The 57,671-nt window shown below is 46.1% G+C and carries 54 protein-coding genes and 1 tRNA gene (2 of these 55 cut by a window edge); 35 read left to right on the plus strand and 20 right to left on the minus strand.

The features are described 5' to 3' along the window. The 3 genes from ACFOEE_RS11450 to ACFOEE_RS11460 all read left to right on the plus strand — a co-directional run. Positions 1–347, plus strand: partial view of a GNAT family N-acetyltransferase gene (locus ACFOEE_RS11450; protein ID WP_377124302.1) — the 3' portion only. It extends 196 nt beyond the left edge of the window; the window shows 347 of its 543 coding nt (coding positions 197–543); its start codon lies beyond the left edge, outside the window; the stop codon is at positions 345–347. A 184-nt stretch (positions 348–531) separates the two neighbouring features. Then, positions 532–2,487 (plus strand): ATP-binding protein, encoded by a 1,956-nt coding sequence (locus tag ACFOEE_RS11455; RefSeq protein ID WP_377124304.1) that lies wholly within the window; start codon positions 532–534, stop codon positions 2,485–2,487. 99 nt (positions 2,488–2,586) lie between these two features. Further along, the gene (locus tag ACFOEE_RS11460) at positions 2,587–3,723 is read left to right on the plus strand and encodes a response regulator (RefSeq protein ID WP_377124306.1); all 1,137 of its coding nucleotides are present in this window, start codon (positions 2,587–2,589) and stop codon (positions 3,721–3,723) included. A gap of 614 nt (positions 3,724–4,337) precedes the next feature. Here ACFOEE_RS11460 and queG read toward each other — a convergent pair. After that, positions 4,338–5,471, minus strand: coding sequence for a tRNA epoxyqueuosine(34) reductase QueG (gene queG, locus ACFOEE_RS11465; RefSeq protein ID WP_377124309.1), 1,134 nt, complete (start codon positions 5,469–5,471; stop codon positions 4,338–4,340). Positions 5,472–5,485: 14 nt separating this feature from the next. Between queG and ACFOEE_RS11470 the strand changes: the two genes are divergently transcribed. From ACFOEE_RS11470 to ACFOEE_RS11520, 11 genes are all read left to right on the plus strand, one after another. Continuing rightward, positions 5,486–6,997, plus strand: a complete 1,512-nt coding sequence (locus tag ACFOEE_RS11470; RefSeq protein ID WP_377124311.1) for an NAD(P)H-hydrate dehydratase — start codon at positions 5,486–5,488, stop codon at positions 6,995–6,997. Positions 6,998–6,999: 2 nt separating this feature from the next. Further along, a complete protein-coding gene (gene tsaE / locus ACFOEE_RS11475; protein WP_377124313.1) occupies positions 7,000–7,476 on the plus strand; it encodes a tRNA (adenosine(37)-N6)-threonylcarbamoyltransferase complex ATPase subunit type 1 TsaE in 477 nt (158 codons plus the stop codon). A 70-nt stretch (positions 7,477–7,546) separates the two neighbouring features. Continuing rightward, positions 7,547–8,824: an N-acetylmuramoyl-L-alanine amidase gene (locus tag ACFOEE_RS11480; RefSeq protein ID WP_377124435.1), complete on the plus strand. Its 1,278-nt coding sequence runs from the start codon at positions 7,547–7,549 to the stop codon at positions 8,822–8,824. 28 nt (positions 8,825–8,852) lie between these two features. Continuing rightward, a complete protein-coding gene (gene mutL, locus ACFOEE_RS11485; RefSeq protein ID WP_377124315.1) occupies positions 8,853–10,814 on the plus strand; it encodes a DNA mismatch repair endonuclease MutL in 1,962 nt (653 codons plus the stop codon). Position 10,815: 1 nt separating this feature from the next. Further along, the gene (gene miaA / locus ACFOEE_RS11490) at positions 10,816–11,733 is read left to right on the plus strand and encodes a tRNA (adenosine(37)-N6)-dimethylallyltransferase MiaA (protein ID WP_377124317.1); all 918 of its coding nucleotides are present in this window, start codon (positions 10,816–10,818) and stop codon (positions 11,731–11,733) included. 73 nt (positions 11,734–11,806) lie between these two features. Next, positions 11,807–12,070, plus strand: coding sequence for an RNA chaperone Hfq (hfq, locus tag ACFOEE_RS11495; RefSeq protein ID WP_377124319.1), 264 nt, complete (start codon positions 11,807–11,809; stop codon positions 12,068–12,070). A gap of 16 nt (positions 12,071–12,086) precedes the next feature. After that, positions 12,087–13,376 carry a ribosome rescue GTPase HflX gene (gene hflX, locus ACFOEE_RS11500; protein ID WP_377124321.1) on the plus strand — a complete coding sequence of 430 codons (1,290 nt, stop codon included), beginning with the start codon at positions 12,087–12,089 and terminating at the stop codon, positions 13,374–13,376. A 210-nt stretch (positions 13,377–13,586) separates the two neighbouring features. Beyond that, entirely contained in the window at positions 13,587–14,762 is a 1,176-nt protein-coding gene (hflK, locus tag ACFOEE_RS11505) for an FtsH protease activity modulator HflK (protein ID WP_377124323.1), read from the plus strand. 5 nt (positions 14,763–14,767) lie between these two features. Then, on the plus strand, positions 14,768–15,646 hold the full coding sequence (gene hflC, locus ACFOEE_RS11510; RefSeq protein WP_377124325.1) for a protease modulator HflC: 879 nt from the start codon (positions 14,768–14,770) through the stop codon (positions 15,644–15,646). A gap of 179 nt (positions 15,647–15,825) precedes the next feature. Next, entirely contained in the window at positions 15,826–17,124 is a 1,299-nt protein-coding gene (locus tag ACFOEE_RS11515; RefSeq protein WP_377124327.1) for an adenylosuccinate synthase, read from the plus strand. Between the two features lie 158 nt (positions 17,125–17,282). Continuing rightward, positions 17,283–17,891: a tetratricopeptide repeat protein gene (locus tag ACFOEE_RS11520; RefSeq protein ID WP_377124437.1), complete on the plus strand. Its 609-nt coding sequence runs from the start codon at positions 17,283–17,285 to the stop codon at positions 17,889–17,891. Positions 17,892–17,958: 67 nt separating this feature from the next. Here ACFOEE_RS11520 and ACFOEE_RS11525 read toward each other — a convergent pair whose 3' ends face one another. Next, complete coding sequence (locus tag ACFOEE_RS11525) at positions 17,959–19,833, minus strand: cation:proton antiporter (protein ID WP_377124329.1); 1,875 nt, start codon at positions 19,831–19,833, stop codon at positions 17,959–17,961. Positions 19,834–20,380: 547 nt separating this feature from the next. Between ACFOEE_RS11525 and proB the strand changes: the two genes are divergently transcribed. Next, a complete protein-coding gene (proB, locus tag ACFOEE_RS11530; RefSeq protein ID WP_377124331.1) occupies positions 20,381–21,469 on the plus strand; it encodes a glutamate 5-kinase in 1,089 nt (362 codons plus the stop codon). A 6-nt stretch (positions 21,470–21,475) separates the two neighbouring features. Next, a complete protein-coding gene (locus ACFOEE_RS11535) occupies positions 21,476–22,723 on the plus strand; it encodes a glutamate-5-semialdehyde dehydrogenase (protein WP_377124333.1) in 1,248 nt (415 codons plus the stop codon). 291 nt (positions 22,724–23,014) lie between these two features. On the opposite strand, the gene ACFOEE_RS11540 is transcribed toward ACFOEE_RS11535, so the two are convergent. Further along, positions 23,015–23,090: transfer RNA gene (locus ACFOEE_RS11540), tRNA-Ala, on the minus strand. A 159-nt stretch (positions 23,091–23,249) separates the two neighbouring features. Here ACFOEE_RS11540 and ACFOEE_RS11545 point away from each other — a divergent pair. Next, positions 23,250–23,651: a hypothetical protein gene (locus tag ACFOEE_RS11545; RefSeq protein ID WP_377124335.1), complete on the plus strand. Its 402-nt coding sequence runs from the start codon at positions 23,250–23,252 to the stop codon at positions 23,649–23,651. Further along, a complete protein-coding gene (locus ACFOEE_RS11550) occupies positions 23,644–24,147 on the plus strand; it encodes a prolyl-tRNA synthetase associated domain-containing protein (RefSeq protein ID WP_377124337.1) in 504 nt (167 codons plus the stop codon). Before ACFOEE_RS11545 ends, ACFOEE_RS11550 begins: the two co-directional genes overlap by 8 nt. Here ACFOEE_RS11550 and ACFOEE_RS11555 read toward each other — a convergent pair. Further along, a complete protein-coding gene (locus ACFOEE_RS11555; protein ID WP_377124339.1) occupies positions 24,131–25,273 on the minus strand; it encodes an MFS transporter in 1,143 nt (380 codons plus the stop codon). The genes ACFOEE_RS11550 and ACFOEE_RS11555 overlap by 17 nt on opposite strands. Before the next feature lie 196 nt (positions 25,274–25,469). Between ACFOEE_RS11555 and ACFOEE_RS11560 the strand changes: the two genes are divergently transcribed. The 4 genes from ACFOEE_RS11560 (at position 25,470) to ACFOEE_RS11575 (ending at position 28,617) form a co-directional block, all read left to right on the plus strand. Beyond that, positions 25,470–26,006: a DUF2058 domain-containing protein gene (locus ACFOEE_RS11560; protein WP_377124341.1), complete on the plus strand. Its 537-nt coding sequence runs from the start codon at positions 25,470–25,472 to the stop codon at positions 26,004–26,006. 122 nt (positions 26,007–26,128) lie between these two features. Continuing rightward, positions 26,129–26,449: a c-type cytochrome gene (locus ACFOEE_RS11565; RefSeq protein WP_377124343.1), complete on the plus strand. Its 321-nt coding sequence runs from the start codon at positions 26,129–26,131 to the stop codon at positions 26,447–26,449. A gap of 216 nt (positions 26,450–26,665) precedes the next feature. Next, entirely contained in the window at positions 26,666–27,433 is a 768-nt protein-coding gene (locus ACFOEE_RS11570; RefSeq protein WP_377124345.1) for a class II aldolase/adducin family protein, read from the plus strand. A gap of 8 nt (positions 27,434–27,441) precedes the next feature. Continuing rightward, a complete protein-coding gene (locus tag ACFOEE_RS11575) occupies positions 27,442–28,617 on the plus strand; it encodes a mandelate racemase/muconate lactonizing enzyme family protein (RefSeq protein ID WP_377124347.1) in 1,176 nt (391 codons plus the stop codon). Positions 28,618–28,655: 38 nt separating this feature from the next. Here ACFOEE_RS11575 and ACFOEE_RS11580 read toward each other — a convergent pair whose 3' ends face one another. Continuing rightward, positions 28,656–29,279 carry a hypothetical protein gene (locus ACFOEE_RS11580; protein WP_377124349.1) on the minus strand — a complete coding sequence of 208 codons (624 nt, stop codon included), beginning with the start codon at positions 29,277–29,279 and terminating at the stop codon, positions 28,656–28,658. 748 nt (positions 29,280–30,027) lie between these two features. Between ACFOEE_RS11580 and ACFOEE_RS11585 the strand changes: the two genes are divergently transcribed. Next, positions 30,028–30,561, plus strand: a complete 534-nt coding sequence (locus ACFOEE_RS11585) for a hypothetical protein (protein ID WP_377124351.1) — start codon at positions 30,028–30,030, stop codon at positions 30,559–30,561. Positions 30,562–30,668: 107 nt separating this feature from the next. Here the strand turns inward: ACFOEE_RS11585 and ACFOEE_RS11590 are convergent, their stop codons facing one another. The 3 genes from ACFOEE_RS11590 to ACFOEE_RS11600 form a co-directional block, all read right to left on the minus strand. Next, positions 30,669–32,300 (minus strand): methyl-accepting chemotaxis protein, encoded by a 1,632-nt coding sequence (locus ACFOEE_RS11590; RefSeq protein WP_377124353.1) that lies wholly within the window; start codon positions 32,298–32,300, stop codon positions 30,669–30,671. 135 nt (positions 32,301–32,435) lie between these two features. After that, entirely contained in the window at positions 32,436–33,137 is a 702-nt protein-coding gene (rsuA, locus tag ACFOEE_RS11595; protein ID WP_377124355.1) for a 16S rRNA pseudouridine(516) synthase RsuA, read from the minus strand. Between the two features lie 49 nt (positions 33,138–33,186). Further along, entirely contained in the window at positions 33,187–33,516 is a 330-nt protein-coding gene (locus ACFOEE_RS11600; protein WP_377124357.1) for a 5-carboxymethyl-2-hydroxymuconate Delta-isomerase, read from the minus strand. 69 nt (positions 33,517–33,585) lie between these two features. On the opposite strand from ACFOEE_RS11600, the gene ACFOEE_RS11605 reads away from it, so the two are divergent. The 6 genes from ACFOEE_RS11605 to ACFOEE_RS11630 all read left to right on the plus strand — a co-directional run bounded on the left by ACFOEE_RS11605 (position 33,586) and on the right by ACFOEE_RS11630 (position 38,690). Then, entirely contained in the window at positions 33,586–34,074 is a 489-nt protein-coding gene (locus ACFOEE_RS11605) for a CreA family protein (RefSeq protein WP_377124359.1), read from the plus strand. Next, positions 34,074–34,874 (plus strand): hypothetical protein, encoded by an 801-nt coding sequence (locus ACFOEE_RS11610; protein ID WP_377124361.1) that lies wholly within the window; start codon positions 34,074–34,076, stop codon positions 34,872–34,874. The genes ACFOEE_RS11605 and ACFOEE_RS11610 overlap by 1 nt, the downstream gene beginning before the upstream one ends. Beyond that, positions 34,858–35,484, plus strand: coding sequence for a LysE family translocator (locus ACFOEE_RS11615; protein ID WP_377124363.1), 627 nt, complete (start codon positions 34,858–34,860; stop codon positions 35,482–35,484). Before ACFOEE_RS11610 ends, ACFOEE_RS11615 begins: the two co-directional genes overlap by 17 nt. Beyond that, entirely contained in the window at positions 35,481–35,975 is a 495-nt protein-coding gene (locus ACFOEE_RS11620; RefSeq protein WP_377124365.1) for a gamma-glutamylcyclotransferase family protein, read from the plus strand. Before ACFOEE_RS11615 ends, ACFOEE_RS11620 begins: the two co-directional genes overlap by 4 nt. 155 nt (positions 35,976–36,130) lie before the next feature. Next, a complete protein-coding gene (locus ACFOEE_RS11625; protein ID WP_377124439.1) occupies positions 36,131–37,633 on the plus strand; it encodes a serine hydrolase in 1,503 nt (500 codons plus the stop codon). A 136-nt stretch (positions 37,634–37,769) separates the two neighbouring features. Continuing rightward, complete coding sequence (locus ACFOEE_RS11630) at positions 37,770–38,690, plus strand: histone deacetylase family protein (protein ID WP_377124367.1); 921 nt, start codon at positions 37,770–37,772, stop codon at positions 38,688–38,690. On the opposite strand, the gene ACFOEE_RS11635 is transcribed toward ACFOEE_RS11630, so the two are convergent. After that, complete coding sequence (locus tag ACFOEE_RS11635) at positions 38,640–38,972, minus strand: DUF4144 family protein (RefSeq protein ID WP_377124369.1); 333 nt, start codon at positions 38,970–38,972, stop codon at positions 38,640–38,642. The genes ACFOEE_RS11630 and ACFOEE_RS11635 overlap by 51 nt on opposite strands. A 131-nt stretch (positions 38,973–39,103) precedes the next feature. On the opposite strand from ACFOEE_RS11635, the gene ACFOEE_RS11640 reads away from it, so the two are divergent. Next, a complete protein-coding gene (locus ACFOEE_RS11640) occupies positions 39,104–41,623 on the plus strand; it encodes an EAL domain-containing protein (protein WP_377124371.1) in 2,520 nt (839 codons plus the stop codon). On the opposite strand, the gene ACFOEE_RS11645 is transcribed toward ACFOEE_RS11640, so the two are convergent. The 9 genes from ACFOEE_RS11645 to sfsA all read right to left on the minus strand — a co-directional run bounded on the left by ACFOEE_RS11645 (position 41,596) and on the right by sfsA (position 49,172). Next, positions 41,596–42,411, minus strand: coding sequence for a DUF2797 domain-containing protein (locus ACFOEE_RS11645; protein ID WP_377124373.1), 816 nt, complete (start codon positions 42,409–42,411; stop codon positions 41,596–41,598). The genes ACFOEE_RS11640 and ACFOEE_RS11645 overlap by 28 nt on opposite strands. A gap of 75 nt (positions 42,412–42,486) precedes the next feature. Continuing rightward, a complete protein-coding gene (locus ACFOEE_RS11650; RefSeq protein WP_377124375.1) occupies positions 42,487–42,762 on the minus strand; it encodes a hypothetical protein in 276 nt (91 codons plus the stop codon). A 93-nt stretch (positions 42,763–42,855) separates the two neighbouring features. Further along, a complete protein-coding gene (panC, locus tag ACFOEE_RS11655; protein WP_377124377.1) occupies positions 42,856–43,704 on the minus strand; it encodes a pantoate--beta-alanine ligase in 849 nt (282 codons plus the stop codon). Then, the gene (gene panB, locus ACFOEE_RS11660) at positions 43,704–44,498 is read right to left on the minus strand and encodes a 3-methyl-2-oxobutanoate hydroxymethyltransferase (protein ID WP_377124379.1); all 795 of its coding nucleotides are present in this window, start codon (positions 44,496–44,498) and stop codon (positions 43,704–43,706) included. The genes panC and panB overlap by 1 nt, the downstream gene beginning before the upstream one ends. Positions 44,499–44,527: 29 nt before the next feature. Further along, positions 44,528–45,034 (minus strand): 2-amino-4-hydroxy-6-hydroxymethyldihydropteridine diphosphokinase, encoded by a 507-nt coding sequence (folK, locus tag ACFOEE_RS11665; RefSeq protein WP_377124441.1) that lies wholly within the window; start codon positions 45,032–45,034, stop codon positions 44,528–44,530. Positions 45,035–45,050: 16 nt separating this feature from the next. Then, on the minus strand, positions 45,051–46,421 hold the full coding sequence (gene pcnB, locus ACFOEE_RS11670; RefSeq protein WP_377124381.1) for a polynucleotide adenylyltransferase PcnB: 1,371 nt from the start codon (positions 46,419–46,421) through the stop codon (positions 45,051–45,053). Between the two features lie 355 nt (positions 46,422–46,776). Beyond that, a complete protein-coding gene (gene gluQRS / locus ACFOEE_RS11675; protein WP_377124383.1) occupies positions 46,777–47,694 on the minus strand; it encodes a tRNA glutamyl-Q(34) synthetase GluQRS in 918 nt (305 codons plus the stop codon). Positions 47,695–47,704: 10 nt separating this feature from the next. Further along, complete coding sequence (gene dksA, locus ACFOEE_RS11680) at positions 47,705–48,148, minus strand: RNA polymerase-binding protein DksA (protein ID WP_377124385.1); 444 nt, start codon at positions 48,146–48,148, stop codon at positions 47,705–47,707. Between the two features lie 295 nt (positions 48,149–48,443). Next, entirely contained in the window at positions 48,444–49,172 is a 729-nt protein-coding gene (gene sfsA, locus ACFOEE_RS11685) for a DNA/RNA nuclease SfsA (protein ID WP_377124387.1), read from the minus strand. Positions 49,173–49,295: 123 nt separating this feature from the next. Between sfsA and pepB the strand changes: the two genes are divergently transcribed. From pepB to ACFOEE_RS11705, 4 genes are all read left to right on the plus strand, one after another. Beyond that, positions 49,296–50,588 (plus strand): aminopeptidase PepB, encoded by a 1,293-nt coding sequence (gene pepB, locus ACFOEE_RS11690; protein ID WP_377124389.1) that lies wholly within the window; start codon positions 49,296–49,298, stop codon positions 50,586–50,588. 150 nt (positions 50,589–50,738) lie between these two features. Beyond that, positions 50,739–51,467: a 1-acylglycerol-3-phosphate O-acyltransferase gene (locus ACFOEE_RS11695; protein ID WP_377124391.1), complete on the plus strand. Its 729-nt coding sequence runs from the start codon at positions 50,739–50,741 to the stop codon at positions 51,465–51,467. Continuing rightward, on the plus strand, positions 51,451–51,786 hold the full coding sequence (gene rraB / locus ACFOEE_RS11700; RefSeq protein ID WP_377124393.1) for a ribonuclease E inhibitor RraB: 336 nt from the start codon (positions 51,451–51,453) through the stop codon (positions 51,784–51,786). Before ACFOEE_RS11695 ends, rraB begins: the two co-directional genes overlap by 17 nt. A 256-nt stretch (positions 51,787–52,042) precedes the next feature. Then, positions 52,043–53,398: an HD-GYP domain-containing protein gene (locus ACFOEE_RS11705; RefSeq protein ID WP_377124395.1), complete on the plus strand. Its 1,356-nt coding sequence runs from the start codon at positions 52,043–52,045 to the stop codon at positions 53,396–53,398. Here the strand turns inward: ACFOEE_RS11705 and ACFOEE_RS11710 are convergent. After that, a complete protein-coding gene (locus ACFOEE_RS11710) occupies positions 53,364–53,681 on the minus strand; it encodes a hypothetical protein (RefSeq protein ID WP_377124397.1) in 318 nt (105 codons plus the stop codon). The genes ACFOEE_RS11705 and ACFOEE_RS11710 overlap by 35 nt on opposite strands. Positions 53,682–53,958: 277 nt before the next feature. On the opposite strand from ACFOEE_RS11710, the gene ACFOEE_RS11715 reads away from it, so the two are divergent. Further along, positions 53,959–55,224 carry an outer membrane protein transport protein gene (locus ACFOEE_RS11715; protein ID WP_377124399.1) on the plus strand — a complete coding sequence of 422 codons (1,266 nt, stop codon included), beginning with the start codon at positions 53,959–53,961 and terminating at the stop codon, positions 55,222–55,224. Between the two features lie 194 nt (positions 55,225–55,418). On the opposite strand, the gene ACFOEE_RS11720 is transcribed toward ACFOEE_RS11715, so the two are convergent. Next, positions 55,419–57,671: the 3' portion of a valine--tRNA ligase gene (locus tag ACFOEE_RS11720; RefSeq protein WP_377124401.1), read on the minus strand. Its footprint extends 594 nt past the window's final position; the window shows 2,253 of its 2,847 coding nt (coding positions 595–2,847); its start codon lies off the right edge, out of view; its stop codon occupies positions 55,419–55,421.

Genomic DNA, 57,671 nt, shown 5'->3' on the forward strand with positions numbered 1-57,671 from the left:
TCTACGAAGAAGCTGGGGTCGTGCTGGCGTGGATAAGCTTCAAATCATTCTACGGTCGTCCTGCCTATAATGGTACTGTGGAAGTGAGTATTTACATTACTAAACAAGCTCAAGGTAAGGGGCTAGGTAAAAAGCTTTTAGAGTTTGCGGAACAATTTGCGCCAAGCATTAAGGTGAATGTGTTACTTGGTTTTATCTTCAGCCACAATTTACCAAGTATTGCGCTATTTGAGCGACAAGGTTTTACGCTGTGGGGCCAACTGCCGGAAATTGCCGTTATGGACGATAAACGCTACAGCTTGAGTATTTTTGGTAAACAACTCGACAAACATACTCTTACTACTTGAAGCCTAGCTGTAACGCTAACTGGTTTAGGTATAGTTCGTTCTTTACTTGGTTTATTGTCCCGAAATTATCTTGATAACAAGTTAACCTATTGATGTAATTATGGATTAAATTCCTTTCTTCAAACATGACGTCGCGATGATTTGCGCTACACTCAATAAAGCGCGAAATTTTAAGAGCGACGTTATGGCAAATCAGGTCTTGATCATTGACAGTAATAGTGTGTTGGCAATGCGCATTAAAGTGCTTTGCGAATTATTGGGTTGCACAGTAGAGCACATGCATTATCTGTCGCTCAAAGATAACACCAACTTTGCATTATATGACGTGATTGTAATTGCTCATGGTATGCCGCAAAACTGCATTCCAGTGCTGAGTACACTTAACAATCATCAAAAACTTATCTTACTGGCACCAAAACCTGATAATACCGAACATTTAAAAGCTTTTAGCACACTTAACAAAGTGTTACCCAATGCGATTGTGATCTATCCCTTTTTCGCCAATAAAGACATCACAGGTTTATTGGAACGGGTCTTGGAGGTCGGTAGTCACAGTCGCTTAGTACTTCCCAATGTGTTGGTGGTCGATCACAACGAAGAGCGCCTTGAGCATATCGCCAGTAATTTGCGCAGCGCACAAATTAAAGTGCTGACAGCCAGTGATTTGGATGGTGCGCTACAAATCGCGCAAACCTGTTTTATTGATTTGCTGATCAGCGACTTTAATTTAGGGCATGTATCGGGGCTCGAAATATTTCGCCAACTTAAGCAGTATCAACCCAATTGCCGCTGCTTACTCCTGACTTCAAGGCCAAATCAAGTCGATATGCTGGTGGCGATCCGGCAGGGGGTTGACGATGTATTAGTTAAGCCAGTTAACGAAAACACCTTATTGCAAGCGTTGCATAAGCTGTGGCAAAACGAATTACTGCGCCGCCATAACCAAGAGCTAGTGGAGCGTTTGCAAGCCACGGTCGATGCGTTGATAGAGCGGGACAGCTTACTGCGGGTTATTTATAAACATACCCCAGACCCCATCATTTTGTTTAATCGCAATGGTAAAGTGATTGAAGCGAATGATGCATTTTCGCAACTCTTTAACGAGCCTGTCGAATCGCTGGCAGGCAGCTCGATTTATCATTTAATTGAGTCTGAATGCGCTGAGCAGTTTCGAGAAACAATCAGAGTAGAGAGCAGTAAGCGGCAGTTTAGCTGCGATGTAAACCTCAGTACCAAAGATGGTGGTGTGCCGTTTGTGGGGTCTTTTAGTGAAATTGATTACCACGGCGAAATGGCGCTGGCGGTTATCTTTAAAAATGTTGCACATTTAAAAGAAAAGGAAGAAGTGCTAGAAGAGGCAAAAGCCACTTTAGAGGAAGAGGTACAGGCTCGAACGGCGCAATTATTACTTGCTAAAGAGCAGGCAGAAGCAGCCAACTTAAGTAAGTCGGAGTTTCTAGCCAATATGTCCCATGAGCTGCGCACGCCTATGCATTCAATTCTCAGCTTTACCCGGTTTGGTCTAGATAAATTGGGGCAAGGTGAGGTGCCAATTGACAAACTGCACAAATATTTATCCCGTATTGAAACCAGCGGTGAGCGGTTGTTATCGCTACTCAATAATCTGCTCGACCTCTCCAAACTGGAAGCGGGTAAATTCCCGTTTCGTCCTGACTTTCATGATTTAGGTGGGATCTTAAAATCAGGCATTGATGATGTTGCTGGCAGCGCTCTAGCTAAGCACATTGAGCTGATTTTCCATCCACCTTCAACGGTTGTGAAATGTTGGTGTGATAACGAACAAATCAATCAAGTGATCCGCAATTTGCTGGGAAATGCCATAAAATTTAGTTCAGAAGACTCACAGGTGATGCTGCGTCTAAAAGTTGATGATGGAAAAGCTAGGATCAAAATCATCGATAATGGTGTGGGTATTCCTGAAGACGAGCTAGAACATATTTTTTCCAAATTTGCGCAAAGTAGTAAAACTGACAGCGGGGCGGGAGGAACAGGGCTTGGCTTAGCACTGTGCCGTGAGTTTGTCTCGTTACACGGCGGCAATATTTACGCAACTAATAATAAGTCTGCGGGTGCGACAATCCACATTGAATTGCCATTAACACCCGCTGCCCCTAATTAAGACTTAAGTATGCATGGAAATGTCAGTAGATAGTGTGGCAATAGTTGACGCTTAACACTATAACTTAGCTAAAGCGTGATTTTTAATGAGAGAATGGTTATGGCATTACAACGCGTACTGGCAGTAGACGATGAGCCCTTTAATCTAGAAATTATTGAAGAGATACTGGAAGATTTGGATTTCGAGCTGGCCACTGCAGCAAGTGGCCCTGAGTGTTTAGAGATTGTAGAAAAGTTCGATCCGCAGGTGATTTTGCTCGACGTCAGTATGCCGCAAATGAGTGGTTATGAGGTATGTAAGGCGTTAAAAGCCAACCCAAAAACCGCTCATATCGTTGTAATGTTTGTATCCGCCAGAGGCTCAGTTGAGGAGCGCATGGAAGGTTATGCGGTGGGGGCGGAAGATTATATCGTCAAACCTTTCGGCCATACGGAATTAAAGTCTAAGCTTTTGTACCTTAAAAAGATGTTGGCTGAGAAAGAGCAGTTAGTGCAACAAGTAGAAGATGCCACCAATACTGCCTTTAGTGCTATGGTAACCAGTAGCGAAATGGGCCAAATAGTTAATTACATTGAGCAAATTGGCGAGATAAATCAATTAGGTGAATTAGCTCAAGCGCTCATTATGTGTTTAAGTTCTTTTGGGCTTAGTTGCAATATCGAATTGCGTACCAATGATACCCGCCAGCATTTTTCAACATCCGGTATTTGCTCACCGATAGTCATTGAGCTGTTTGAAATCTTAAAAGGTAAAGGGCGGTTGCATGAGTTTACCAATCGGATTTTGGTGAACTATGAGCAGATCAGCATCTTAATTTTGAATATGCCTAACGACGACCCAGACAAACGCGGTCGCATTCGTGACCATATTTGCTTCATCACTTCAGTGACTGAACAGCAATTAAGGGCCATTGTGACCCGAGATAGATTGTTGACGCAGCAGCAAAATCTCAACGAAGTGATAGGTATGGTGCACAATAAATTCCATACTTTAGTTTCTATGCTTGATTCGAATCGCAAAGATAACGAAGCGGTATTTAAAGAGTTACAGGAGGAATTTGAACAGCGCATTCCTTCGATGGGCTTGGACGAAGACCAAGAGATCTTTATTTATTCTAAACTCGATAAAGCCATTCAGCGCTCAATTGCCCGTGAAGGTGCGGTAGCGGATGTGAAAAGTGCATTTAAGGAAATCGAAAGCGATTTAGCGCTACTAGCTCAGCATGTAAATCACTAATCTAGCCTGTAGAATACCATGCGGGGTGTAAAACCCCGCCCACAGGTGAAGTATAAATACCTTGTAGGCGTGATTTTATATCGCGCTTTGGGTTGGGTTCATAACATACGGGTGTAAAACCCCGCCGTCCATAGGGAAATATGAATATCTTGTAGGCGCGATTTTATATCGCGCTTTGGATTGGGTTCATAACATACGGGTGTAAAACCCCGCCAACAGAGAAGTATGAATACCTTGTAGGCGCGATTTTATATCGCGCTTTTGGTTGGGTTCATAACATACGGGTGTAAAACCCCGCCCACAGGTGAAGTATAAATACCTTGTAGGCGTGATTTTATATCGCGCTTTGGGTTGGGTTCATAACATACGGGTGTAAAACCCCGCCGTCCATAGGGAAATATGAACACCTTGTAGGCGCGATTTTATATCGCGCTTTTGGTTTGGGTTCATAACATGCGGGGCGTAATACCCCGCCGTCCACATGGAAATATGAATGCCTTGTCGGCGCGATTTTATATGGCGCTTTGGTTTGGGTTCATAACATACGGGTGTAAAACCCCGCCCACAAGGGGATATGAATACCTTGTAGGCGCGATTTTATATCGCGCAGGTGGTTAAGCGTCTCTGGGTAAGCCTTTCTCGACGATGCGAATAAGCCGAGAGATTTTACGGTTTTCAGCATCATTTTTTAGCTGCTGTTGCTCTAGTGCCCAGTCAATATGCAGTTGTACCAGTTCACTTACGTGTGGTCGTTTGGCTTGTAATGCCGCCACTATGTTAGGGTCAAATGGGGCATTGCCGAGGCCAACGGCCAAATTACGTAGCCAGCGCTCATGTCCTATGCGGCGAATGGCACTCCCTTCGGTATGCTTTAAGAATGTCGCTTCATCCCAGCCAAAAAGTTCAAGTAACGGCTTGTCTTTGATTTTTTCGCGCGGTAAAAAATCTGCTTCTTGGGTAATTTGACCGTAACGATTCCACGGACACACCAGCTGACAATCGTCACAGCCATAAATACGATTACCCATTTTACTGCGAAACTCTAGAGGAATGGGGCCGTCTAGCTCGATTGTTAAATAGGAAATACACTTGCGCGCATCTACCACGTAAGGCTCGACAATCGCGCCTGTTGGGCACAACGTTAAACAAGCGGTACACTTACCGCAGCCTTCACTCTGGGTTGGTGTATCTATTGGCAGAGGAATATCGACGAATAATTCCCCTAAGAAAAACCACGACCCCATTTCACGGTGGATCAATAAACTGTTTTTGCCGCGCCAGCCGAGTCCGGCTTTTTCTGCTAGTTGCCGCTCCAACACAGGCGCAGAATCAACAAAAGGGCGGTAGCCGAGTTCGCTGACTTCCGCTTTGATCTGCTCACCGAGCTGTTTAAGCTTGTTGCGCATGACTTTATGGTAGTCACGACCCAGTGCATAGCGACTAACGTAGGCAATATCGGATTGTTTAAGTGCTTTGGCGAAACTGGCGTCCGGTGGTAAATAATGCATTTTGACGCAAATAATGCGTTGGGTGCCTGGCACTAATTCAGCAGGGCGGGCGCGTTTCATACCATGGCTTGCCATATAATGCATGCTGCCGTGATAGCCTAAATCGAGCCAACGTTGCAATTGTGCTTCATGTTCACTGAGATCAACATCAGTAATAGCCACGTCGGCAAATCCAAGTGCTTTACCCCATTGCTTAATTTTCTCAGCTAGGTCACGATAATCAATATTTGGCGTGGTCACAGAAGTCTATCGGAATGAAACAATACAGTGCCAATTTACCACAAAAAGCCTATACCGCCCAACAAGTTCAAGAAAACGAGCAACAAGCGGCGGAATTAAGCGCCACCACACTCAGTCATTTAATGCAGCGTGCCGGCGCTGCGGTGTGTAGTTATATCCTTGATTATTGCAAATTACACCAGCTGGAAGCCGCTAGCTGCTTGATTCTAGTCGGTAAAGGCAATAACGCCGGTGATGGTTATATTGTCGCTGAGCTACTACGTCAACAAGGTTTGAGCGTAACCGTGTGGGCCTTGTTTGCACCACAACTGCTGACTGGAGATGCAAAAAATGCTTGGCTTGCCTATCAGCAAGCAGGCGGAGTCATTACCGAGAATTGCCCTGAAAGTGTGTTTGATGCCGCGATAATTGTCGATGGGGTCTTTGGCAGTGGCTTTAAAGGTGAACTCCCAGCAAATGTGCAGGACGCGTTTGCGCTCGTTAATGGTCTTAGTGTCCACCGAGTCAGTATTGACTTGCCAAGCGGTGTAAATGGCACGTCAGCAGCGGTCGCTGAAGGCACGTTTTGCGCCGACACTACGGTTACTTTTATTGCCCTTAAACAAGGTATGCTCACGGGAGCTGCTCGTGGTTATGTGGGGCAACTGCTCTTTGCTGGGCTGGGTGTGGCCAAGTCGTTTTCTAAGTTACTGAAGGCGCCAAGCCACTACAGTAATGCCGAAAACCTATTACAACATAAACCCGTGCGTGCTTTTGACAGCTATAAACATCAGCTTGGCCATGTGCTGTTAATTGGTGGCAATCTAGGCATGGCGGGAGCAATTCGCTTAGCCGCAGAAGCTTGTTTGCGTAGCGGCGCTGGGCTGGTTAGTGTGGCGACGCACCCCGCCAATCAAGCAGTGGTATTGCAAGGGCGATATGAGCTAATGGTACATGGTGTTGCGGATGCCAAAGCGCTGCAGCCTCTGCTCGAAAAAGCGAGTGTGGTGGTCATAGGGCCTGGGCTTGGTCAAGACAGCTGGGCAGAGCAATTACTTGGTGCGTGTAAAGATTTAACCGTGCCGCTTATCTGTGATGCCGATGCGCTGAATTTATTAGCGCAGCAGCCAAGTTGTTGTAAACCTGCAGTGATCACTCCGCATTTGGGTGAGGCTAAAAAGTTGCTCGCGGGCTTCGCCGCCAATAACACCACACTGCCGGAAGCGTTAGATAGGTTTAGCATGGCAGAAGTTTTAGCTACGCAGTTGGACACGATTTGTGTGTTAAAAGGACCCGGTTCACTGGTACAGTCGCCCGAGCGGCGAAATATTAATCGGTCAGGTTGTGCAGCGATGGCGAGTGCTGGGATGGGGGACGTGTTATCTGGTATTATTGCCGCGCTTGTCGCGCAACAAGTGCCGTTATTTGCAGCAGTCAGCCTAGCTGTGTATATTCATGGTTTGGCTGCTGAAGAAGCTGCGAAAGACGGTGCAATTGGTTTATTGGCAAGCGATTTGTTTAGCCATATTCGACGTATTTTGGGGTAACAATGACCACACAATTAAGCATTCCGTTGGCGGATGAAGCGGCTACCGTGCAGCTTGGTAACCGTATTGCAACTATAGTCAAAGCGGGTGCGGTAATTTATCTGCATGGTGATTTGGGTGCAGGTAAAACCACTTTATCGCGCGGCATTGTGCAAGGTTTTGGTCATCAAGGTAAGGTTAAGAGTCCTACCTATACTTTAGTTGAACCTTATGAGCTTGCCGAGGTCAATATTTATCATTTTGATCTTTATCGTTTAGGCTCACCAGAAGAGCTTGAATATATGGGCATTCGTGATTATTTCGATACCACGGCGGTGTGCATTGTAGAATGGCCGGAAAAAGGTCATGGCTTTATCCCAACCCCAGATCTGGATGTAACGATGCAGTATGAGGGTGAAGCAAGGCGTTTTTATGCCGTCGCTCAATCCGTGCGCGGTGAACAACTATTACAACAATTACAAACCGATGAAAGTGAGTGATCTTTTCAATAAGTTATTGCTAAGCTGGCGCAACCTGCTGGCGCTGCTGCTGTGCTTACCTATCGTGGTAATGGCAGCAAACAAAATTGAAGGGGTGCGGGTGTGGCCGTCGCCCGAAAGTACGCGTGTGGTGTTTGATCTCGAGCAAAAGCCCGATTTTAGCTATTTTATGCTGCAAAACCCAGCCCGTTTAGTGATTGATCTTGAATCTACCGACAAGCTCAATACCTTGCCTGCCATTCCCGAAGAACACAAAATTATCAAGCGCATGCGTTACAGCAAACCCAAAGATAAGAAAAGTATTCGGGTGGTGTTTGATTTATTGCAAAATGCCAAGCCTGTGGTATTCGCCTTAGCGCCAACTGGGCCTTATAAAGACCGCTTAGTGGTGGATTTATACGGCACGCAAATGAGTGTTTACAGTAATGAGAGTAACAGTGCAAAACGCAGTGTTGAGCGCGCCAAAGACCGTAATATTATCATTGCTATCGACGCTGGGCATGGTGGTGAAGACCCAGGTTCAATAGGTCCTGCGGGCACTTATGAGAAAAACATTACTCTCCAAATTGCCAAACGTTTAGCGCGTTTGGTTGATGCCGAACCTGGTATGGAAGCGCGTTTGATTCGTACAGGCGACTACTTTGTTAACCTCAATACTCGTACCGTGCGAGCGCGTGAACGTAAGGCGGATTTCTTTGTTTCCATTCATGCAGACGCATTCTCAAGGCCAGAGCCAAATGGTTCCTCGGTTTGGGTGTTGTCGCTGCGCCGTGCCAACTCTGAAATTGGTAAATGGCTCGAAGATACCGAAAAGCATTCACAGTTGCTAGGTGGTGCGGCGGATGTGATAAAAGACACTGCCAACGAAAAATATCTGGCAAAAGCCTTGTTAGATATGTCGATGGATCATTCGATGAAAACGGGTTTTCAAGTCGCCGAAGAAGTGGTCAGTGAGCTGCGCAAAGTGACTAAGCTTCATAAACGTGAGCCGCAGGCGGCTAACTTTGGGGTATTGAAATCACCCGACATTCCTTCCATTTTGGTGGAAACTGGGTTTATTTCTAACCCCAAAGAAGAGCAACTATTGCTTTCTGGCTCGCATCAAGAAAAGCTTGCGCGCGCGATATTTAATTCTTTGAAGCAATATTATTGGCAAAATCCACCGGTGGATTCCTTGTTCGCCTCGCTTAAGGCTGATAATCCGACCATTCATAAAGTTCAAGCCGGCGAGTCATTAAGTGTGCTTGCCAGCCGCTATGGTGTGTCGGTTGAGGCGTTGAAAAGAGTGAATAGTCTTAAGTCTAACACTTTGTTTATTGGTCAGGTCTTGACCATTCCAAAGGCTTAACGTGGTATTTAACCGACTAAGGTAACGCATGGCAATTGAGATCTTACCTGCTCGCTTAGCAAACCAAATAGCAGCAGGTGAAGTGGTGGAGCGGCCCGCTTCTGTGGTTAAAGAGCTGGTAGAAAACAGCCTAGATTCGGGTGCAAACCGTATCCAAATCGACATTGAACGCGGTGGTCACAAGCTTATTCGGATCCGTGATAATGGCAGTGGCATTGACCAGCATGAGTTGGTGCTTGCGCTATCGCGCCATGCGACCAGTAAACTGAAAACCCTCGACGATTTAGAATGTATAGCAAGCCTTGGTTTTCGTGGCGAGGCGCTGGCCTCTATCAGTTCAGTGTCTCGGCTGACGCTAAGCTCCAAACCGGCAGCGCAAGAAACCGCTTGGCAGGCATTTGCTGAAGGCCGCGACATGGCGGTGCAAGTGCAGCCTACTGCGCATCCTGACGGTACTACGGTTGAAGTAAAAGACTTATTTTTTAACACCCCGGCGCGGCGCAAATTTTTACGAACGGAAAAAACCGAGTTTGCCCATATTGAAGAGCTGGTAAAGCGCATTGCGCTGAGTCGTTTTGACGTCGCGATTACTTTAACGCATAACGGCAAAGTGGTGCGCCAGTTTCGCCCAAGCTTAGATGGCAGCAATGATGTACAGCGCGTCGCGCAAGTAGCAGGTAAAGCGTTTTTGACTGAAGCTTGCCACTTGCAAGCCGGTAATGAAGGCCTGTCGTTACATGGTTGGTTAATGCCAGTTGGTACTTCGGGGACCACGCAATACACCTATGTGAATGGCCGAATGATGCGTGACAAGTTGATTTTACACGCCATTCGCCAAGCTTTTGAAGAAGTTGTGGGCAGTATTGAGTTGCCCAGTTTTGTGTTATTTGTCGAGCTAGATCCAAGGCAAGTTGACGTCAATGTCCATCCGGCTAAGCACGAAGTGCGTTTTCACCAAGCACGTTTGGTGCATGACTTTATTGTTCAAGCTTTAAAACCCGCGATTAGCAGCGAAGTTTCGCCAAGCTTGCTGGTGGCACATGGCGATGGCGTAGAGCACGACCACAGCGCGGTTTTTGATGCAGCGTGGCACAATGATTTCGAGCAAAATCAACAGCAAAATAGTGAGCGTGACTACGTCGCACCGCTACGCAAAGCGCACCAACCCGCCGCCGAGCATTCCAGCTATTTATCTCAACAGTTATCTCAAGAGTTATCTCACGAGCAAACGTATGCGGATAGCGGCGATATGCTCAGTGCAAAAGCGGGTAATGCGCGCGGAAGTTCAGGCTCTCGGGGCTATACTGCTCGTGCATCATCACCCCATAGCGGCACGGCCAGTTCAAGCAGCAAGCACAATTACAATGTCAATGCGCTGTACCAACAATTGCAAGTGCGCGAAACGGACTTGGTAGCTGCGCCAACTGAACACTTAACCACAGCCACGCCAAACTTTACCTCAGTGATGTTTTTACCTTTGGGGCTACGCCTTGAGCAGCGCCAAGACGGCTTGTACTTAAGCCGTTATCGCGATGCACTGGCATGTTATTGGCAAAGCGAACTAGAACATCAAGGCACTTTAAACTCTAAAGCCTTGTTGTTACCAGTGCGGGTAAGTTTAAGTGCAGAGCAAATCCCTTTGTTTGAAAAATACCAGTCTTGGCTCGCCTTACTGGGTTTTGAGATCCAGTTATTTACCAGCTACATCATAGTGAAAAAACTGCCACCGGCATTGTATTCAATTGATGTTGCGGAAATGATTCAGCGCATTGTCAGATTGCTTATGCAAGACTTAGTGGCGCAGTGGCAAAGTCATGAGTGGCTTGGGTGGTTTATTGAGCAAATTCCTGACAATTTCTTGCAAAGCCAAAGTTTTTCCGAGCTTCGCCAAGAAATTGAAAAAAATCCGCAATGTATCGCCCGTTTAGTGGAAAAAGCAGTTAAAATAGATCCTATGCTGTTAATGGCGCAATTTTCGAAAGAGAAGTAATTTGGAACATAAACCCGTTATTACCTTGATGGGACCAACTGCTGCGGGTAAAACTGACCTTGCAATTGCACTGTGCCAACATCTTAATACCGAAGTGATTAGTGTTGATTCGGCTTTAGTGTATCGTGGTATGGATATTGGCACTGCCAAGCCCAACGCCGCGGAACAAGCGTTGGCACCGCATCATTTGATTGATATTTTAGACCCCAGCGAAAGTTACTCTGTTGCCGATTTTCGCCGCGATGCAGTTGCGCAAATTGAGCGTTTACATGCGCTGGGCAAAATACCTATCTTAGTCGGTGGTACTATGATGTATTTTAAGGCTTTGATTGACGGATTGTCGCCATTGCCTGAAGCTGATGCGATAATACGAGCTGGGTTAGAAAGCGAGGCGCAAGCGAAAGGCTGGCCTGCGATGCACCAATTGTTGCAGCAGGTAGACCCTGAAGCAGCGAGTAAAATCAGCGAAAATGACTCTCAGCGCATTAATCGCGCGTTGGAAGTATATCGTCTCACGGGTAAAGCCATGAGTGAGTTGCAGCAAGTGAAAGAAGCACCGTTGCCTTATACGTTCCACCAATTTGCCATTGCGCCCGCTGACAGAGCCGTGCTGCATGAACGTATCGCGTTGAGATATAAAAAAATGTTGGAAGAGGGGTTTGAAAACGAAGTTTCGGCCTTATATCAACGACAAGATTTGCATCCTGATTTACCATCTATTCGCTGTGTTGGATATCGGCAGATGTGGGATTATTTAGCGGGACGCTGTGATTACGACGAAATGGTGTTCAAAGGTATCGCAGCGACTCGACAGCTTGCCAAACGGCAGCTGACTTGGTTACGAAGCTGGCCCGAAGTCACTTGGCTTGACAGTGGAGACCAAGAAAACTTGCAACGTGTTGTAAGTTCGCTAAGCTAATAAAAGTTGGGGCGAAAAAAGTTCTGATTTTTACCGGCCAATTACAATAACACCTAGAACTAAGGAAAATAACATGGCAAAAGGCCAATCGTTACAAGATCCATTTTTGAATGCGTTACGTCGTGAGCGTGTTCCCGTTTCAATCTTTTTAGTTAACGGAATTAAATTACAAGGCAAAATCCAATCGTTTGATCAGTTTGTGATTTTACTTGAAAACACTGTAAACCAAATGGTTTATAAACATGCCATCTCTACTGTGGTGCCTGCGCGCGCAATTACTTTCCAAGGTATTCAAGGTACTGACGGCGTAGACAACCCAGATGATGGTAACTATTAACGTAGGAGCGTAATGCTTGTTTGACCGTTATGAAGCCGGCGAACAGGCAATCTTGGTTCATATTAACTTTTCTCACGAGAGCGACCGCGAGGATCTGCACGAGTTAGAAATGTTAGTGTCTTCTGCGGGTGTTAATAGTTTGGCGGTTGTGCAAGGCAGCCGTCAGACACCCCATGCAAAGTTTTTCGTCGGAACTGGTAAAGCAGAAGAAATTGCCGAGATTGTCAAAATCCACAATGCGGATGTCGTCATCTTTAACCACCAACTTAGCCCCTCTCAAGAACGAAATTTAGAGCGTGTTTGCCAATGTCGGGTGTTAGATAGAACATCATTGATCTTAGACATTTTTGCCCAGCGAGCACGAACCCACGAAGGTAAACTGCAAGTTGAGTTGGCGCAGCTTAAACATATCTCCACACGTTTAATTCGCGGCTGGACTCACTTAGAACGCCAAAAAGGCGGGATTGGTTTACGCGGACCTGGTGAAACACAGCTGGAGACTGACCGTCGTTTACTTAAAGCGCGGTTGAAAACCATTATGAAACGTCTCGAAAAAGTGGCGTTAGTACGTGAACAAGGTCGTCGTGCGCGTAGCCGCAACGATGTCCCAACGGTGTCATTGGTCGGTTATACCAACGCGGGAAAATCGAGTTTGTTTAATCGGATCACCAATGCCGATGTTTACGCGGCGGATCAACTTTTTGCCACCTTAGACCCAACATTACGTAAAGTTGAGTTGCAGGATGCCGGGGCGGTGATTTTAGCGGATACGGTGGGCTTTATTCGCCATTTACCCCATGATTTGGTCGCGGCATTTAAAGCAACGCTAACAGAAACCCGTGAAGCGGATTTACAACTTCATGTCGTCGATGCGGCGGATCCGCGTATCGTCGGTAACATGAAAGAAGTACAATCAGTGCTTAAGGAAATTGAAGCCAATCATGTGCCGCAGCTGCTGGTGTATAACAAAATTGATTTGCTGGCGGATACCGAGCCTATGATCGAGCGTGATGATAACGGCGCGCCGATTCGTGTGTGGTTGTCGGCGCAAACTGGGGCTGGGGTTGAGTTGTTGTTTCAGGCAATGACTGAGCTGTTATCGAAAAAAGTCCTAGCCGCAACGCTTTGTATCCCTGCCAATTTGGGTAAATTGCGTGGTTCACTCTTCACTTTGAATAGTGTCCAACAAGAAAGCTACGACGAGCAAGGTAACTGGTTAATTGATGTGCGTATGCCGATGGTTGATTGGGAAAAACTGAAAAAGGAACACCGTCATAACTTAGATGACTTGATTGTTCAGGCTTAAGCATAGACAATTTACTGGGAAAATAACCAAATCTGGTGAAGTTGCTGGTTACCAGCAACTTATATCAGCTGGGATTTTGCATCGGGCATGAGGTCTAGATGCAGCAAGTGAGTGGGAAAAACTGCGAAATGAGCGCGTATTTTTCTGTCAGTCGCGCTTTTAATTTGTTAGATTTAACTTAATTCATTTTAATTACAATGGAGTAGAGCTATGGCCTGGAACGAACCGGGTAACAATGGCAATGGTAATGACAACGACCCATGGAAAAACCGTGGTGGTCGTGACCAAGGGCCTCCGGATCTGGATGAAGTGTTCCGCAAGTTTGGCGACAAGTTTGGTGGGATATTTGGCGGTAAATCAGGTGGCAACCGCAATGGTGGCTTAGGTGGTATCGGTTTTACCATCGTTTTTCTAATTGCGTTAGTCGTTTGGGCACTAAGTGGTATTTATACGGTGAAAGAAGCTGAGCGTGGCATTGTGCTGCAGTTTGGTAAATTTGATCGTATCGCTGAGCCAGGTTTACGCTGGAAAATGACCTTTATTGAACGTGTTATCCCAATCGATATTGAAGCCGTACGTTCACTTTCAGCTTCAGGCTTTATGCTCACAGAAGACGAAAACGTCGTTAGCGTTGAGTTTGAAGTGCAATACCGCGTCATTGACCCTACTTTGTATCGCTTTAGTGTGACCGATGCCGACCACAGCTTACAACAAGCGCTAGATAGTGCACTGCGTTATGTGGTGGGGCATTCGCGTATGGATGAAGTGCTGACTACTGGGCGTGAAATAGTTCGTCAACGTACATGGGACGAGCTGAACAAAGTCATTGAGCCTTATAAGCTAGGTATTATTGTCACCGACGTGAACTTTAAAGATTCTCGTCCACCAGCGGAAGTGAAAGACGCATTTGATGATGCCATTGCAGCACAAGAAGACGAAGAACGTTTTATTCGTGAAGCTGAAGCTTATGCGCGTGAGATTGAACCGCGTGCTCGTGGTCAAGTTACACGCATGACGCAAGAAGCCGAAGGTTACCGTGAGCGTATTACGTTGGAAGCACAGGGTGAGGTAGCTCGTTTTGAGAAACTTTTACCTGAGTATAAAGCGGCCAAGCAAGTCACACGCCAACGCTTGTACATTGATGCGATGGAAGAAATCTTGGGCAACAGTGCTAAGATCTTAGTTGATGTTGAGGGCGGCAATAACATGATGTATTTGCCATTGGATAAGATCATGGAACAAAGTGCAGGTCGCGCTCCATTGTCTTTACCAAACCAAAACGACATCAATCATTTACGTAGCAAGTTGTCATCACCTGCGCATACGAACAGCACGCCGCAAAGCACAGATCGCTTTAACAATGACCGCTTCAACAACGGGAGATAATGCAGATGAAAAATTTTAGTATTGTATTGCTGCTGGCTGCCGTGGTGTTGTGTTTTTCGTCAGTGTTTGTTGTAACTGAAGGGCAACGTGCAATTGTATTGTTGTTCAGTAAAGTACAAAAAGACGGTGACGATAAGGCGATGGTGTACGGCCCAGGCTTGCATCTAAAGGTGCCTTTCTTCGCTCAGGTTCGTCATTTGGATGCGCGTATTCAGACTTTGGATGGTGCACCAGATCGTTTCGTAACGAGCGAAAAGAAAGACCTTATTGTTGACTCATTTGTGAAGTGGCGCGTGAACGACTTTAGTGCGTTTTACCTTCGTGCCCGTGGCGACAAGCAATATGCTGAAACGCTACTTAAACAAAAGGTCAACAACGGTCTCAGAACGAACTTTGGTTCGCGCACTATTCGAGAAATCGTTTCTGGTGAGCGTAGTGAGCTGATGGAAGAAGCGTTAGTACAAGCAGGTGAAAGTGCTAAAGAGCTTGGTATTGAAGTGCTTGACGTGCGTGTGAAGCAAATTAACCTACCAAGTGAAGTCAGTAGCTCAATTTACCAGCGTATGCGTGCTGAGCGTACCGCAGTGGCAAAAGAGCATCGTTCACAAGGTCAAGAAAAAGCGGAAACCATTCGCGCTGAAGTTGACCGTCGTGTGACCGTAATGCTCGCTGATGCAGAACGTAATGCGCGTACCGTGCGGGGTGAAGGCGACGCTAGCGCTGCCAAAATTTACGCAGATGCTTATAGTAAAGACGCTGAATTTTTTGCTTTCGTGCGTAGCTTAGAAGCCTACAAAAATACCTTTAAAGACAAAAATGACGTGATGGTGCTCTCACCAAAGAGCGAGTTTTTCAATTATATGAAAGATGCTAAAGCCAACTAATTTTTAGCTTCACCTAAAAGCCTCGCCAATTGGCGAGGCTTTTTTGTATGTAATTCAGGCGCTTCTCTACAACTTGCAAAAAGAACAAGTAAAGAGCAGAAAAATTAGCCAGAACGGGGTGTCTTCCCCTTTGCTTTTCTGGTAAAATCTGCGCCTAATTTTTTCTAAGTGATTTTGCAATGGGTAAAAACGTCGTTGTATTAGGCACCCAATGGGGTGACGAAGGTAAAGGTAAGGTTGTTGACCTACTGACAGATAAAGCGTCTTATGTCGTTCGTTATCAAGGTGGTCATAACGCTGGCCATACACTAGTGATCAACGGAGAAAAGACGGTATTACATTTGATCCCTTCTGGGGTTTTACGTGATAACGTAAAATGTATCATCGGTAACGGTGTAGTACTTGCACCAGACGCTCTGATGAAAGAGATTGGCATGCTAGAAGCGCGTGGCGTTCCGGTTCGTGAACGTTTGCTTATCAGCGAAGCCTGTCCGCTGATCCTGCCATACCATGTGGCATTGGATAAAGCGCGTGAGTTGGCGCGTGGTAACAAAGCTATCGGTACAACTGGCCGTGGTATCGGTCCTGCGTACGAAGATAAAGTTGCACGTCGCGGTCTGCGTGTGGGTGATTTGTTCAACCCAGAGCAATTCGCTGCAAAACTTAAAGAAATTCTTGAGTACCACAACTTTACATTAGTGAACTACTACAAAGTTGATGCGGTTGATTTCCAAGAAACGTATGACCAAGCAATGGCTGTGGCAGACATTCTGAAATCAATGGTTGTTGATGTGACTGAGCTACTTGATACAGCGCGTAAAAACGGCGATAACTTGCTGTTTGAAGGTGCACAAGGCACATTGCTAGACATCGACCACGGTACTTACCCGTATGTAACTTCATCTAACACTACAGCTGGTGGCGTTGCAACTGGTTCTGGTTTTGGTCCACTATACCTAGATTACGTGTTAGGTATTGTTAAAGCTTACACTACGCGTGTAGGTTCTGGTCCATTCCCAACTGAGCTTAGCTGTGCAGTAGGTGAGCATTTAGGAACTAAAGGTCACGAGTTTGGCGCAACTACAGGCCGTAAACGCCGTACTGGTTGGTTTGATGCAGTGGCAATGCGCCGCGCGATTCAAATCAACAGCATCACAGGCTTCTGCTTAACTAAACTAGACGTGCTAGATGGCTTAGAAACCATCAAGATCTGTACTGGTTACCAGATGGAAGATGGCACAGTCACTAACGTGTCACCACTTGCAGCTGAAGGCTATGAGAAAGTAACACCAGTTTACGAAGAAATGCCAGGCTGGAGCGAGAACACAGTTGGTGCAACGACGCTAGAGCAGTTACCACAAAACGCGGTTAACTATATCAAACGTCTTGAAGAAATCACTGGTGTGCCAATCGACATTATTTCGACTGGCCCAGATCGCGTAGAAACCATGATTGTACGTAACCCATTTAGTGCGTAATCATCACAGTTCACGTGACGTCTGATTAAGAAAAGCTGCCTCGGCAGCTTTTTTTGTGCCTGTTGGTATAATTATTGAAGGGTTACTTCCGATAAACAGATCAGAGTCAAAATTCAGGCGGAGTTATGGTGAACAAAGGTCAACAGTTTGCAGTATCAATGTGTTTGTTATTGGGAATGACAGCAGCGCTTCACGCTGAGGAAATTAAACCAGACAGCACCTCAGCCGTGCCTTTGTACACCCAAGAAGAATTGGTTGGTCTTATCAACAAAAATCAGCATCTGCAACGCGTTAAAGCAGATGATTGCCAGTTACTTGACGATATCAAAGCCCGTGCCGAAGTGATGGCGTTACCCTCATACCAATTTCTCTATGGCGATATGCTCGCCTATGGCGTGTGTTTGGACGCCAATGTGGAGCTAGGGGTGCATTATATGCGTCAGGCAGCCCAGCAAGGCTTAGCGGCAGCGCTTGAGCAATTAGGGCGTTACTATGATACAGGCAAGCTTGTACAGCGCGATAAAGCCATGGCAATTACTTACCTACGAGAAGCGGCAGCGCAGGGGAATCTTGCCGCTCAGCTGCGTTTTGTGCGGCTCCTCAATGACGGTCACGGTAGTCCGCGAGATTTTGAGTCGGCCTATCATTGGTTATTTCATGCGGTAGTGGCGGATGCGAAAGTCCACAAGCAAATCGAAACTGCCTTAGCTCAGTTGGCTGAAAAGATGCCAGAGAGTGTTGTGAAGCGCGCCCGCTTGTCAAATTAGTACTTTCACGTTAGCGCATTAAACGACTGTTGTAGAGGTGGCATAAGCCACCTCATATAACGACTTTTTAACGTTCTTCGCTATTTAAAGAACCAATCTTCTCACCTATTTTCATCTCTTTGTTATTGCTTTCTTTTAACAGCGACATTTTTGGCGGTTGTAGCGATATAACACGTTCACCGACTTCAGGGGGCTTAGCCATATCGGTGACAAACGGCCGAATTCTGACTGTGTCATCGTCTTTTTTCTGCTCTAAAATCACAAACAGTGGAATGGCTTCTTTGTTGGTTTCCTGAAATTGTTGCCAACTAAACTCTTCTGAAATACGCGTCGCGCTCACTTTTCCGCCTTTAGAGATAAGGCTTGAAAGTTTGGCGTAGTTACCTAGCTCGGCGAATAAAATTTGCCGCGAGAGGAAAGTCGCACTGTCTTTGTTGGCTTTGGCATGGTTAGTTGAAGAGCGTAGCGAATAGACGTTCTGCTCGCCAAGTAAATGCGAAAAATACTGCACCCCTAAGGCGTTGTGATGGCGATTAGGTGAAAGTGCCAACACGGATTTTAAACTGGTTAAAGGTAGATAGCGTTCTGCATGTTCAGATTGCGGGTTACCGTAATAGCAGTTAAGCCCATCCATGCGTGCCATCTTGCAGTTTTCCCACGCAGGATCAGAAAGATACACATCAATGTTGAGTTCTTTTAGGCCCACACCAATCGCTCTTGCGACATGGTTGGCGCCAATAATTAAAATGGTATTGGGTGATGGCTGGCGTACTTTTAGTAGTTTAGCCAACGGCGTCGCGGTTAAGCTTTGGCTTACAACTGTGATGATGATCACAGTAAAAATCAGTGGCACAATTTTATGCGCATCAGGGATCTCGGCTTCAATCATACTCAGCGCAAACACTGAGCCGACCGCTGCAGCAACAATACCTCGAGGGGCAATCCACGCCAGCACTAAGCGTGACTTAAATGGTAGCTCCGAGCCATACGTAGAAACCGCAATACAAATTGGCCGTGCAACAAATAGGACTACTGCAAGGAATAAAAACACCTTGAAATCCAACTGCATTAGGTCAGCTAATTGGAGCCTCGCAGCCAGTAAGATAAACAAGGTAGAAATCAGGATCATCGAAAGGTCTTCTTTAAATTCAAGCACCGAGTCGATTTCTAAATCATCCTGATTGGCAAGCCAAATACCAAAGACCGTGACAGCCAATAAACCGGATTCGTGGGCTAAATAATTAGAACCAGTGAAGCTTATCAGCACTAAAGCTAGGATAGCGAACTTATGCAGCTCAAAGGGTAGCCACTCTTTGCGGATCAAAAAGCTCGTTAATGCGCCCGCAACCACCCCAATAGACAGGCCAACCGAAACCGTTTTAAACAGGGCAATGAGGGTGTGATTAACGATGCCTTCGTCACCGACCAACATCACAGCTTCGAACACCAATACCGCAAATAGCGCGCCAATTGGGTCTATTACTATACCTTCCCAGCGCAAGATGCGGTCAATGTCTTTGTTGGGCCGCATAGTATTGAGCATCGGGGCAATTACAGTTGGGCCTGTGACGACCAAAACCGCACCAAGTACCGCGGCAACGCGCCAGTCGAGGTCTAAAATGCCGTAGGCAGCGAGGCCGACGATAACAAAGGTGGCGAGCATCCCAGTCGAACACAGGTTCCTTACGACTTTACCTATCCCTTTGAGTTCTTGGAAGTGTAAGGTCAATGAGCCTTCAAATAAGATCACCGCTACCGCAAGAGAAACCACCGGAAATAGCAAGTCACCGAGTAAGAGATCAGGGTCGAGTTGGCCGCTAATCGGGCCGAGTACTAGGCCAACAATGAGTAAAAATAAAATCGCAGGAACTTTTAAAAACCAGGCGAGCCACTGGGCAAATACCGAACAAACTGCGATCCCGGCGATATAAATCGCTGACATAGACTCTCCAGCTAAGCTTAAATGATGAGATCCAGTTATAACACAGAACGCTGCTTTGTATAGCGAATAACAGCTTGAAATTTCAAAGTTATTGCGCAAGTTTATATTACAAATAAATGAAGCCTATCCGTTTGGCTTGAAATCAACTGCTTAAGTACGTTAAGGTAAAAAAGACGGCGAGCTTTACTACTCGCCAATTTATCTCCTCTATTGCGCAATAATTCATTGCGGTTTAGATCTTTTCAGCTGCATCAAACCATGATGGTCACGCTGAAAACGGTCCGACATCAGACAGCCGAGGCGCTGCTCTGGGGTCACAATCCAGCTTTTATTTTTAACTTGTAGAGCGCTGACATTTTGTCGACCTAACTGACACCTTGTGAGCTTGTTTCTGCACCATCCGCATTAGATTGGTTGCGAGATCTTGTGCCATTTTTAATTTGGTGCGAAAGCAGTAGGTATCCCTTATTTTAGCTATAGCGCTGGCTAGGTTGTTTGAATAATAAGCACAGAGGAGTAAAACACAGCCATAGAATGGAGAGAGAAGGTGAAAAGGCTAGTTATAAAAATTGGTAGCGCACTGATTGCGCCGCAGCAAGATGGCTGTCGCTCACAGCATTTGCTGAAAATTGCCCAGTTTATTGTCGATTGTCGTAGCAAAGGCATCGAAGTGATTTTAGTTTCATCAGGCGCTGTCGCGGCGGGCGCGCATTTATTTGCCAAAGAAGTGCAGCAATCGGTTGCGGTAAGAAAAGCCATGGCAGCGGCGGGGCAAACCGAGATGATCTCAATGTGGGAGCGGTTTTTTGATTTTCCTACTGCGCAGCTGTTGCTAACACATGCAGATTTACGCCACCGCGAGCGCTACACCAGTATACGTGAAACATTATTCACTTTACTCGCCGAGGGCATTTTACCTATTATCAATGAAAATGATGCCGTCACCACAGATAGCCTTAAAGTCGGCGATAACGACAATCTTTCTGCTATGGTAGCAGCCGCTGCGGACGCAGACAGTTTAGTGATTTGCTCAGATATAGATGGTTTATATAACGCCAATCCCAGAGTGGTTGAGGGCGCGAGTTTAATTCCTGAGGTGCGCGCTATCACAGACGAAATTAAAGCCATGACCGACGGGCCAAATAGCGCGCAGGGCACAGGCGGGATGCGCACGAAGTTGCAGGCGGCAGAAAAAGCCACTTCACACGGTATTACCACCTACATAGTGAATGGTTTTAAAGACAGCACATTTCGTTTGCTTTTAGAGGGACAAAACCCAGGTACGGTGTTTTTCCCGTATGATGAGCCACTCCTTGAGTCGCAGCATTGGTTGATGCACACAGCCAAAGCACAAGGGGAACTAGTGGTATCGGCACAGCTTACCAAAGCAGAGGAACCTTTAGCGCAACAAGTACGCAGTGACGATATTGTGGCGGTTAATGGCGAATTTTCTGCTGGAGAAACGGTGCTTATTACCGATCCGCAAGGAAACCGCCTTGCCAAGGCAAAAACCAATTATAGTAGTTGTCTGCTGAGCTTTATTGCTCAGCACGACAGTGGCCTGCTCACCTCACAAATGCAGGAGAGCATAGGGCCGGTGATTTCGCAGCAACATATCGCAGTATTGGAGAAATAAAGCAGCATGAGTTTCATTACAGAATTAGCTAAAAACGCAAAGGCAGCCGCTAAGATCCTGGCGCTGCTTCCTACCCCAGAAAAAAATGCGGTATTACAAGCCATGGCACAGGCGCTGCGCGACAACTGCGATGCGATTCTTGCAGCCAATGCGCTTGATCTTGCGCAAGCGAGTCAAAATCAGCTCTCGGCGGCTATGGTCGATAGATTAACACTTAATAAAGCGCGCATCGATGCGATGGCCGCAGGCATAGAAACCATTATCTCCTTACCCGATCCAGTAGGTGAAATTCGTCAATTCGGCACGCGGCCAAATGGCATTGAAATTCGCAAAATGCGTATTCCGCTTGGTGTGGTATGTATGATTTACGAAGCGCGCCCTAATGTGACTGCGGACGCGGGGGCATTATGCTTTAAATCGGGCAATGGCGTGGTGCTACGTGGTGGTAAAGAGGCGTTACATAGCTCGTTAGCGATTGCTGAAGTGTTACACACGGTACTGCGTGCGCATCAGTTACCAGAAGCACTTATCACAGTCGTACCAGACCCAGACCGTGGTCTTTTAATGGAGCTGATGCAGCAAAAAGACTATATCGATTTAGTGATCCCACGTGGTGGTGAAGGGCTGATAAAATTTGTCACAGAGAACAGCACTATTCCGGTGATCCAGCACTTTAAAGGCGTCTGTCATTTGTATGTAGATAAAGACGCCGATTTGGCTGTAGCGCTTAACTTGCTACTCAATGGTAAAACTCAGCGTACTGGAGTGTGTAATGCGCTTGAAGGTTTATTAGTACACCAAGCCATTGCCGCTGATTTCTTGCCGCAGGTGAGTGCTGCACTTAAAGAAAAAGGGGTAAAAATTAATGCGTGCGAGCACGCTGCGCCATACTTTTCCAATGCAACCGTGTTAGGCGCAGAGGAATTTGGTGAAGAGTATCTCAGTTTAGAAATTGCCATTCGCGTGGTGGATGACTTTACCATGGCACTAGCACACATTGACCGTTTCGGCAGCCACCACACCGAAGTGATCTGTACACAAAACCAAGCGACAGCGGAGCTTTTCCAACGCAGTATCGATGCCTCGGTGGTGATGGTGAACGCCTCATCGCGTTTTTCTGATGGCGGTGAGTTAGGGCTTGGCGCCGAAATTGGTATTGCCACCACTAAATTACATGCCTACGGTCCGATGGGGCTTGAGTCTTTAACCGCAGAGAAATATCTGGTGAATGGCTCGGGGCAAGTACGTCAGTAGCAGTATTACTGAGCTAAAGCGCTGCGGTGCTTGCATTGGCGGTTTTAGCTTCGAAGTTTTTTTGGGGTGCGATAGTAAGCTATCGTACCTGACTTTCTTTTTTACCTGCGGAACATGAAAAAGCGGCGTTTTAATCGTTCAAGCAAAGTTGCAGCGTAACCGCAAAGGAAAACCAGCATAATAACGAGTGAAAAGCAGAAAATGCTACTAAGTACGTGAAAGTGCTATTAAGAAAGAAAAATTATTTGAAGTATAAAGAATTTATAAAACTATCAAGGAAAGGTTGGAAGGTGGTGGAGCTAAGCAGGATCGAACTGCTGACCTCCTGCGTGCAAGGCAGGCGCTCTCCCAGCTGAGCTATAGCCCCACATTCCAAGCGATAAATCCGTTTAAGATTCATCAGAAGACGGAGCGAGATTATAAGTATTTCTATTGTCGCGTCAACCCCTAAATTCAAAAAATATTTTACCCAATCGCAATTTGCTTTGTTAGACTGCCATAAATACTGATTTGGGTAAGAAAACCTATGACATTGACACGCTTACTAAGCAGCGCATTGCTGTTTAGCTTCTTGGCTGGCTGTGCCACCAAACCCGATGAACCTAAATATCGTATTGTCGATGAGCAATTTTTTCAGCGCGCGGTAGATGGCGGCAGAACTGAGTTTGTGTTTATCGTCACTGTAGCGGCTACGCCGCATTTACGCCAAGCACCGAATAAACCCATCGGAAAAAGCGAGCGTAAACAAATTGCAGAATTTGAACGCTTAGAAGACTCTCCTGCACTTAAAATTCAACTTGAGGAAGAAGCGGTTGGTAAGCTAAAACAAACGCTATTAGATCGTAAAATATGCCGCCAAGGCCACAGTATAGACAATGTCTATTGGCGTGAGCGCAGCGTGCAACTGCGGGGTGGGTGTTTTGAGTAATGAAGCGCAGCGCTTAGCACTACGCAGTTTACTCAACTTGCTGGATATCGAACCGCTCGAATACCAGCATCCGCCTTTGATGACATGCGAAGATGCCGACGCCTTGGCATTAGTCCGCGAGGGGACGCGCTTAAAAAATCTGTTTTTGCGAGATAATTATGGTCGTCGCCATATTTTGCTTATCACAACTCCCGAGCGACGGGTTGACCTGAAACGTTTATCACAGCAGCAAGCTATGTCGCGTTTGGGATTTGCATCAAACGAGCGACTTGCCCGCTATTTAGGTATTGAGCCGGGCTGTGTATCAGCACTCTCGTTGGTCAACGCCCAAGAAGGCGCAGTCGAGTTATGGCTTGATGATACGCTGCGTGATGCTGCGCTTTGGCAATGTCATCCACTGGATAATCGTTTTACTTGGGTGCTCTCGCTGCCTGATCTGATGCGCTTTTGGCAACATTTAGGTTATCAGCCCAAATGGATCACACTGTGTGATTAACGGGCTTTGCTTGGGTTTGACGCACGCACCAAGCACCGCACAGACTCACCAATAACAGGGTGAGCAAAAACCCCGTTTGGCCGAAATACTGATAAATAAACCCCGGTAAAAATGAACCAAGCGCGCCACCGCTGTAATAAAACGACACATAAGCGCCATTTGTGACCGTTGCTTTGGCGCTGCTAATCCGGTTGGCATAACCTGCTGCTGTGGTGTGGATCATAAACATCGCGGCACAAAACAAGGTGAACGCAGTAATAAACAACCACAAGTTGCTGCCTTGCATTAGTGCCAACGTTAAGCTGTAGAGTGTAAATACGGACAGTAAAAAGTGTTTAGCGCTGCGACTGTGGCGCAATAGCCACGGGCTACTTACCGAAAGCACCGCACCAATTAAATAGCCGGTATAAACTAAGCCAATGTCTTGACTGGCGGTAATGGCAAAGCTGTCTTTAAGGATAAAAGGCAGGTAATTCATCAAGGCTGCAAAGCAAAAGAACATACAAAATACAGCAAGGTAGAGCGCAATTAATGGTCTATCTTTTAGCGGGCGTAAATAATCACGTGGTGATGCTGCGGCTTTAACCGTTACCGCGCCATGACGCGAACGAATGCTGGATGCCAAGATTAACAAGAGCGCCGCAATCACATAATAAAAGCTCTGCCAAGTAAACCATTCGGCAAAACTCGCCGCTAGCATGCGACCAAAATATCCACCCACTATGGTACTTGCGATATACCAGCCCATTTTTTGCTGAATGTGTTCACCTTGATACCGCTCCCCGATATACCCAGTCATGCTGGTCAGCGCGGCGGGTAACAGTAACCCTTGCACAAAGCGCAGCACTTGCAATAGCCTAAAATCCTCACACAAGGGGAATAATACACAGCTGATTGCCAGCAAAATCATGGTCAGCCGCAGTACTTTAAGCACATTACGTTTCGCCAGCAGCAAGCCATAAAAAATCGGGGCAATCGCCAGTGGTAGCATAGTCAGTGACATCAGTGAGCCACTGATGGCCGGAGAGATAGCAAATTGCTCACTGAAGAGCGCAAGTAATGGCTGAGGCGCGTACAGAACAAAGAAAATAGTCACTGAACACAACAGCAGTAACGGCAGCGGCATAAACACCTTAGGTGAGTGATATAACGCGCTTAGTTTACTCAATTTAGCGAAATATGTGCGGCGAATTACGACAAAATTTGCGCTAAATCACAGAATTAAATTTTCCTGCTGTTAGATTAGTGGCGCTGGTACTTCTCATCCTCGGTTTGGCTGATTACAATGTCAGAAGAGAAAGCATAGATTGGAGAATGCCAGCATGGGTTCATTGCAAGAGCAGTTATTAAAAGCCGGTTTGACCACCGCGCATCAGGCGCGCGTGGCAAAATCTGAAAAACGTAAGCAGCAGAAAAAGAAAAAGGGCGCCACCAGTGACCCTAGCGACTTACAAAAACATATTGAGCAAACCAAACTGGCACAGCAGCAAAAAGCGGACGAGCTTAACCAAGCGCGTTTAGCTGAGCAGCATCAGAAAGAGCAAATTGCACGGGCGAAGCAAATTCTCGCGCATCACAAGCAAGAGGCAGTGCGCGGCAACACCACCTTCAACTTTGTTTATGAAGGTAAAGTTAAAGAGCTTGAAGTCAACGACAGCACCCGTCAAGCGCTCGCCAAAGGGCGTTTGGCTATTTGCGTACTGGAAGGCCAGTTTTATGTGTTACAAGATGAGCCTGCGCGTAAAATTGCGGCCATCGAAGAAAGCTTTATCGTGATGCATGCTATTGACGACGAGCAAAAGCCAGATGCAGACGACCCATACGCAGATTATGAGATCCCTGACGATTTGATGTGGTAATGAGTGGCGGGGAATCGTCGCTGCGTAAAGTGATATCGCTTTAACTTGAAAGGCTTAGCAAAAGTGAGTGAGTAGACTACACTCAAACAGGAATTACCGTTAAACAACAAGAGATAGGAACAATGAGCAAAATTAAATACTTACTTTTAGGTACTGCACTTTCTATGACGGCGATGGTTTCAACTTCAGCAGCAGCAGACGGCGCGGCGTTATATACAGCAAAAATGTGCCAAACTTGTCATGGTCCAGAGGGTAAAGCGCCAATTATGGGCAGCTATCCAAAACTGAATGGCCAGAATAAAGACTATCTGGTTGCACAAATGAAAGACATCAAATCTGGTGCGCGTGCCAACGGTATGTCAATGGCAATGAAAGCTATGGTTGCTAATGTGAGCGATGAAGAAATGGTTGCGATTGCCGAGTATTTATCGCAAGTAAAATAAGCCGTTAAGTTTGTTTAAAAAAACCATCGTTGCGGCGATGGTTTTTTATTATCTCCAGATCAATCTAACACCTTCATTCGCATATTCGCTGCTGGTAACAGGTAAAAAAACAGCTTGGCAATACCGGGCGCGCTTGGATTGAATATCTGGTCAATCTCATTTAGACTTCTATACATCTAATCAGGTTGCGTGTCTCGCGATCATATGGAGCAAAATATGTTTGAACTGCCCAAACTAGACCTTAAAGGTAAAGTCAGTGCAAAAGAATGGCAACTGCGTGTGGATTTAGCTGCATGTTATCGTTTGGTTGAGCATTTTCGCTGGGGCGATTTAATCTACACCCATATGTCAGCACGTTTACCCGGTACAGATCACTATTTGGTGAACGCATTCGGTTTAAGTTTTGATGAAGTCACGGCATCGAATCTCGTTAAGGTAGATTTACAAGGTAATATTCTTGACGATACGCCGTTTAAAATTAACCCAGCGGGTTTTACCATTCATAGTGCCATTCATGAAGTACGTGAAGATGCGCATTGTGTGATTCACTTACACACCAAAGAAACCATTGCAGTAGCGACCTTGGAAAGCGGCTTATTGCCACTTAGCCAGCATGCGATGTTTTCGTTGCCATCATTGTCCTATCACGGTTACGAGGGGCTTGCGGTTAATGAAGCGGAAAAAGCACGTTTACAAGCGGACTTAGGCACCACCAATCACATGCTGTTGGTGAATCATGGGGGTCTTACAGTAGGCCCAACTGTGGGGGATGCCTTTATGCGTTTTTATGATTTACAGCGTGCTTGTGAAATTCAGGTGGCGATTCTGGCTACCGGCCAACCCGCTATTCCAGTACCACAACCCATTATCGACAATATTTATAATCAGGCTAAAGTAGTTCACAGTGGCAGTACAGGTGGACAGCTAGCGTGGCCTGCCATGTTACGTAAAGCGTATCGTTTAGACCCAGGTTTTGCTGAGTAGGAGCCAAAATGAAAGTTACTCGCGTCGAAGTGTTTGATATCCATTGCCCAGAAAGACCGCAGTGGACCCCAGTTTTCGTCAGAATCCATACCGATGAAGGAATTTCTGGCGTCGGTGAAGCTGGCCTTGCTTATGATTTAGGCCACAGTGCCGCAGCTGCTATGATTAAAGAAATGGCGGAAGCGTTTTTAATTGGCCACGACCCATTCCAAACTGAGTTACTTTGGTCGCGCATGCTACGTGAAAGCTTTTGGGGCTTAGGTGGCGGCCCGGTTATTTACGCCGCGATGAGCGCGATTGATACTGCACTGTGGGATATCAAAGGTAAGGCGTTAAACGTGCCTGTGTACCAACTGCTCGGCGGTAAAATTAATGATGAACTGCGCACCTACGCCTCGCAATTACAATTTGACTGGGGTCCTGACTTTAAAAAGCTTATCCACCCACAAGAATACGCCGAGGCCGCGTTAAAGGCAGTCGCAGAAGGGTACGATGCGGTTAAAGTAGACCCTATTATGTACGATAAAGACGGCAATACCTATTATGACCGTACTAAGCTGATTTCACGCCCTGAAATGAAGCTTTACCGCGCGCGTATGCAAGCCATTCGAGAAGCGGTAGGCGATGAAGTAGACATTATTTTTGAATGCCACAGCTTACCGGGTGCAACGTCTGCTATTCAAATTGGCGAAATTGCTGAAGAGTTTGACTGCATGTATTACGAAGAGCCAGTGAACTACTTAAACCATTCACTACACGACAAAGTGGCAAAAAAGGTCAAAGTACCGTTGGCGGGTGGCGAGCGTTTGTATAATCGCTGGGCGTTCCGTCCTTATTTTGAAGACCAAAGTATTGACGTATTACAGCCAGACATTGGCCTGTGCGGTGGTTTTACCGAAACGAAAAAAGTCTGTGATTACGCTGATATCTTTGATATTCGTATTCAAGCGCACGTTTGTGGCGGCCCTGTAGCAACCGCAGCCTCGTTACATTTAGAGTCGGCGATTCCTAACTTTTTAATCCACGAACACCATACTTATGCACTGAAAAGCTGGAACCGTGAACTGTGTTTACAAGATCCACAACCAGTAAATGGCAAGTTTAAAGTCTCCGATGCCCCAGGTATCGGAATTGAGTTAAACGATGAAGTGGTGATGCGCTCAGCGCGAGTCGAGATTAAATAGCAGGTAAATCAAAGGGGCGTAAGCCCCTTTGGAATTTTCTAAGTTTGTTTATTTCTAAGCGTGGGTAATATACTCAATCGATGATTTTTATAACTATCTATAGTCATAAATGACATTATGGCGGTGGTTATTGAAAATACTATATAACCTGTAATATCGAATATGTCGTAAAAAAATTGAACTTGATAGTTAAGTCCATTTCGCAAATAGTTCTCAATTAAACAAAAAAAGCTTAACGAAATTAAGCAGAGCTGTAACCAAGGAAATACCTCATCTGCCGGTGTGGCTCTAATCTTCACAGATGGCCATAGCTTAGATTGAATCTCCATTCTTTTCACCAAAGGATACAAAGGTAACAGATTTATTGAGGCCTGAATTCCAAAAATAATACTATTTTGAATTAACCTATCGTCATCAGACGATTTTAGACTTACCAAACCTAAATTGAATAATACTTGCTCAAGGTAGTATGGGCATATCATTAGTATGCCTAAGGCGACAATATTAAAATCCTTAATTCTAAGTGCAATTAGGATTAGAATAGAGTTGTAAATAAGGTAAGTGTAAATAAAAATATTAGGAGCATTGACCAATACAGCGATTAAAACTAGTACTGATAGCGCAAAGCTATAAAGGTTGTAGCTCCTTTTTTTCTCGGTCATACAATCTAGCCGTTAGTTGCTTTGCAAGTTTGTGTGATCGGCTTTTCTGGTTTTTGAATGGCTCCACCATTCACTTGTTGGCATTGTTTAAGTGCTAACTTTTTCATCTTCGTATTCCTTATACATTTTTCTTTATTCCTCTAAGTCGCTTTTAGAAAGCCACTTAGTCGGTTAACCAAACTGAAAACAAAATTTGATTCAATTTGGTTGATAGTCTTGGCAGCAAAAACTAGTTCATTCAGCGCTCGTAGGCACTTGATGATACAGTAAAAGACAACCCATGAAAGTGTTATTCTACACTGCCGAGTGATCTACTTTTATCCCAAGGTTAATTAAAAGTAAAATAATTTACGATAATAATGAACGGTTCACATAGAACAAAAAGCTTTAAATGTGCTTAAAATAAACACATCATATTGATTTTTAATGGTTAATAACCATTGGTGTTTAAGTTGGTCATTTTGCCTTTTAAGTTATTTGTTAATGATTTAGTCTGGTTTTAACTCGTTCGCTTAGCTTTTTTGGCACAATTTAGCCAAAATCTTGATAACTTGATAAGCCACTTCTGTAGTAACTTTGAGGAGTTTTTTCATGCTTTATGGTGATTTGATTCTTGTCTGTGGCTCACTTTTTAGTCAAAATTTTAGCACTTAGAGTGGTTATCTAAGGAATACAATGAAAAGGACATTTTATGAACGACCCCACAAAAGTAAAGGAGGGTTCACTTTGGCGTCTCAAGGGATCTGATATGAAACTCTTTTTGGCTTTATCAGCAATTTTAATGGCGCAGCATGCACAGGCATCAATTCAGGCTTTCCCAGAATATCGTTGTGAGCAAGCTAGTGTTGAAATCCAATTGGTGGATTTGAAATTGTGTACCAACAAAAATGCACTGCGAAGTGTCAATGTACTTGGTTTGAGCGACCCTAACCTAGTTTTGACCTTGTCGAAACAAGAACTAGCCATCGCTAAACTGCCTCCAGCAATTGCTATCGCGAACTTGCACCAGAAAATGGGGATTACAGTTCACCAGTTATTTATGCGCTTGGCATCGGGTGAGCTGACCCCAGAAATCACCGCCGCATTTGCGGTCAATGAGCAAAACCCGATACAAGTGTTTCAGCATGAGGCGCTGTTCGCGCTTGCTGTGATAGGCAGCAATCAGGACTATGACCGCATCTATTTAAATCTTAAAGACGGTGAGGCTATCTACCAAATTACCGGAGAGTTCAATCAGCTAGAACTCGAAAGTATTCTGGCTGCGATTCAATACATTGACTAACTATGAGTGAATCAGGAACCACTTAGCAATAAGCTGGTTCCTGATTGTATACCCTGCCTACTTGAAGCCTATCTGCAACTCCAAGTGGTTTGTGTATATGAGCGCTGTTAGCAATCAAATTTAGCTATTTCGTTTTCCAGCTGTTTTGTTAAAACTTTAATGCTGTCGGTTGCTAAATGTGCTTGCTGCGACACCCCAGCGGTTTGCGCCGCAGTATCTGAAATGGTGACTACACGACGGGCGGTATCTTCACCGGCATCGAGCTGTTCTTTGGCGGCAACGGCAATTTGATGGCTCATTTGCGAAATCGCACTTAACGATTGCGCGACTTTACGTAGCTCATCGCTGGCCTTTTTCGACATCGACACGGTTTTTTCGCTGGTTGCAATACTGGTGTTGACGGACGACTTGGCTTCTTGTGTGGCAGCTTGCAGCTTACCAATCATAGTGTGAATTTCACCTGTGCTACTTTGGGTGCGCTGTGCCAATTGCCGTACTTCGTCGGCGACTACGGCAAAGCCGCGTCCTTGTTCACCGGCGCGGGCTGCTTCAATTGCAGCATTGAGGGCCAGCAGGTTGGTTTGCTCAGCAATACTTTGAATAACACTGAGTACATTGGCAATGTTACTGACCTCATTATCGAGGACTTGAATGTTATTACCAGCGCTGTCAATTTGCTTTTCTAATAAAGCTATGGTGTTTGCGGCCTCAGTGGTCAGTTTATCAGCGGTTTGGCCTTGGTTTTCTGCTTCTTGTACAGAGTAAGCGGCTTGCTCGGCATGTTCTACCACGGTTTGCGCGGATGCAGTCAATTCGGTAATGGCAGAAGCGACCATTTGGGTTTCATCGCTAAGGCTGCGCGTGAGTTGCTCTAACTCGTTGGAGCGACCTTCGCCGTCAAGGCTCTGCTCACGGAGTGTGTCACTGACGTCTTTAATGCCATTTACTACGCCTTGTAAGCCGCGCTGCATATATTGCATGGCGGCAATGATGCTGTTTTCTCCCGCTTTACTGGCGTCGATTTGCGAGCGCAAGTTACCGCGCGAAATTTGTTTTACAATTGCAAGTACTTGGTCTAACTCACCACCGAGCTTATTCGACAAGCTCAGTCCAAAGCGCGCTAGGGCGAAGGTGATAGCAATCGCAATCAGCAGAGATAAACCGAGTAGCCAACGGGCGGTTTCCCAGTAACGCTCGTCTACTTCTTTATAACTAATGCCAGTGCCAATATACCAACCAAAATAGGGGGTTTTCTGTACCACAGAGGTCAGGTCGACAATTTCACCGCCGCGCTCAGATGTCCAATGGTAAGTGATAATACGATTGGTTTGGCTGCCAACGAGGTTTTCTACCATCCGACCAATACTATTGCCGTTGGCATCTTTAAAGTCGTTAAAGCTACTGCCATGCAGTTGTGGATCATGCGGTGCGGCGATGAAGTTAAGATTTTCATCCACCGCATACACATATTCCGAATCTTTATATTTATTTTCACGTAGGATCTGCGTTGCAAAGCGCTTCGCTTGCTCGTCGCTCAACTGGCCGCTTTTGGCGAGTTGTTCAAACTGTTCAACTACGTTAACAGTGCTTTTCATTAATTGGTTGATACGTTCAATGTTGTCGCTTTCGCTGGCAACACGTAACGATTGTAATCCGACAATGGCAACTAAAAGCAGCGCAAGGAAGATAGCGGCAGCAAATAAGATGATTTTTATTCTTAGAGTTAGTCCAGACAGCACGGTAGGCCCCTTATCGTTAATGCTAGAATATTATCTACCATGAAACTAAGCTTAATGTAACTAAGTTATAGCGCATTTATAGGGGCTTTTAGGTGATTTTTACTCAAGTTTGTCCACAAAATGAGGACTTATGCATTAGTTATGCTGAATTTCGCTTTCTTTTAGTGGTCTATACTCACCTTCGCTAAGTTGGCTATCCAGTTCAATTAGGCCAATACTTTCACGATGTAATTCAACTACTTTGTTACCTACAGCGGCCAACATGCGTTTAACTTGGTGGTACTTGCCTTCGGCAATTTTAAGGCGCAGTTGGTAGCTGGCTAAGATCTCGGCTTCGGCTGGTTTTGTGAGCTGTTTCTCGCCATGTAACTGCACGCCTTCACGCAATTGTTGCACAGCTTCTTCTGTCAGTGGGTCGCGTGTTTCTATTAGGTAAGTTTTAAATTTTTCATGTTTTGGCGAAGTCATTTGGTGTGACCAATCGCCGTCGTTGGTAATGATCACTAGGCCTGTGGTGTCGATATCAAGACGTCCAGCAATATGAAAATCCTTTAAGTTGGGCTCGTCCAACAATTCAAACACGGTTGGGTGTAGCTCATCGCTGTTGGCGCACACATAACCTTTTGGCTTATGCAACATAAAGTAGCGTTTGCCTAAGTAGCTCAGTACTTTATCGTGCCAAGTCACTTCGTCACTAGCTTGTACACTAAAATCAAAGCTGTCGATGGTTTCGCCGTTTACTTTGGCAAATCCGCGTTTAATGCCCGCTTTGACTTTAGTGCGCGGTAGTTCAGCTAAATGGCTCAGGAATTTGTCCAAGCGACAAGGAAATTTCATAATGTTTCTCTATCAGGAATTGATCAGTGCGCAAAGCGCACCAACAGGATTAGTTTTTACGGTAAATTTCTGGCAGCAGGTCGTAAATGTGAACACTTAAGCAGTAGCTAGCAGGGCAAAATGCGCTGATACACGCTAACAGAGACTCGCTGAGGGTTTGCTTTTGCGTTGTCGTGCGGCCAGCCATAATATGCACTTGAATATGGATAAAGCCTTCTTTACCTGCGCTTAATTGATAGTGCTGATAAGTTACCGCGCGGGTTTTGACCGTCGCAGGGTCAAAAAGATCAGTTGCGATAGCGGCTTTATGTACACGTTCTAACAAAACTTGTGGCAATATCGGCAAATGTTCCGAATGTTCGATAATGATGTGTGGCATAACTGCTGAGGCAAAAGCAAATGTGTCTCAAGTTTAGCAAGCTTCACTCCAATTCAAAAGGAAACGAGTATGACATTGACGAAATTCTTTAGTGCTTCTTGCCTATGTCTTGGCGCCTTGGCAACGTTAAGCGGTTGTAGTGACGATGCGGCAAAAGTGAGTTTGGGGCTCTTTACCACCAAAGATGTGGTGGTAAGTGGTTGGGCTGATCCTAAAGTGACAGGAGTCACTTGCCATGTCAGTCATATTGAAGCCAATCTTGATTTTGCCGACCCCTCAGATATGTCGATTGCTTGCCGTCAAACAGGCCCAATAACTGAGTCGCAAATGGCCGAGATTGACTTGTCAAAGTCTGGTGAGGTGGTATTTAGTACCTCAAAGAGTGTGCTGTTTAAATCATTAAAAGTGCGCCGAGTTTACGACAGCGCAAGTAAAACGCTGATGTACATTTCTTATTCCACCAAAGAGTCAACGGGGAGTCACCATCATGCGCTGTCTACCGTACCTTTGTATGGCACTGATGCGTGGCAGTGGGCAGTGGCGAGGACCAAATCCTAATGTTTAAATTTTTTCAAAGTCAGCCTCTTATCAGTGAAGAGGAACAAGACTGGCTAATAGATGTGTTCGTTTGGGCGGCAGAGTACCTTGATGGCGATTACTTTTTAGCCCATACGCAATTAGTGACACCAACGGCGCAGCATTTTCCAGACCGCGTGAGCAGTATTGAAGACATGGCGACCAGCGTGTTTCGCCATGTGGTGAATTATGCCGGCATGAGCCATTGGCCGTTACAGCTGGTGGCACCAAATCGTTTTAGCGCGCAGGCCTTTCCCGCTTTACAGTTTGCTGGTGGCTTACGGGGCAAAAATAGCCAATTAATGACGATGCAGCCACAGCCTGTGTACATTTCATTTAACCCCCAGCAAATCAATCAACCGGAAGATTTGGTGGCTAGTTTTGCGGTGGCACTCGCACACGTGTTGGTTGCCCAAGTACGTCGCCAAGGTGGGCCGTTAACGCCAGGTGGGGAGGAGCAGCTCGCAGCCGCTTGCGATGCCATTGCGATATATTTGGGCTTTGGCATTATGCTCAGTAATACCGCATACCGTTTTAAGGGTGGCTGCGGTTCTTGTTATAACCCATATGCCAATCGCCAAGCAGCGCTCAGTGAAGCACAAAGTATTTTTATGCACGCTTTGGTGAGTCATTTTAAACCCGATCAAAAGCACCACAGCCATCTTAAAGGCCATGTGCGTAGTCAGCTAAAACAAGCGCAAAAGCAGTTGGTTAAACATCTTAAAACTACCCCGCAACCTGTGTTGCTGGCAATGGAGTCCAGTCATGGCCGCTTATCTTGATGAATTTATTTTAATCGCATTGGCACATTTTTTTGCTGTGGCAAGCCCAGGACCAGATTTTGCGGTGGTATTGAAGCAAAGCGTCCAACATGGTCGCAGTAATGCATTATGGACCAGTGCTGGTATTGCGCTCGGAATTTTAGTGCATGTGGCGTACTGTTTAATGGGGGTGGCGATTCTATTATCGCAATCAGAGAGTTTGTTCAACGCCCTGAAATATGTTGCGGGTGCTTACCTCCTGTATATTGGTATTCAAGCGCTGCGCGCTAAGCCCGCCAGCGGTGATGCCGCGCAAGGCAAAGTGCAAGAACTGCCAGAAAGTGCTTTTAAAGCATTGCGCCGTGGTTTTTTGGTTAACGTGCTTAATCCCAAGGCCACGTTGTTTTTCTTATCGTTATTCACTTTGATCATTAGCCCGCAAACCCCGTCGTTAGTGCAAGGCGCTTATGGCCTGTATATGGCAATTGCGACTTGGGTGTGGTTTTCTAGCTTATCTTTAATCTTGAGTAAAACATCAGTACGGCAGTTCTTTCATCGTGCAGGACATTGGTTCGACCGTGGTATTGGTGTCATTTTAGTGGCTTTGGCAATTCGTGTGGTAGCGAAATGAGTGAGCGCTTATTGCTCAACTTTGCCTATGGTTCAAATATGGCGCCAGCTCGTTTACTGGCGCGTTTGCCTGCTGCTGAGTATCGAGGTGTGGTGACATTGGAAGGTTACCGTTTAACTTTCAACATGCTTGCCCATGATGGCTCAACCAAATGTGATATTGAAAAAGCCCACGGTGAACGCGTTTATGGTGTGATCTATGCGCTTACTAACGCTGAAAAGCAGCAGCTTGATGCGATTGAAGGAGAGCGCTACGACTGCGTTGAAGTGACTGTAACCTGTCAGGCCGCTCAGACGTTCACCGCATTTGCCTATATTGCCAACACGCACGATGCTAATGTCCTGCCTTACGATTGGTATTTGCAGCATGTGGTCAAAGGCGCTGAGCAAGCGCAATTGCCAACAGATTATATTGCTCGGATCAAGGCAACGAGTGTACAGCCCGATAGCGACCGGCTACGAGCTGCTCGCGAGTATGCCGTCCACCGTTAAGCTGCTTTGATACTCACATTACTTGTCGCCTACCTGCAACTTAAAGTAGGAAGGTTATACATTAAAACAACAAAAACCAAGGTAACAGCGTGAACTTACAACTTAACTCGATTACTCGCGTCGTGACGCACTTGGCGCTTGGCGCATCGCTACTTATGGCAGCTCAGGTTTCAGCAGGCGAGGTTAAAGTCGCAGATGTCGATGCAGCTGTGCATGCTGCAATGAACAAGTTTCAAATCCCCGGCATTGCAATTGCAGTGGTAGAAAAGGGCAAAGTAGTGATGGCTAAGGGTTACGGTGTACGTCACTTAACCAGTCAAGCGCCAGTCGATGCCGAAACCTTGTTTGGCATCGCATCGAATACCAAAGCCTTCACCGCGGCTGCTCTTGCTATGCTCATAGATGAAGGAAAGCTCAGCTGGGACGACAAAGTGATTAGTCACTTACCTGAGTTTCAGCTGGCAGATCCATATGTCACCCGTGAAATGCGCGTTCGCGATTTGCTCAGTCATCGCAGTGGTTTAGGGCTCGGTGCTGGCGATTTAATGATTTGGCCAGACACAGATAAATCAACCAAAGATATTCTCGCGGGGCTGAAACATTTGCCTGTCGCCTCAAGTTTTCGCTCAGAATATGCGTACAACAACTTAATGTTTGTGACCGCAGGTGAAGTTGTTGCCAGAGTTTCAGGCATGAGTTGGGCGGATTTTGTTGAAACTCGAATGTTACAGCCGCTTGGCATGCAGCACTCGCGCGCGGGGTTTTCCAGAATCGCCAAAGACAACCCAAACTGGGCAACCGGGCATGTGCCTTATGAGGGCAAGTTGCAGCCGTTTTTTGTTAACTACCTTGAGGATTTTCAGGGCGCTGGTGCTATCGCTGCGAACGTCAAAGACATGAGCCAATGGCTTATCACTCAGCTACAACACGGCAAAATGCCATCAGGCAAAGAGTTGTTCAGTGCAACTCAGCAAGAGCAAATGTGGCATCCGCATATCACACGTATACCAACTGCAGAAAACCGCGAGCGCTATCAACAGCAATTTAGAGGTTATGGCCTTGGTTTTGCGATTGAAGATTATTTTGGGGTCAAAAAGCTCGGTCATGGTGGCGGTATTTTAGGCATGGTTTCACAGGTTGCGATGTTACCTGAGCAACAGGTTGGTGTGGTGGTGCTCAGTAATCAGCAAGCTTATCCAGCCCTCACCGCTATCATCGACGAAGTGTTTGAAGATGTGTTAGAGCGTGAAGACAAAGACTGGGTCACTGAGCTTTATCAATCTTACAGTGAAGAAAAACGCAAGGCTTATGCCCAACTTGGGCCCAAAGTCTTGGCTGCTGTGCAACCGGCTTTACCCGCGCAACATTATACTGGTACCTTACAAAGCCCTTGGTATGGTGATGTGATAGTGGAAAGCATAGCCGGTGAGCTGCGTATTGATTTTACCCATACCAAAAAGCTGAAAGGCAAGCTGGTACATTACACCGGTGATACTTTTGTCGTGAAGTGGGACGAACCACTCCTTGAAGCTGATGCGTTTATCACTTTCAATATGAATGAGAGCCAGCGTGTAACTGCGGCGCAAATGCGGTTTGTGAACCCAGATATTACCGATTTCAGTTTTGATTTTCATAATTTGGCACTAAGCGCAAAATAACGAGTCCCGCGCCTTGTTAGTTGAGCACGACAAGGCGCGCTAGGCTAAAGTCGCACAGTCAGGCGCGCCTAGGTTTGCTACACTGATGACACGTTAGACAGATTGATGCGAACAACCAATAAGGACAGCCCGGCTTATGCGTACTGCAATCATTACTCATCCTTTATGTCGCCGCCATAAAATGATTGCCGAGCATCCAGAGTGCCCTGAGCGTTTGGACGCTATTTCCGACCGTTTGTTGGCATCTGGGTTAGATTTAATGCTAATTCATAAATCGTCGCCCAAAGCGAGCGATGACGATATTGCTTTAGTGCACACCAGAGCCATGATTGCCAAAGTGCATGCCGCTATACCCAGTGAGGGCTTGACCTCTTTAGATGGTGATACTTGGTTATGCCCAGATTCCTACAAAGCGATTGAGCGAGCCGTAGGTGCGGGATTAATGGCCGTAGATGATGTACTCGCGGGTGAATATGACGCGGCATTTTGTGCGGTGCGGCCACCGGGCCATCATGCCAATCAACATACCTCTTCTGGTTTTTGCGTATATAACAATCTGGCGATAGCGGTGCGTTACGCACAACAAAAAGGTGTTAAGCGTATCGCTATTCTGGATATTGATGTACACCATGGTAACGGTACGCAGGATATTTTCATGGATGACGAAAATATCCTGTTTTGCTCTTTGTTTCAGTATCCATTTTACCCCCATTGCGAAGTGGTTAATAACGATCATATCGTTAATTCGCCACTGGCAATCAATAGTAACGGTCAAGATCTACGCGGCGTTTTCGAGCAGTACTGGCTGCCCAAGCTACAGGCGCAGCAGCCTGAGCTGATTTTTATCAGTGCTGGATTTGACGCCCATTTGGAAGATGATATGGCCAGCTTAGCCTTGGTAGAAGCCGACTACGCTTGGTTTACCGAGCAAGTGGTGGCTGTGGCTGAGCAATGCCACAGCAAAGGCATTATTTCATTTCTTGAAGGTGGCTACGAGCTTTCTTCCCTAGGACGCAGTGTTGCGGCACATTTGCGGGCTTTGCTCGGCAGCGAGTAACGCGAAAGCTTCATTGACGCTGCGCAGTTGGATTTTACTGACACAGCAGTGACCTTCACGCAGCAAAGATTGCTGCACCAGTTGGGATAAATCCGTTAAGCTTGGTAGGGTCAGCGCATGGCCTTGTAGTGAAAGGCATGAGGCGTCCTGATAAATCCCATAACTTTCACTAAGTGACTGTTCTGAAAGGCTATGTAGCTCATCGTTAAGGCTTTCTTCACTATCAATATAGACCAAAGTCTCAGCCACTAATAGCAACATCGGGTACGACTTAATACGCATATATTGTTCTCAATCAAAGTATAAAGCATGAGCCAGAGTATACTCGATTTTCCTTGGCGATTTAAACGTACATGGTCGGTCAAATTGGTATGTCGTTTAGATTTTGTAGCTTGTGTTGCGAGGATTGAGAAATGAAAAGTGGAGATGCCCGTCAGTTGAAGATCCAAGATGTGTTATCACATCGGTTGCTCACGTGCGATGTTGCAACACCTTTACGTGCTGCGGTGAGTTTAATGCGCGAGCGTAACGTCAGCTCCATTTTTGTCATAGAGCATGAGCAAATTGTTGGGATCTGGACTGAATCAGACTGCGTGCGTATCGACTTTAACCAGCCTAATTTTGCCGATGCACCCATTCAAGCTTACATGGCGTCACCTGTCCATGCCATTCACAGTGAGCAAAGCTTAAGTGACGCGACAATTAAGTTTCATCAGCTTGGAATTCGCCATCTACTTGTAACGGATAGCTTCAATAAGCCTTGTGGGGTGATTTCACTGTCCGACATAGTGCGTAATCAAGGACTTGATCACTACTTACATTTTCGTCCGATTGAAGCCCATTATGAGCGCCATATCACGATTTTAAATAGTTGTGACAGCCTCGCAAAAGTGGTGGATGTGATGCGGATGAAAAAGGTCACCGCAGTGCTGGTGCACGATAAAGCGAGTGATGAATACGGTATTATTACCCAGCGCGATATTGCCTATGTGATTTTGGAGCCAAATTGGTGTAAGCCGTGCTGGGACATTGCCAGCTTCCCTATGTTGCAAGTGACTCCAAGCGATAGCCTGTTTGATGCGTATCGCCTAATGACAGCCAATGCAATTCGCCATTTGGTGGTGGTAGAGCCACATCAGCGCACTGTGATTGGTTTATTAGCATTGAAAAATGTGCTCACTGAAATTGAAACCGCCTACTGTAGTGAGTTGGAAAAAGTCTTAGTTCAGCGTGATATTGCGCTACAAAAATCGGAAAAGAATCTCTATCTTGCCAATCGTATCATCAGCGCTTCGCTGGATGGCATTATGATCACCCGCAGTAATGGTGAAATTATTCAGATAAATCCGGCTTTTAGTGCCTTAACTGGCTATCAAGAGTATGAAGTGGTAGGCAAAAAACCGAGTATTTTAAGCTCAGGTCTGCATAGCAAAGCCTATTACGACAAAATGTGGCAAGAGTTGGCTGAAAAAGGCGTGTGGCAGGGCGAGATCTGTAACCGTAAGAAAAATGGTGAGATTTACGTTGAGTGGCTGACCATTATTGAGATTAATGAGCCATATAGTGATGACGTGTTGTACGCGGCGATTTTTAGTGATATTACCGAACGAAAAAATAACGAAGAAAAAATCGTCCGGCTCGCCTATTTTGATGAACTGACTGGGTTGCCAAACCGACGCTTATTCAACGACCGCTTGGCGATGGCACTGGCTTCGGCGCATCGCGATAAACTGAAATTGGCGGTGATGTTTATTGATTTAGACCGCTTTAAAGAAGTGAATGACACTTTGGGGCACAGCGCGGGCGATCAGCTGCTGGTGCAGGTGAGTGAGCGGATCAAACGGATTTTAGCGGAAGGCGATACTTTAGCTCGACTTGGCGGCGATGAGTTTGTGGTACTACTAACCGACATTAAAAGCATCGAACAAGTGGTACACTTTGCCGATGAAATATTAGCGGCACTGAGCAAACCTTTTGATATCGCGGGGATTGCTGTCGGGGCTACCGCATCACTTGGGGCAGCAATTTATCCTGAAGATGGGCTTGATAGTGAAACCTTACTTAAACATGCCGATGTGGCCATGTACCGTTCCAAAGAAGTCGGGCGCAATTCATTTCAACTTTACAAAGCGTCGATGAATGCGCGTTCATTAGAGCGCTTATCGATGCTCAGCCGCTTTCAACATGCGCTTGAACATGATGAGTTTGAACTGTATTTCCAGCCTCTGGAATGTCTCACCAGTGGCCGTATTATGAGTGTGGAAGCGTTAGTCCGTTGGCGCGACCCCGCACTTGGCATGATTTCACCTGCACAATTTATCCCACTTGCAGAAGAGCTGGGTTTAATTGTGAAATTAGATTGCTGGGTTATCAACAAAGCCTGTGAGCAGCTTAGTATCTGGCGCGCCGCAGGGCACGATATTCGGCGTCTGGCGGTGAATGTCTCAGCTCAGCATTTAAGCCATGGTAACTTGCCGCAAACGGTAGCACTAGCGCTAGAACGCTATCAGATTGACGGCCGTTATCTGGAAATCGAACTGACGGAGAGTAGTTTTGTTACTAACCTCCATGAAGCTAAAATCACCTTAAAAAAACTTAAAGCTTTGGGCGTCAGTATTGCGCTGGATGACTTTGGCACAGGCTACTCAGCACTGAGTTACTTAACTAAGTTGCCTATCGACATTTTGAAAATTGATGCCAGCTTTATTGCCAAGATCCCAGACGAATACGGCAATAGTGAAATTGTCAGCGCGATAGTGGCGATGGCCAAAGCACTTAATTTACATGTGGTGGCAGAAGGGGTAGAGAAAACCGAACAGCGGCAGTTTTTGCAAAAGCTCGGTTGCCATACCAGCCAAGGCTACTTGTTTTGTAAACCATTGGCTGGGCAGGAGTGGTTACGTTTTTACAATGCCGTGAAAGTCACTTCATAACCCGTGAACTTGCGAATATTGATCACGCCAGTATCAAAAATTAAGTACTGGCCTTTGATCCCTTGTAGGATGCCACTCGCAACGGGATCTTTGTCAAAATTAAATGAACTGAGCTTGTTGGCGCTGTGTAATTTTGGAAAGGAAAGCTCCATCACCGGCTCGTCGAGCGCTTCTATAGCACTGTCACCGTAAAGTGCCGTCAGCTCTTGCAGTTTATTTGCGATAAGGGGTTTTAAGCGTTCTGCTTCGGCTTTTAAATCTAGCTCCACAGCAACATCTTTAAGCATATTGCGCCAATTGGTTTTGTCGGCTACAAATTCGCTCAGTGCCACTTCCACTAAACCCGATTGCAAACGGGTTTGTACTTTGAAAATAGCCACTGCTTGGGTTGCGCCTTGGTCAATCCAACGGGTCGGGATCTGGCTATGGCGCGTAATACCGACTTTTAAACCTGAGGTGTTAGCCAAATAAACGTAGTGCGGCACCATGCAATGTTGCTCGGCCCACTCAGGCTCACGGCATGTACCAGCAGCAAAGTGGCAGGTTTCTGGTTTCATAATGCACATGTCGCAGCTGGCGAGTTTTTTCATGCAGACAAAACAATGGCCCTGCGAAAAGCTCTTTTTGGTTTTTTTGCCACAGTTGCAGCAAAAGATATTGCCGCTAAATGTGAGCGAGATAGCCTTACCGATAAAATCATTGAGCGCCACTTGCTGTTCGCCTAGCGGTAAAAAGTACGAAATCGGAGAACCCGCTTGCCCACGCATTTTGCTTAATGTGCCTTGCATCTTTACGCCCCTAAAGATATAACAAAAACGCCAGTGTAACAGAGCAAGCGCAGGGCGCCAAAATCTCGACTGAGTTTATTGCCTTGTGGCGCGTTCTTTAAGTAATGCTTCGGCTTGTTGTTTGCACTGATTATACATATCAATGCATTCATTTTGGCACAGTTGCTGGGTTAAAGTACCGTCCAAGCTTTGTTGCTTACAGGACTGTTCACATTGATAGCTTTGCTGTGCGCATTGGTTTAATTCTGGTGGCAGCTGGGTTTGGCAAGCGGCTAACATGAACACGCTGCATGCAGCAGCAAACGTACGTTGTGGTGCGACAAAACGCTGGGTGAAGCGAGGGTTAAACATGCACTTTTCCTTATTTTGAGCGCCCTGAGTTGCTTTTTACTGCGCTTTTGGCAGAGCTTAAAAAGGGCCTTAAAGGCCCTTTTCGTTTTAAATTTAGGCAGATACCTGAATATTGTCAATCAGGCGAACTGAACCTAACATGGCTGCGACTAAAATAACAAAGTCGCTGTCTGTGGCGCTGGCAGGTTTTAAAGTATCACGCTCTGCAATGGCAAAGTAATCAACTTTAAGGCCGGCAGCGGTAATGGCAGCTTCTGCTTGTTCGGTTAAAACTGCGAAACGGCGATCGCCAGTTTTTAGCGCTTCAGCGGTATTCTTTAGGGTTGCATAAAGCACTTTAGCGGTGTCTTTTTGCTCTGCTGAGAGGTAGCCATTACGTGAGCTCATAGCAAGGCCATTGACTTCACGTTGTGTCGGTACACCGATTATCTCAATCGGAATCGATAAATCTTTCACCATAGTGCGGATCACCGCCAATTGTTGAAAGTCTTTTTCCCCAAAACAGGCAAAATCAGGCTGTACTAAGTTAAACAGCTTAGTGACAACCGTTGCCACACCGACAAAATGGCCCGGACGTGAAGCGCCACAGTAACCTTGAGACACTTCAGGTACATCGACATAAGTTTGCGCATCTAAGCCGTTTGGATAGATGGTTTCAACACTTGGCGTAAAGACGATGTCAGTATTTAACTCAGCTAGCCCTTGTTTATCTTCGGTCAAAGTCCGTGGGTATTTGTCGAGATCCTCATTTTTACCAAATTGCATGGGATTAACGAAAATACTGACCACCACTTTGTCGGCCAAAGTTTTGGCTTTTTCTACCAAAGAGAAATGACCTTGGTGCAAATTGCCCATAGTTGGTACGAAAGCAATGCTCAAGCCTTGCTGACGCCAGGCCTTGATTTGACTGCGTAGCGATTTAATCTCACTAATTGATTGCATTAATTAAACTCGTGTTCTGGGCCTGGAAACGCGCCCGACTTTACATCATCACAATACTTCTTCACAGCTGCTGGCATATTGCCGGTTTCAGCTAAAAAGTTTTTCGAAAATTTGGGAATGTAACCTGCAGAAATACCAACTAGGTCGTGCATCACTAAGATTTGCCCGTCGGTTTCTTTACCAGCACCTATACCGATAACTGGGATACTGACCGCTTCACTGATGCGTTTGGCTAAGCTGCTAGGAATACATTCTACTACTAATAATTGTGCGCCTGCTGCTTCTAAGGCTTTGGCATCGGCAATCATGCGCTCGGCTTGTGCGTCATCGCGGCCTTGAATTTTAAAGCCACCAAAAACATGTACCGACTGCGGCGTAAGCCCTAAGTGACCACACACCGGAATACCTTGTTGGGTAAGTAAGCGGATACTATCGTATAGCCATTCACCACCTTCCAACTTCACCATATTGGCGCCAGCACGCATCAACGTTGCGGCGTTTTCACAGGCCGCGGCTGGGTTGCTATAAGTCATAAACGGCATGTCAGCAATAACAAATAATTCTTTGCTACCGGCACGCACACAACGCGTATGGTAGGCAATGTCTGCTATTGTTACCGCTAAGGTGTCATCACCGCCTTGCAGCACCATACCTAGCGAATCGCCAACCAGAATAATTTCTACCCCAGCGTCATGAAAGAGTTTAGCAAAACTGGCATCGTACGCAGTTAGGGCAACGATTTTTTGCTTTGCTTGTTTCATTTTTAGTAAGGTAGAAACGGAAGTTTTAGCCACAGCAATCTCTCCACTCGGATTTGCTTAGTTTATGCCAACGGGGGAAACCAGTTGTCATCCATTACATAAATACCATTGGCTGGTAAAGCCTGTTTTAACTCAGCCACAGTTTGCCCATTTGCAAGGCAAAGGCTTGGGGCTAAGTCGCTTAATGGGTAAATTACAAACTCGCGCACTGTCATACCATAATGCGGTACGGTCAGTCGCGGCGTATTGATCACCGCATCAGCAAATAACAGTATATCAAGATCTAACGTTCTTGGACCCCAACGCTCATCTTTGCGCACGCGACCAAATTGCAATTCCAGCGCTTGCAGTTTGTCGAGTAGCGCTAAAGGGGTAAGTAGAGTGGTAAATTCAGCCACCGCATTGACATAGTCGGGCTGATCTTGGGGTCCCATAGGTTTGGACGCGTATAACTTAGAAACACGCAAAGCGCTTATTTGTGTATCACGGGCTAGTGCCTGCAGCGCACCTGTCAACTGTGCAATTGGCGCGCCTTGGTTGGCGCCAAGGCCAATATAAACCTTGTGCATTGCCTGCGGGTGGTTATCAGTCATTATCAGTCGGCTTTTTTCTAGGTTTACGTGGGCGACGACGACGTGGGCGCGGACCTTCATCTAAGGTTTTAACCATAGTTTTTTGTCCTTGCGTATCTTTCTCTAAATAGTTCGTCCACCAATCAGCCAATTCTTGTAAGGCGGTTTCGCCACTGGCAACGCGCAGTAATAGGAAGTCATAAGCGGCGCGGAATTTAGGTTGTAAGCTTAAACGGTAAGCACGTTGTCCTGCGCGTTTATCTAAGCGTAACTGCAGATGCCAAATATCGCGCGCGCCTATGGTAAAGCGCTTAGGTACGGCAACATGGCGTGCACTGTCAGCAAGAACTTGGTTCATCGCAATATTGTAAGCATCATGTTCAAGCATGCTGTCACGCTGCATTATGGTCTCTGCACGCTGTTTTAATGGTTGCCATAGTAAAGCAGCAAAAATAAACGCTGGCGTGACTTTTTTATCAGCATTAATGCGCTCATCGGTATTGGCAAACATCTGCTGAATAAAGCGTTGATTGAAGCCACTTTGGTCTTGATTTAAGGCTTTATCAGTCGCTGGGAACAAGTATTTGAACAAGCCAAGCTCGCGAAGCATCAAAAAGTTGGCTTCGGCTTTGCCGTTTAAAAACAGTTTTAAGCATTCTTCAAATAGGCGCGCAGCTGGAATATTGCTGAGTAAGTCGGCAAGTTGAGGGATTGGCGCACGCGTTGCAGGGGCAATGCTCATATCCAGCTTAGTCGCAAAACGCACCGCACGCAGCATGCGTACAGGATCTTCGCGATAGCGAGTTTCTGGGTCACCAATCAATTCAATTTTACGTGCTTTAATGGCAGCAAGGCCATTGGCGTAGTCACGAATACTGAAATCGTTGATGGAGTAATATAAAGCGTTGATTGAGAAATCACGACGCTCGGCATCTTCTTCTATGGTGCCATAGACGTTATCACGCAGCAGTTGACCTTCATCGCTGGCGTGACTGATATGGGTTGCCGGGGTTTCGTCTTCGCTTTCATTTTCTTGATGATGACCGCGCATGGTCGCCACTTCGATAATTTCTTGGCCAAACACGATATGCGCAAGACGGAAGCGACGGCCAATTAAACGACAATTACGGAACAAACGTTTTATTTCTTCCGGTTTGGCGTTGGTCACAACGTCAAAATCTTTTGGTTCTATTCCCAACAAAATATCGCGAATACAACCACCTACAAGGTATGCCTCGTAACCCGCATCTTTTAAGCGATACAGAACTTTGATTGCATTTGGGCTAAATTGTTTGCGTGAGATCCCGTGCTCACTGCGCGGCACCAACAACGGCTCAGCCAACATCGCAACAGATGCTGGTTTGCTCTGATCTGCCGAAGTCATGATCTGACGGCAAAATTTGAACAATTTGGAAATAATAACGCTTCTCCCGGTTATTGTTTATATCATGTTAGCAGTATTCGTGTGTTGCACACAGATAACGACGTTTCATTCATTACTTGCAACGCAGCAGCGCGATGCTATAACGGCAACATGCTGCTATCTGCTGGCGAATCGGCCTGAAATCGCGACACAATCGCTTGAAGTTTAGGCTATCTGCTAAGGGCCGCTATCATATAACAGCTAATTGCAAAAATTAATACCAAGGTTATGAATAAAATGCGTTTACAGCAGCACAAAAGCCAAGGAGTGGGCTAAATAGTCAGTTCAGCATGGCTATCTGGCAATAAACTCGTAATTAAAATTGATAGCCAGCTGTGCCTTGTTGCACCACAACTTCTAGTTTTTGCGGTACATTCGCACGTTGATAGTGTGTAATCGCATAGGCTAGTAACTCAGTGACTGGGGCATTTTGCAAAGCGGTCGGTACCGTGATACCCAAAAATGCTAATGCAGCACATAAAGCCGGTTGTGGGTGTCGATTATCAATTGCGGGGGCATGATTTTGCTTGGACAATTTAAACCCAGGTGCAGCAACCGCTAACGGAACGTGCCCATATAAGGGTTGTTGCCAGCCGAGTTGCTGAAACAAACTGAGTTGCCTTGCTGTCGGTTCAAGTAAATCAGCGCCGCGGATAATATGACTGATCTGCTGGTCGTGATCATCGACCACCACCACCAGTTGATAGGCATATAGGCCGTCACTGCGTTTAACTATATAGTCTTCTTGCGCCAGCTCCGTGTTTACTGTGACAAGGCCCTGAATGGCATCATTAAATTGGTATACAGGGCAGTGCTGGGCAATGCGTAACGCATGGTGCTCGGCGGTTAATCCTAATGAACGACAATGCCCGGCGTAGAGGCCGCCTGCGGCTTTAATCTGTTTGCGCGTACAATGACAGGCATAGCATTGTTGTTGATTTAGTAATGCGTTTAAGATCTCTTGATAGCGGGCGTGACGCTGGCTTTGCCAAATGACACTTTCGTCCCAGTGGAGGCCATAAGCTTCTAAAGTACGCAGAATGTCGCTGTCGGCACCTTTGACCACTCGTGGGGTATCAATGTCTTCAATACGCACTAACCAAGTGCCGTGATTGGCTTTGGCGTCCAGATAACTGGCTAAGGCGGCTATCAATGAACCAAAATGGAGTGAACCCGAAGGGGAGGGAGCAAATCGGCCTCGATAGCTCCCTAATAATGCTGAGGTAAGTGTCATGGTCGGGTGATTATCCGCGACCTGTTTGCTTCTCTTTGATTTCCGCTAAAGTTTTGCAGTCAACACAAAGATCTGCGGTTGGACGAGCTTCTAAGCGACGGATACCGATTTCGATACCACATGAATCGCAATAGCCAAAGTCGTCATCTTCAATCAGTTGTAACGTCTTTTCTATCTTTTTGATCAGTTTACGTTCTCGGTCGCGTGCACGCAGTTCAAGCGAGAATTCTTCTTCTTGTGCCGCGCGGTCAACCGGATCAGGGAAGTTAGCAGCTTCGTCTTGCATGTGCGTTTTAGTGCGATCCACTTCATTTCTTAGATCGTTGCGCCATGCCTCCAAAATCTTTTTGAAATGAGCACGTTGTGCTTCATTCATATACTCTTCGCCTGGTTTTTCTTGATACGGCTCTAAACCAGCTTGGGCTAACAACCCAAGTTTCTTTTGCTCTGGCATAGCAATCTCCTAAATCCTTAATCTCTTACCCCAGCTTTCGCCGGCGGCTATAAATAGCAGAATACTCCCCCCTAGGCAATTACTTTTTTCCTATCTTTTCGCACCCAGCTTGGCAAGGTGCTACGAAATAGGTGTGAGTATTAATCTACCTAAGAGTGGGAAGATCTACTTAGCTGTTATGGCTAACAGCAAAAAATGCGCCAATAACATGCAGTTTGCTCAGCATATTGAAGTGATGTGAACTTATTAGGTTGGCCATAAGCAACCTAATACGCGTTATCACAACATAAGCGCCCTATATTGGGGCTGAATCGCCGTTATCAAGATTGAGTACTGGGATTTTATCGCGAATCTGTAACCGTTGCGGAGAAACTTCACAGCGATAAGCAAGAAACTCCACCCCGGCTTGTGCTGCTTGTTGACATAACAGGGTGTATTGGGGGTCAATATGCGCCGCTGGGCTGACATTATGGATACCGTTGTGCATCACGATAAACAATAACACCGCACGATAGCCTTGCGCTTTCATCGCCATCAGCTCGCGCAAATGCTTTTGCCCCCGCACGGTTTGCGCATCAGGAAAATAGCCTTGCCCAGCACTCAGGAGGGTGACGGATTTCACTTCTATATAGCAGCGCTTGTCACCCTCAGTTAATAAAATGTCAATGCGACTTTGTTCATCGCCATATTTCACTTCACTTTGCAGCGTTGAATAACCTTGTAATTCTCGAATTAAACCTTGGTTAACCGCTTCAATGGCAACTTGATTGGCTCGTGCAGTATTAACGCAAATCAGCTCACCGCTTAGGCTTTCGGTTAATTCTAAGGAATGCGCGTACTTGCGCTTAGGGTTATCGCTGGTTGAATAGTAAGCCCGCACCCCAGGTTCAGCACAGCCAGTCATTTTGCCCGTATTAGCGCAGTGCAAGGTAAATTCTCGGCCCGTTTCATCCCGAACATCGACTAAAAAGCGTTTGTAACGCTGGATTAACAGTGCAGATTGTAACGGCGCAGAATACTGCATGTTTTACTCGCATTTAGTTGGGTCAGCAATCAGGCTAGTGTACACTCAGAAACACTTTAAGATCATCTTTGCTGTTGGCAAAGACGGTCAGTTATCTGATAACAATGAGCGAACGAGAACAACATGTCTGAACAATTTTTAGTCCGTTTAAGTGCTACCCCAGCAGCTGGGGTATGGGCAAATACTGGCGTTTCTTTTGACAGCCAGGGCGCCATGATCCACGTCCCTGCGGTTGAACCGCTTAAACATATTCAGCGTGCGGCACGCAGCATTGCTTCTCAAGGCGTGAGCAAAGTGGCATTGCAAGGCGAGTTATGGGATACCGAATCACAGTGGGCGTTTTATCAAGGTTTTGTTAATCCAAAACAATTAGATGGTGTGAGTTTTGCTGACAATGCTCGCTCTGATCTCAACGAATTAAATGCTTTATGTCGCGCAGCAACTTGGGCACGTCAAATGATCAACGGCACTGCGGAAGACATCTATCCAGAAAGCTTAGCCGCAAAGGCTGCTGAGTTTATCCAATCGTTAGCGCCTGAATACGTGAGTTATCAAATCATTAAAGGCAAAGCGCTCCTAGAACAGCAATGGATTGGGATCCATGAAGTGGGGCGTGGCAGTGAGCGTCCACCTGTGCTTCTAGAGCTCGACTACAACCCAAGCGGTGTAGATGATGAGCCAGTTGCAGCGGCTTTAGTCGGTAAAGGTATTACTTTTGATTCGGGCGGTTACTCAATCAAAGCCAGCGAAGGTATGCTGGGCATGAAATGCGATATGGGCGGCGCAGCAACGGTGACTGGCGCATTGGCGCTGGCGATGCAACGCGGCTTAAATAAGCGCGTTAAACTGTTTTTATGTTGTGCGGAAAACCTAATTTCAGGTCATGCTTACAAACTGGGCGACATCCTGACTTATAAAAATGGCACCACGGTTGAAATCGTTAATACCGATGCGGAAGGTCGCTTAGTATTGGCTGACGGTTTGATGGCTGCAGGCGAAACTGGTGCACCATTAATTATTGATGCGGCAACGCTCACGGGGGCGGCACTGACTGCGGTTGGGCAAGAATACAATGCGATTTTTGGTCTCGACAAAGCGCTGGTGAGCGAAGTATGTGAGTTTGCAAGCGCTGAAAACGAAGCCGTATGGCCGCTGCCATTAGAAAAATGGCACCAACAAGCCTGTCCGTCAGCCTATGCAGATACTGCCAATAGCCGCGCAGTTAAAGGTGGTGGTGCAGGTGGCGCGTCAAATGCGGCTGGTTTCTTGTCGCGTTTTGTGCCAAATGACGGCAAAGGTTGGGTTCATATCGATTTAGCGGCGTGTTTCCGTGACAGCGCAGGTGCACAATGGGCTGCTGGTGCGACAACCCAAGGTATTCGTACTATTGCACGTACATTACTCGCAAAAGCGTAAGAACATACCAAATGTAAAGGGTATAATCTATTAAATTCAAAGGCTCAGGTTTATTACTCTGGGCTTTTTTATTGTTGCTAAAAATTGAGCTTACAAGTGTACGCTGTATTGGCTATAATGCCCTCAATTTTGTCCCTTGGAGTTGCTGCGTTGTTAGCTTTGTTGCGTATTCTGGCGATGGCGATGTTTATCGTATTCAGTTGTTTGTTTGGCATTGTGTTGTGTTTGATTAAACCTTTCCACAGCAACAATGTGCATATTGTGTCGAGCTGGTTTGGCAAAATGGCCAAGCTATTAGGGGTTAAAGTGGTCGTCAATCGCGCTACTGAATTACAAACAGTGGGGCCTGCGATTTATGTTGCCAATCACCAAAATAACTATGATTTGTTCACCTTACCTGCGGTAGTGCCAGAAAATACCGTGAGCATGGGTAAAAAAAGTCTTAAGTGGATCCCCTTCTTTGGGCAGCTGTACTGGTTGTCTGGCAATATTTTAATTGACCGTGGTAACCGTAATAAAGCCATGGGCACTTTAGGCAAGGCGGCCAGTAAAATTAAGCAGCAAGGTTTGTCGGTGTGGATGTTTCCAGAAGGTACGCGCAGTTATGGCCGCGGCTTGTTGCCGTTTAAAACCGGCGCCTTTCACACCGCACTCAATGCCGATGTGCCAGTCGTGCCAGTTTGTATGAACTCAACCCATAAAGCGATTAAGCTAAATCGCTGGGATAATGGTACAATCTACATTGATATGCTCGCGCCCATGTATTTAGATAGTCAAGTGAGCGCGCGCGACCATGCTGCTGCCGTACATCAACTAATGGCTGCACGCATTGCAGAACTTGACGCAAAAGTGAGAGAAACGAATGGAAAACTGGCGTGAGATCAGCGAAGACATCGTCGCTTCGTTGTTAGAAGACGGCTCAAACCCGGAAGTATTGTATGAAGTAGAGCACCATTTTGTGTGTGAAGACTTCGATAAGCTCGAACAAGCCGCTTTAGCTGCGTTCAAACTAGGTTATGATGTCGAAGAACCTGCTGAGCTGGAACTTGAAGACGGCGGTAAGATCTGGGGTTTTGATGTGGTGGTTGAGTCTGAGCTGGATGCAGATGTGATCATGGAAGATGTCGATAAGTTGGTTGCAATTGCAACCCAAACCGGCGTTGAATACGACGGTTGGGGTACTTACTTCCAAGAATAAACTGTCGCTGCGAATGTTTTGACATCGCTCGACACAATCCCGTTCTGCCGTAATCGGCAGGCGGGGTTTCCCAGCCGAATAAGAGCACTTCAATGTGGCATTAAGCTACGCCTAGCGCGAATTGCGAGCACAAGCCTTGCCGTTTAGCGGCATAAATATCATGCAAATGTATCAATTATGCGAGCCAGACTGGACAAACCTCACGAAAAAATGCTTATAATCGCCCTTGCTATTTTTTGTTCTGTTTCGTGAATTCATGCTAGTCAATCTGCCTATTTCAGAATTAATGCCCGGCATGTTTGTGGACAGTGTTAGCAAACAAAGTGGGGATTCAAAAGTAAAGATTAAATCACGCGGTATGGTGCGTGATGAGTCGATTATTAAACAGCTCAGAGCCAAAGGTGTATTAGAGCTGAAGATAGACTTTACCCAAAGTGAAGTGGCTGTTCCGGATAAATACCAGCCAACGCCTGCTGAGCCTGATGCAGCTACACCAAATGACGCTTCCTCATCATCTGATAAAAATACCAGCACAGCGCGGGATTTCCAGCTTTCGAATGCCAAACGGGTCATTAAAAAAGAACCGCAAGCTGCGACAAAAAAATCCTCACTGACAGCAGACGAAACAACTAATAAGCCGGTTAAAGCCATTAATGGTAACGACTTGGTATCGCTTCAGGAGGAGTTTTCCGGTGCTATGCTGCAATTTGAGCAGCATAATCGCAAGATCCAAGCTTTGTATGGTGATATCACTGCGGGTATGCAGGTTGATATTGGCCTAGTTAACGAAGTGAGCAAAGAGATTGTGGAGTCGGTGTTTCGCAATCCCAACGCGATGGCAATTTTGACTCGCCTGCGTGATAAGGATAACTACAACTGGCGCCACATGATCAACTGCACCATTTTAGTAACTGTGTTTGGTAAGTACCTTGGTCTAAGTACAGAAACGGTGGAGCAGCTTGCGCTGGGGGCGATGTTACATGATGTTGGCCATGCCAAACTGCCACAAGGGATCTTAAACAAAGATAGTAAGCTCAATGACTTAGAAATGAAAGCGGTGGAAAAGCATGTTGCACAATCGCTGGGCTTGGTCAAAGGGCAAGCAGGTTTATCAAAGATAGTGATGGATATGATCATCAACCATCATGAGCGCTTAAACGGCAGCGGTTATCCACGAGGCTTAAAGGCTGAGCAGATCAGTAAAGTCGCGCGCATCATGGCCATTGTCGACGTTTATGATGCAATCACTGCTGATAGACCCCATGCGCAAGGCAACGAGCCTGTGCACGCGTTACGCTATTTACTGACCAGTAAAGACTTGTTTGATACTGAATTGGTACAGCGTTTTATTAAGTGTATGGGAGTGCATCCAGTAGGGACGATAGTTAAATTGACCAACGAAAGGCTCGCATTGGTTTTAGAAGGCAACCGCTTGCATCCAACGTCGCCAAAAGTGCGGGTTTTTTACAACACCAAACATTCTCATCATATTACGGCAAAAGAGCTAGATTTAAGCAGTAACGAGCACGATATTAAAATCGTTGCGGCAGTGAAGCCGCTGGATTATCAAATTAATCTTAGCCGTTTGTTAAAAGATCATTTGCTGATTTAGCCGCTTTGCAGGCTTTTCTAACACTGCGCATTCCCGCCAGTTGAGCGCCGCTCAAACACGCAGCCATCATTAATAACCATAGTAACGAACCCATCTGCACATGTACCGCCAAACAAGCTGCAAGTAGCGCCAGTACACTGGCAATAATGGCTGCTAACCAGTACAGGCTAATCGGATTGTTACAATCCCCCGGCGTGCGGCAGGCGCAGCGATTGGTCAATGCAAGGCAATACACGCTCACGCCCGTTAGCACCAGACTTAATAGCAATAAAGCAAGCCACATAGACAAATCCTTGAAGTATCAAAACGCCTTCAGTGTAATTCGACTGGGTAAATTAATCAATAAAATTGATAATCATTATCGTTTAAATCGATTGAGGTCTAATCTGTTTACAAATAGTTGCAAGTTGGGTGCTTTTTGCGCGAACGGTTGTTATTAGGTCGCGAACTTGAAGCTTTTTAAGAAAAAATTGGGTAGGGTGCGAAAGATTTATTTCGATGTACATCTTTATCGTGAATAGACCTAAACCAATTTGTTTAGGAACACATGGGATTTGAGAATGAAAGTATTTTATAAAAGCCTTATCGCACTCGGTTTAAGTGCTATGTCTGCACAATCTTTTGCAGCAGCGTTTCAATTAGCAGAGCAAAACGTATCAGGTCTTGGCCGTGCCTATGCTGGTGAAGCAAGCGCGGCGGACGATGCTTCTGTAGTTGGTCGTAATGCGGCACTGATGACGCAATTTAACCAAGCTCAAGCGTCAGTTGCTGCTATGTATGTGATGCCAGACGTGAGTCTAGCTGGTACTAGTACCAACAATGGTATGAACCCAAATGTACTTGATGACAGCAGCATCGCACCAAACGCTGTGATACCTGCGGCTTATTACACCCAGCCAATTAATGACCAATGGTATGTTGGCGTGGGCGTATACTCGCAATTTGGTTTAGCGACCGAATTTGACGCAAACTATGCAGCAGGTCAGCTGGCTGGCGAAACAGAAATTGTCACGATTAACACCAATTTCAGCGTGGCGTACAAAGTAGACGAGCAATGGTCTTTGGCATTCGGTCTTGACCATGTGTATGCTGATGCGAAAATCGTGCGTAATTTTGGTGCCTCACCATTACCAGTACCAGCGCAAACAGAAGCAGTGCGTTTAGAGGGTGACGACCAAGCATTTGGTTGGCATGTGGGCGTAGCGTACGAGTTAGACGCGCAAACACGTATTGGCTTTAGCTATCGCAGCGAAACTGACATCACTTTTGAAGGCGATTTCAGCAATCAATTACCAGCAGGTGCGCCATTCTATGGTACGCAAGGGCAAAAGTTACCAGGTAGCGTAGAGCTAACTCTACCTGCTATGGCTGAGCTTTCAGCTTCACATCAATACAATGAGGTGATAGGGGTACACGCCAGCTTAAATTGGACGGGTTGGAACAGTTTCCAATCATTAGCGGCTCAAGTTGAAGGCCGTGGTACGGTATTTAGCAAAAATGAATCGTTCTCTAATTCATGGCGTGTTGCGGTTGGCTCTGATTACCAATACTCAAAAGAGCTTAAACTGCGTTTAGGTTTGGCTTATGACCAATCACCAGCGGATCAAGCGCACTTGTCGATTTCTATCCCAGACACAGACCGTATTTGGTTCTCATTCGGTGGCGAATATCAAATTGACGCACAAAGCAGCGTTGATGTAGGCGTAAGTGTATTACGTGGTAAAACACAAAACTTTGTTGAGCACGACAACCTAGGACAAGCGTGGGGCTTTGAATCACGCGGTCACGCGACTGTGATTGGTGCGCAGTACAACTACGCATTCTAAGCGCTATTAAAGCTCAGCTGTATTGATCACAGTGGAAAAAATGGCTGCCAAGAGGCAGCCATTTTTTTGCCTTATCAGCGTGACATAAAGTCGCGCCATAGACACTAAACAATAAAAAAGGCGCCAAGCGCCTTTTTCAATTTCAGTTTTAAGTTTGGCGGGTTGCCCCGCACTCACTTTAAGACTGACGATATTTATAGACTTTCTATTTTGGCTTTTTGCGCTAACAGTTTGTCTTTTGCATCTTGGTATTCAGCAAGCTTTTCACGCTCTTTTTCCAATACCGCAGCTGGAGCATTGCTGACAAACTTTTCATTTGCCAATTTGTTCGCAACTTGTGCTAATCCTTTTTCTGCCTTTTCCAATTGCTTTTCGATACGTGCAAGTTCAGCTTCAACATCGATTAAGCCCGCCATTGGGATCATAATCGCAAGATCGCCGATAAAGGCGGTTGCAGAGGCTGGCGCGTCGTCTTTGTTGGCTAGAATAGTAACGCTTTCCATTTTCGCCAATGAGCTTAGGAACGCGCTGTTGGCGTCTAAACGGCGTTGGTCCTCAGCATTGACACCCGCTAGCAATACGTTCAGTGGTTTGCTTGGACTAATGTCCATTTCACCACGAATATTACGGATAGCGAGGATAAATTGCTTCACCCACTCTAAATCTGCCATTGCTTGGCTATCTACTTGGCTGTCGTCAAAACGTGGGAAAGCTTGCAGCATAATGGTTGATGCTTTAATGCCTGCCAACGGCGCAACACGTAGCCAGATAGTTTCTGTGATGTATGGCATCAATGGGTGCATTAACCGCAGTAAACCTTCCAGTACCGTGATTAAAGTATGGCGTGTACCACGTTGTTCAACTTCTGTGCCTTTGAATAGTACTGGTTTAGTGAGTTCTAAGTACCAGTCGCAGAACTGGTTCCAAGTAAATTCATAAACCGTGTTGGCTGCTAAGTCGAAACGGAAGTTATCCAAATGCTCGTTAAAGGTTTTAACTGTGTGCTGGAATTGACCTAAGATCCAACGGTCTGCCAGTGACAGTTGCTTGTCGCCACCATTGAAACCACAGTCTTGCTCTTCGGTATTCATCAGCACATAACGGCTGGCGTTCCACAACTTGTTGCAGAAGTTACGGTAACCTTCAAGACGGTTCATATCCCAGTTGATGTCACGACCTGTCGATGCCATCGCAGCAAGAGTAAAGCGCAGCGCGTCAGTACCGTGTGGCTCAATGCCTTTTTCAAAAGTTTTACGGGTGTTTTTCTCAATCTTGGCGGCAAGTTGCGGCTGCATCATATTACCGGTGCGCTTTTCAACTAGGCTTTCAAGGTCGATACCGTCAATCATGTCGAGCGGATCAAGCACGTTACCTTTTGATTTCGACATTTTATCGCCGTTTTCATCACGGATAAGGCCCGTCACATACACGGTTTTAAATGGTACTTGTGGCTTGCCATCGTCATCTTTGACAAAGTGCATGGTCATCATGATCATCCGGGCAACCCAGAAGAAAATGATGTCAAAACCAGTTACCAGCACGTCAGACGGATGGAATACTTTTAGGTCTTCGGTTTGTTCTGGCCAACCTTGCGTTGAGAATGTCCAAAGGGCAGAAGAGAACCACGTATCGAGTACGTCGTCGTCTTGAGTAAGGCTGATATCTGCGCCAAGGTTATGGTTAGCACGTACTTCCGCTTCGTCGCGACCTACGTAAACCTTACCTTCAGCATCGTACCAAGCAGGGATTCGGTGACCCCACCATAATTGGCGTGAAATACACCAATCTTGTACGTCACGCATCCACGAGAAGTACATGTTTTCGTATTGTTTTGGCACGAATTGAATGTCGCCGTCTTCAACTGCTTTAATCGCAGGTGCTGCTAAAGGCGCAACGCGTACGTACCATTGGTCAGTTAGTAATGGTTCAATCACAACGCCAGAACGGTCGCCGTAAGGTACGGTTAGGCTGTGGTCGTCGATTTTTTCGAGCAGGCCAGCGGCTTCAAACTCAGCAACGATTTGCGCACGTGCATCAAAACGGTCTAAACCGTGGAAACGCTCAGGAATGGGCGCGTCAAATGATAATGGCTTACCGTCGAAAGTGAAGGTTTCACCGGCAGTGAGGATCGCCGCATCTTTGTTGAACACGTTGATCATAGGCAACTGGTGACGTTTACCTACTTCGTTGTCGTTAAAGTCGTGCGCTGGGGTGATTTTTACGCAGCCCGTGCCTTTTTCCATGTCAGCATGTTCGTCGGCAACAATGGGAATACGGCGGTTCACGATCGGCAGTAAAATCTCTTTGCCGATTAGGTCTTGATAGCGCTCATCAGCTGGGTTTACTGCAACACCCGTATCACCCAGCATGGTTTCTGGACGGGTGGTGGCAACGACTATATAGTCTTTACCGTCTTTAGTTTTCACACCGTCTGCTAGTGGGTAGCG

The organism is Pseudoalteromonas fenneropenaei (assembly GCF_042643375.1).
In the GTDB taxonomy this organism is placed as follows: Bacteria; Pseudomonadota; Gammaproteobacteria; order Enterobacterales; family Alteromonadaceae; genus Pseudoalteromonas; species Pseudoalteromonas fenneropenaei.

Coding starts and splice junctions, on each gene's coding strand:
- ACFOEE_RS11455 (WP_377124304.1), top strand. CDS start 532: ATGGCAAATCAGGTCTTGATCATTGACAGTAATAGTGTGTTGGCAATG.
- ACFOEE_RS11460 (WP_377124306.1), top strand. CDS start 2,587: ATGGCATTACAACGCGTACTGGCAGTAGACGATGAGCCCTTTAATCTA.
- ACFOEE_RS11470 (WP_377124311.1), top strand. CDS start 5,486: ATGAAACAATACAGTGCCAATTTACCACAAAAAGCCTATACCGCCCAA.
- tsaE (WP_377124313.1), top strand. CDS start 7,000: ATGACCACACAATTAAGCATTCCGTTGGCGGATGAAGCGGCTACCGTG.
- ACFOEE_RS11480 (WP_377124435.1), top strand. CDS start 7,547: ATGGCAGCAAACAAAATTGAAGGGGTGCGGGTGTGGCCGTCGCCCGAA.
- mutL (WP_377124315.1), top strand. CDS start 8,853: ATGGCAATTGAGATCTTACCTGCTCGCTTAGCAAACCAAATAGCAGCA.
- hfq (WP_377124319.1), top strand. CDS start 11,807: ATGGCAAAAGGCCAATCGTTACAAGATCCATTTTTGAATGCGTTACGT.
- hflK (WP_377124323.1), top strand. CDS start 13,587: ATGGCCTGGAACGAACCGGGTAACAATGGCAATGGTAATGACAACGAC.
- hflC (WP_377124325.1), top strand. CDS start 14,768: ATGAAAAATTTTAGTATTGTATTGCTGCTGGCTGCCGTGGTGTTGTGT.
- ACFOEE_RS11515 (WP_377124327.1), top strand. CDS start 15,826: ATGGGTAAAAACGTCGTTGTATTAGGCACCCAATGGGGTGACGAAGGT.
- ACFOEE_RS11520 (WP_377124437.1), top strand. CDS start 17,283: ATGTGTTTGTTATTGGGAATGACAGCAGCGCTTCACGCTGAGGAAATT.
- ACFOEE_RS11525 (WP_377124329.1), bottom strand. CDS start 19,833: ATGTCAGCGATTTATATCGCCGGGATCGCAGTTTGTTCGGTATTTGCC.
- ACFOEE_RS11535 (WP_377124333.1), top strand. CDS start 21,476: ATGAGTTTCATTACAGAATTAGCTAAAAACGCAAAGGCAGCCGCTAAG.
- ACFOEE_RS11545 (WP_377124335.1), top strand. CDS start 23,250: ATGACATTGACACGCTTACTAAGCAGCGCATTGCTGTTTAGCTTCTTG.
- ACFOEE_RS11555 (WP_377124339.1), bottom strand. CDS start 25,273: ATGCCGCTGCCGTTACTGCTGTTGTGTTCAGTGACTATTTTCTTTGTT.
- ACFOEE_RS11560 (WP_377124341.1), top strand. CDS start 25,470: ATGGGTTCATTGCAAGAGCAGTTATTAAAAGCCGGTTTGACCACCGCG.
- ACFOEE_RS11565 (WP_377124343.1), top strand. CDS start 26,129: ATGAGCAAAATTAAATACTTACTTTTAGGTACTGCACTTTCTATGACG.
- ACFOEE_RS11570 (WP_377124345.1), top strand. CDS start 26,666: ATGTTTGAACTGCCCAAACTAGACCTTAAAGGTAAAGTCAGTGCAAAA.
- ACFOEE_RS11575 (WP_377124347.1), top strand. CDS start 27,442: ATGAAAGTTACTCGCGTCGAAGTGTTTGATATCCATTGCCCAGAAAGA.
- ACFOEE_RS11580 (WP_377124349.1), bottom strand. CDS start 29,279: ATGACCGAGAAAAAAAGGAGCTACAACCTTTATAGCTTTGCGCTATCA.
- ACFOEE_RS11585 (WP_377124351.1), top strand. CDS start 30,028: ATGAAACTCTTTTTGGCTTTATCAGCAATTTTAATGGCGCAGCATGCA.
- rsuA (WP_377124355.1), bottom strand. CDS start 33,137: ATGAAATTTCCTTGTCGCTTGGACAAATTCCTGAGCCATTTAGCTGAA.
- ACFOEE_RS11600 (WP_377124357.1), bottom strand. CDS start 33,516: ATGCCACACATCATTATCGAACATTCGGAACATTTGCCGATATTGCCA.
- ACFOEE_RS11605 (WP_377124359.1), top strand. CDS start 33,586: ATGACATTGACGAAATTCTTTAGTGCTTCTTGCCTATGTCTTGGCGCC.
- ACFOEE_RS11610 (WP_377124361.1), top strand. CDS start 34,074: ATGTTTAAATTTTTTCAAAGTCAGCCTCTTATCAGTGAAGAGGAACAA.
- ACFOEE_RS11615 (WP_377124363.1), top strand. CDS start 34,858: ATGGCCGCTTATCTTGATGAATTTATTTTAATCGCATTGGCACATTTT.
- ACFOEE_RS11620 (WP_377124365.1), top strand. CDS start 35,481: ATGAGTGAGCGCTTATTGCTCAACTTTGCCTATGGTTCAAATATGGCG.
- ACFOEE_RS11625 (WP_377124439.1), top strand. CDS start 36,131: ATGGCAGCTCAGGTTTCAGCAGGCGAGGTTAAAGTCGCAGATGTCGAT.
- ACFOEE_RS11630 (WP_377124367.1), top strand. CDS start 37,770: ATGCGTACTGCAATCATTACTCATCCTTTATGTCGCCGCCATAAAATG.
- ACFOEE_RS11635 (WP_377124369.1), bottom strand. CDS start 38,972: ATGCGTATTAAGTCGTACCCGATGTTGCTATTAGTGGCTGAGACTTTG.
- ACFOEE_RS11640 (WP_377124371.1), top strand. CDS start 39,104: ATGAAAAGTGGAGATGCCCGTCAGTTGAAGATCCAAGATGTGTTATCA.
- ACFOEE_RS11645 (WP_377124373.1), bottom strand. CDS start 42,411: ATGCAAGGCACATTAAGCAAAATGCGTGGGCAAGCGGGTTCTCCGATT.
- ACFOEE_RS11650 (WP_377124375.1), bottom strand. CDS start 42,762: ATGTTTAACCCTCGCTTCACCCAGCGTTTTGTCGCACCACAACGTACG.
- panC (WP_377124377.1), bottom strand. CDS start 43,704: ATGCAATCAATTAGTGAGATTAAATCGCTACGCAGTCAAATCAAGGCC.
- folK (WP_377124441.1), bottom strand. CDS start 45,034: ATGCACAAGGTTTATATTGGCCTTGGCGCCAACCAAGGCGCGCCAATT.
- pcnB (WP_377124381.1), bottom strand. CDS start 46,421: ATGACTTCGGCAGATCAGAGCAAACCAGCATCTGTTGCGATGTTGGCT.
- gluQRS (WP_377124383.1), bottom strand. CDS start 47,694: ATGACACTTACCTCAGCATTATTAGGGAGCTATCGAGGCCGATTTGCT.
- dksA (WP_377124385.1), bottom strand. CDS start 48,148: ATGCCAGAGCAAAAGAAACTTGGGTTGTTAGCCCAAGCTGGTTTAGAG.
- sfsA (WP_377124387.1), bottom strand. CDS start 49,172: ATGCAGTATTCTGCGCCGTTACAATCTGCACTGTTAATCCAGCGTTAC.
- pepB (WP_377124389.1), top strand. CDS start 49,296: ATGTCTGAACAATTTTTAGTCCGTTTAAGTGCTACCCCAGCAGCTGGG.
- rraB (WP_377124393.1), top strand. CDS start 51,451: ATGGAAAACTGGCGTGAGATCAGCGAAGACATCGTCGCTTCGTTGTTA.
- ACFOEE_RS11705 (WP_377124395.1), top strand. CDS start 52,043: ATGCTAGTCAATCTGCCTATTTCAGAATTAATGCCCGGCATGTTTGTG.
- ACFOEE_RS11710 (WP_377124397.1), bottom strand. CDS start 53,681: ATGTGGCTTGCTTTATTGCTATTAAGTCTGGTGCTAACGGGCGTGAGC.
- ACFOEE_RS11715 (WP_377124399.1), top strand. CDS start 53,959: ATGAAAGTATTTTATAAAAGCCTTATCGCACTCGGTTTAAGTGCTATG.